Origin of the sequence: Thermus caldifontis (assembly GCF_003336745.1) — a bacterium.
GTDB lineage: Bacteria > Deinococcota > Deinococci > Deinococcales > Thermaceae > Thermus > Thermus caldifontis.
In genome coordinates, this window is the sequence record NZ_QGMX01000001.1 from 221,211 (window position 1) to 275,792 (window position 54,582).

Consider the following 54,582-nt stretch of genomic DNA (forward strand, 5'->3'; position numbering starts at 1 on the left):
GCCAGGTCCTGGCCGTAGACGCTCTCGGAAAGAAGGCGCAGGAAATCGGGATAGGCAAGGTCCAAGGCCTCCTGGAAAAAGCTCTCCTTGAGGAGGGTGCCCCTCCTGGCCCGCACCCGGGCGTTTAGGTAGCCGAAGTCGTCCGCCATGTTCTAGCCCCACACCACCTGGGCCACCTTGGAGGAAAGGGCATCCCAGGCCCGCTCCAGACGGCTTGGCAGGGCGTTTTCCACCTGGGTCCTGCCCCCCTTGCCCATGGCCCTTACCCCAAGGCGCAAGGCGGGGTCCTCCCGGAGCTTTAGGCCCCGCTGTCGCGCCAGATCCTCGAGGTGGGGAAGGTTTTCGGGATGGGAAGCCAAGGCCTCGGGCTCGCCCAAGGCCGCAAGGGCCTCCTCCGCCAGCTTCCGCAAAACCCCTGGCCAATCGGGGCTTTCCGGTAGGGCCATAAGGGCCTCCTGCACCTTCTCCCTCACCCGGGCCAGTACCTCCCCCTTGGCCTCGGTACGGGCTGTAGCCAGGAGGAGCTCCCCGGCGCTTTCTGCCCGGCGAAGGGCGGCTTGCAGGCTGGCCTCGAGGGCCCGCCTCTTGGCGGAAAGCAGGCCTTCGGCCTTGGCCCTGGCCTCGGAGACCAGGCTGTCCGCCTTAGCCTTGGCCTCCGCCAGCACGGCCTGGATCTCCGCCTCCACCTCCTGGCTCAAAATGGCTTCCAGTTTGGACATCTGCCCTCCTTGGAAAAAAGGCCCCACCCCACAAGGGGCAGGGCCCCAAAACCCCTTACAGCTTGCCGTTAAGGATGAAGGCGATGAGAAGGCCGAAGATCACCAAGGTTTCCGGCAGAAGGAGGAAGATCAGGGCGGTACCGAAGTTGCCCCGGTCCTCGGCGATGGCTCCCACACCCGCCGCACCGATTCGGGCCTGGGCCACGCCGGTGCCCAAAGCCGCCAAGCCCACCGCCAGGCCCATGCCTACGGCGATCAGGCCTCGGTCCAAACCGCCGGAAGCCGCCGCCTCCTCCGCCGCCAAAGCCAAAGCGCCGAAAACCGCTACCAGAACCGTAACCAGAAGCTTCTTCATCTCTTTCCCTCCCTAAAGCGTCTCGCGGACGCTCTTGAACGGCCGGTAAGGCCTGCCGTTCTCCTCGTAGAAACCGAACTTGGTGAAGAACTCCACCCAGATAAGACGGATGGGCTGGAGCATGTGGCCTAAGGTGGTGAGAAGAAGGATAAGAAGGTGCAACACCGCCGCCACCAGGATGCCCAAAAGCACCCCCAGAAGCCCAATCCGCTCCGCCAGGGCAAAGCCCACATCGGTAAGAAGGCCCGCCAGAATACCCCCGGCAGCCCCCACCGCATAGATACGGATGTGGGAGAGGATGTGCCCCGCCTGGGTGAAGATCTCCGGAACCATGAGCCACATCCGGCTCACGATAACCGAAAGCAGGAAGACGCCAAAACCCAGGTACATCAGCAAGGAAAGCCACCCAGCCTGCAGGTTCCCCAGGTACCCCACCGCCAGGGCCAGGATGCCCACCAAGCCCCCCAGGTAGCCCACGCCCTCCCAGAAGTGGGCCATGTGGCGGTGCTTCAAACCCAGGTAAGCCCGTAGGGCCAGGCCCCAGAAGACCATGACCACCCCGAAGGCCACGGAAAGCAGGATGAGGAGGTTGGCGGTCTTGGCCGTGTCGATGCGAGGGATGAGGATGGGGATGAGGCCAGGATGCTCGGGGGTACCAAACACCCCCAGGTGCTCCAAAAAGGTGCCGAAGAACTCCCCGTAGATGAAGCCCCAAACCACCGTCCAGAAGACCATCCAGTTAAGGATGTAGACCAGCTTCCCGATGACCGCAGGTTTGAGCCTGAGGGCGAAAAGGTCGATGACCAAAGGCTCATTCCGCTTCACGAACCCGGAAAGCCAGCGCCCGAGGAGCAGGAAAAGAAGGGCATAGCCTATGTCCCCCACGATCATGCCAAACCAGAAGGGGAAGAAGATGGGCACCACCGGGGTAGGGTCCAAGGAGCCGTACTTGGGGGTGTTGAGGAAGCTCACCAAAAGCTCGAAGGGCTTGACCCAAGGGGGGTTGTCCAGGGCCACGGGGATCCTATCGGCCTCGTAGTGCTCGTCCACCGGCTCAAAGGCGTAGATCACCTGGTCCTTGTGCCGGGCTAAAGCCTCCTCTACCCGGCCCTTGGCCTTCACCGGAACGTAGCCCAAAAGGGCGAAGCCAAACCGGCCAGAGGCCAGCTCCTCCAGGGCCTTAAGCCGAGCCGCCTCGTCCTTGGCCCGCGTCCAGAGGCTTTGCAGGGTGGAAGAGGCCTCCTGGGCCAGCTTGTAAAGGGCCTGCCGCACCTCGGAAAGCTCCTTGGGGGCAGCCTCGGCCCGCTCCTTCAACCGGCGGGTGGCCTCGCTTAGGGGAAGATCCCCGTAGGCGCCGGGGAGGCGCAACTCCGCCACCCCCGCCCGGGAAAGGGCCGCCTTGGCCGCCTCGAGGTCCTTCCGGTGCACCACGAGAAGCCCAGCCACCCCTTTGGAATAGGGCTCACTGGCCAGGATGAACTGGTCCTCCAGGGCCTTTTTCAAGGCCTCCTCCACCAGGGGAAGCTCCTTTTCCGTAAGCAAAAAGGGCACCACCCGGAAGAAGGGGCTTCGGTCCAAGCCCTGGGCCATGGCGGCCAGCTTCTCCAAGGGCTCCAGGTAGGCCTGGGCCAGGGAAAGCTCCTCCTCCAGCTCCTGCCTCTGCCGGGCCAGGCCCTCGGCATGGGCCTGGATGGGAGCCAGGGCCTTTTCGGCCGCCTCCAGGCCATCGGGGAAGGGCCTTGTGGCCTCCATCTCCCGGCCCAGAAGGGCGAGGGTGTGCTCGGCCCCCGCCGCCACCCCTTCCCAGCGCCTCAGCTCCTCCCGCTCCTCCGGGGAAAGCTTGTACTCGGCAAGCTCCTCCACCCGGAGGGTTTCCAGGTGGACCACCCCCGCCTGCTGCAGGCTTTGGAGAAGCTCCTGGGCCTTGGCCTTGGGACCGGCCAGGACCAGCTTCTCCATGGGGGCGATCACGGCAAAACCTCCTTCAGAACCAGGGCCACCGCCTCCTCCAACCGGCCCTCTGCCTTTTCCTTGACCGCCTTGGCCTCGGCCTCCGCCTGGGCCCGGTAGCGGGCCAGAATGGCCTCGGTTTCCTGGGCCTCCCGTTCCCGGTATTCGGCCTCCAGGGCCTTGGCCTCGGCCTCCGCCTTCTGCAAAAGGGCCCTGGCCTCCGCCTCCGCCTGCTGCACCAGGGCCTCAGCCTCCTTCTTGGCGGCCTCGAGGCGGGCCAGTAGCTCCCTTTCCTTTTCCGCCAGGCTCTTGATAAGTCCCAGGCCTCCCATCGCCCCTCCCTTCGTGAAAAGATGCGCAAACTGCGCCTGCCGGGTATGATACCGGCCTTTGGGGCCAACGTCAACCAACCCCGCTTAAGTATACTTAAGCGGTGCGGATTCTCGTCAACGAAAAAGGAGCCCAGCGTCTTTTGGCCCGCCACCTTTGGGTGTTCCGCCGCGATGTGGTCTCCGGACCCGCCGAACCCGGCCTCTACCCCGTCTACTGGGGCAAGCGCTTTCTTGCCCTGGCCCTTTTCAATCCCAACAGTGACCTGAGCGTCCGAGCGTACCGCTTTCGCCCGGCCACCGACCCGGTGAAGGCGCTTCTGGATGGCCTGGACCAGGCCCTGGCCCGGCGTTTCCCCGCATTGGAAAGGGAGCCCGAAGGGGGCTATCGCTTGGTCCATGCGGAAGGGGATTTCCTGCCGGGGCTGGTGGTGGACTATTACGCTGGCCACCTGGTCCTGCAGACCACCGCTCACGCCTGGGAAGCCCTTTTGCCCCAGGTGGCCGAGAGGCTTAAGCCCCTGGGCAAAAGCCTCCTGGCCAAAAACGACGCCAAGGCCCGGGAGCTGGAGGGCCTACCCCTCTACGTGCGGCCCCTTTTTGGCCAGGTGCCTCCGGAAGCTACGGTGAAGGAAGGCCAGATCCGCTACCGGGTGGACCTCACCGGGGGGCAGAAGACGGGCGCCTACCTGGACCAAAGGGACAACCGGATTCTAATGGAAAGGTTCCGTGGCGAAAGGGCCTTGGACGTGTTCAGCTATGCGGGAAGCTTTGGCCTCCACCTGGCCCTGGGCTTCAAGGAGGTGATCAGCGTGGACAGTTCCCTCGAGGCCCTAAGGCAAGCGGAGGAGAACGCCAGGCTGAATGGGCTCTCCCTCAAGACGGTGGAGGCCAACGCCTTCGACTACCTAAGGGCCCTGGAAAAGGCGGGGGAACGGTTTGACCTGGTGGTGCTGGACCCGCCCGCCTTCGCCAAGGGGAAAAAGGACCTGGAAAGGGCCTACCGGGCTTACAAGGAGGTGAACCTCCGGGCCATCAAGCTCCTCAAGGAAGGGGGCCTCCTGGCCACCAGCAGCTGCAGCCACCACCTAACCGAGCCCCTCTTCTACCAAATGCTCACCGAGGCGGCCCAGGACGCCCACCGTAGCCTAAGGGTGGTGGAGAAACGGGGGCAGGGGTGGGACCATCCCATCCTCCTCAACCATCCCGAAACCCACTACCTGAAGTTCGCCCTCCTAGAGGTTCTTTGATCCGCCAGGCCCTTTAGGATCGGGCACGGGAAGGGATATCCCCTCCCCGGGCGAGGGGTTCCCACCCCCACCTCCCGTACCTCCTCCCAGGGAATCCGGCGCCAAGCCCCAAGGGGGGATGGAGGCTAAAGTGGTGGGGGAAAACCCGTAACCCCCACCCCCGCCCAGAAGACCCAGGGGGAGAGGCCAGCAAAACCACCTGGAGGAGCATCCCCATCCATTATCCCCCAAGGCCACCCCGGGATAGACTAAAGGGGTGGAGAAGGACCTGTTGGAAGCTCTGGGCCAGCACCTGGTCTGGCGCATCGGCCGGGCGGAGGAGGAGGAGGTCCTGGTGGTGCGGGTGGGCCTAGCCTCGGCCGCGCCCCGGTTTCGGGAACTGCCCAGGCTCCTGAACATCACGGACGCCGAGGTGGCCCGCCTGGCCAAGGAGGGCCGGGTGCGGGTGGAGTGGGTGGAAGGATGAAGGCCAGGCTCCGGTTTGCCCTTAACGGCCACCTTCCCGAGGGCCTGCCCCTGGAGCTCCGCTTTGAAGGGGATGGGCTACGGGGGGTCTTGCGGCAGGAAAACCCCGTTTTGGGGGAGGTGGTCCTGCCCTTCGCCTCGAGGCTCGAGGGGGAGCACCTAAAGGCCCTGCCCCTCCCTCCGCCCTCCTTAAGGCTCGAGGGGTGGATGCGCGCCCAGGGGTCCGCGGTGGAGCTGGAGCTTGAGCTGGAACTTATCCTACCTGAGGGCCAAAGCTGGGGGGAACGGGCCTTTGGAAGGATCCTGGAATTTCTCTTCTACAAAGGCCTGGAGCGCTCTCTTCCCCAAGCGGCCTTTTCTCCGGTATAGTGCCCTATAAAGGAGGTGCCTATGCTGGAGATCCGTTATCTGGGCCACTCGGCGGTTTGGCTCTCCGACGGCACGACCAAGGTGGTCATCGATCCCTTCCTCACCGGGAACCCCCTGGCCCCGGTGGGGGTGGGGGAGGTCCAGGCGGACCTGATCCTGGTCACCCACGCCCACGGGGACCATTTTGGCGACGCCGTGGCCCTCTCCAAGAAAGGGGGCACGGTGGTCTCTACCTTTGAGATCGCCACCTATGCGGAGAAGCACGGGGCCAAGAGCCTTCCCATGAACATCGGGGGCACCTACCGTTTCCCCGGAGGGTGGCTGAAATGGTTCCCCGCCTGGCACTCCAGCAGCTTCCCCGATGGCACCTACGGGGGGATGCCCATGGGGGTGGTGGTAGAACTTGCCGGCAAGCGCATCTACCACGCCGGGGACACCGCCTTCTTCTCCGACATGCGCCTTATCGGAGAGCTGGGCTTGGATCTGGCCCTCCTGCCCATTGGGGACCACTTCACCATGGGACCGGAAGACGCCCTGAAGGCCCTGGAGCTTCTCCAACCCAAGCGGGTGGTGCCCATCCACTACAACACCTTCCCCCCCATCAAGCAGGACGGGGAGGCCTTTGCGGCCCGGGCTAAGGAGAAGGGCGTGGAAGGCCACGCCCTGAAGCCGGGAGGGGTGTTGGTCCTTGACTAGCCTGAAGCGCAAGGATTTCCGCCTAAAGATGCTCCTGGGCCTGGGGCAGACCGCCCAGGTCTACCTGGCGGAGGCTCCTGGCGGAGAGAGGGTGGCCCTGAAGCTTCCCCGCAAGGAAGTGCGCCAGGACCCCAAGCTGGCGGAACGCTTCGCCCGGGAGGTTTCCCTTAGCCTCTCCCTAAAGCACCCCCACCTGGTCCGGGGGCTTTACGGGGTGCCCTTCGGCGAGGAGGCCTTCTTGGCCCTGGAGTACCTGGAGAAGGGGACCCTCGAGGACCTCCTCCTGCAACAGCCCCTTCCCCGGGAGGAGGCCACCAAGGCCCTCCTCCAGGTGGGGGAGGCCCTCCTCTTCCTCCACCAAAAAGGCCTGGTCCATCAGGATGTGAAGCCCTCCAACGTGTTCGTGGGGGAAGGGGTGTACAAGCTGGGGGATCTGGGAACCGTGCGCCCTTTGGAGGAGGCCAGCCCAGAGTATGCGGGAAGCCCCCACTACCTGGCCCCCGAGCTTTTCCTGGGGGCCAGGCCCAGCCCCAAGAGCGACGCCTATAGCTTCGGGGTCATGGCCTACGAGCTCCTTGTGGGGAAGCGCCCCTTTCGCGGGGAAAGCTTGGAGGAGCTTAGGAACGCCCACCTCCTTCTCCCTCCCCCTCCCACCTCCTTGCCTTCCCGGCTGGATAAGGCCTTAAGGCGCCTTCTGGCCAAGAACCCCGAGGAACGGCTGGAGCTCAAGGCCTTCCTGGAGGTCCTGAAAAACCCGGAGGGCCCCAAGACCGAGGAAACCCCGCCCAAGCGCAAGGGGTTTCCCTTCTTCTGGAGGAGATAGATGGAACCCATCTGGTACCCCAAGCCCGAGGAGGCCCGGGCCACGAGGCTTTTTCAGTTCATGGAGGCCCTGGGTTTTGCAGACTACGAGGCCTTTTACCGCTACAGCGTGGAGGAGCTGGAGGACTTCTACGGACAGTTTTTCACCCACCTGGGCATACCCTGGCGCAAACCCTATGCGGGGGTGATCTCCGGCGGCTTCCCCCTCCCTCAGTTTTTCCCGGAGGGCCGGCTTAACCTGGTGGAGGCCGCCTTGCGCCATGAGCCCACCGCCTTAGCCCTCATCCACGAAACCGAAGAGGGTGGGGTGCGTACTCTGAGCTATGGGGAGCTGTTAAAAGAGGTGGAACGGGTGGCGGCGGGGCTTCGCGCCCTGGGCGTGGAGCGGGGCGACCGGGTGGGCCTTTGGTTCCCCATGGGCCTCGAGGCGGCCATCCTCCTCCTGGCCACCGCCTGGCTCGGGGCCATCGCCATCCCCATCTTCTCCGGCTACGCCGCCGAGGCGGCGGCGGTGCGGCTTAAAGACGCCAAGGCCAAGCTTCTGGCGGTGCAGGATGCCTTCTTTAGACGGGGAAGAAGGGTAGACCTCCTTCCGGAGGCCCGCAAAGCCCAGGGCCTGGCGGAAACCCCCCACCTTCTGGTGGTGCGCAGGGTGGGCCTTTCCCTGGAAGCCGGGGAAGTGGACTACGCCACCCTGCAAGGGGAGCCCTTCCCCCCGGAGGAGATGGAGAGCATGGACCCCTTCATGCTCATCTACACCTCGGGCACCACCGGCCGCCCCAAGGGCACCGTGCACTACCATGCGGGCTTTCCCCTTAAGGCGGCTTTGGACCTGGCCCTTCTCTTTGACCTTAGGGAGGGGGACCGGCTTTTCTGGTTCACCGACCTGGGCTGGATGATGGGCCCCTGGGCCATCCTGGGGGGCCTTATCCTGGGGGCCAGCGTGTTCCTCTATGACGGGGCCCCCGACTACCCGGGTCCCCAGCGCCTTTGGCGGATGGTGGAGGACTTCCGCCTCACCCACCTGGGCCTCTCCCCTACCCTGGTGCGGGCCCTGATTCCCTTAGGGGAGGAACCCATAAGGGCCCATGACCTTTCGTCCTTGCGGGTCCTAGGCTCCACGGGGGAACCCTGGAACCTCGAGCCCTACCTTTGGTTCTTCCGGGTGGTGGGGGAGGAAAGGAGGCCCATCGTGAACTACTCGGGGGGGACGGAGGTTTCTGGGGGCATCCTGGGAAACGTCCTCCTCAAGCCCATCAAGCCCATGGGCTTTAACACCCCGGTGCCGGGGATGGCCGCAGCGGTGCTGGACGAGGAAGGAAAGCCCGCGGTGGGCAAGGTGGGGGAGCTTGCCGTGCTCAAACCCTGGCCCGGCATGACCAAGGGCTTCTGGCAGGACGAGGCCCGCTACCTGGACACCTACTTCGCCCGCATCCCCGGGGTCTGGGTCCACGGGGACCTGGCCCTTCTGGACGAGGAAGGCCACTTCTTCATCCTGGGCCGGAGCGACGACACCTTGAAGGTGGCGGGGAAGCGGGTGGGCCCAGCCGAGGTGGAAACCGCCGCCATCGCCCACCCCGCCCTCAAGGAGTGCGCCGCCATCGGGGTACCCCATCCGGTGAAGGGAGAGGCCATCGTGCTCTTTGCGGTGCTTAAGCCCGGCTATACCTCAGACCCGGAGCTGGCCCAAGGGGTAGCCGACCGGGTGGCCGAGGCCCTGGGCAAACCCTTAAGGCCAGAAAAGGTTCTCTTCGTGCCCGACCTCCCCAAGACCCGGAACGCCAAGGTGATGCGCCGGGTGGTGCGGGCCGCCTACCTAGGCCAGGATCCCGGCGACCTTTCCGCCCTGGAAAACCCCGAAGCGGTGGAGGCCATCCGCCAGGCAGCCCAAGGGGGCTAGGCGGTGCCCCTTTTGGGCCTTCTTGTAGCCTTGGGCCTCGCCTGGGCCTCGCCCCTGGAGGAGGCCCGTGCCCTTTACCAAAAGGGGGAGATGGAGGGGGTGCTGAGCCAGCTGAACCCCCTCTTGGGAGGGTATGACCCCGAGGAGGAAGCCCTTCTCCTCGCCGGCTTCGCCCAGTACCGCCTGGGGAGGCTTGAGGAAGCCCTTTTCACCTTCAGCCGCCTGGTGGGTACCTTAAAGGGAGGCGGGGAAGCCCTTTACGGCTTTGGCCTCACCCTTAGGGCCCTGGGGGATCCGGAAGGGGCTAGGGCCGCCCTGGACTGGGCCCTGCGCCAGGGCTACCGGGAGGCGGACACCATCCTGCAAAGCCTTCCCCCACCCCCTCCCCCAGCCCCCAAGGCCCGCAAGACCCCGCCCCCCTTCCGGGCAGCAGAGGGACGGTTCTGGGTTGGGGATAAACCCCTCCAGGTGCGGGGGGTTAACCTAGGGGTGGCCCTTCCCGGGCGCTTTCCCGCCGAGTTCGTGGAGGAGGAGGCCCTTTACCGGGCCTGGCTGGAGCTCCTTTCCGCCATGGGGGCCAACGCCGTGCGCACCTACACCCTTCTTCCCCCTAGCTTCTACCGGGCCCTTCACCACCACAACCGGCTCCATAAGGACCGGCCTCTGTACTTGTTCCAGGGAGTGTGGACGGAGCTTCCCGAGGAGGAAGGATACGGGGACTGGGAGGGGCCTTTCCTGGAAAAGTTTCTCCTGGAGGGGCGGGAGGTCCTGGATGCCCTCCACGGTAACCTAAGCCGCCCACCCCGCCCAGGCCACGCCCACGGGGAGCACACCGCCGACGTCTCCCCCTGGGTGCTGGGGCTCCTGGTGGGGCGGGAGTTTGAGCCCTACTCCGTGGAGGTCTACCACGGACGCCATCCTGGGCGCACGTACCGGGGAAGGTTCCTGGAGGCCGCCCCAAACGCCAGCCCCTTCGAAGCCTACCTGGCCGAGGTGCTGGACCGCCTGGCCACCTACGAGTGGGAGGCCTACGGCACCCTTAGGCCCTTGGGCTTTGTCAACTGGCCTACCCTGGACCCTCTCCATTGGCCAAGCGAGGCCAGCCACCAGGAGGAGTACACCCTCCGCCGCGCCCGTGGGGAAAAGGTGGAACCTCCCCGCCCAGGGCCCCTCCACGAGGAGGATACCGTCACCTTGGACCCCACCCACCTAAAACCCACGCCGGGCAGCCCCGTAAGCCTTTTTGCCGCCTATCACGTCTACCCCTACTACCCCGATTTCCTGGTCAACGAACGGGACCTGGCCCCCAACCGCTACCGCAACTACCTGGCCCGCCTGAAAGCCCACCGTGGGGGGATGCCCCTCCTCATCGCCGAGTTCGGTCTGCCCAGTAGCCGGGGCATCGCCCACTTCCACCCCGAGGGCCTCCACCACGGAGGGTTTTCCGAAGAAGGCCAAGGGGAAAAGGTGGCGGGCCTCTGGCAGGAGATCGCTGCCCTGGACCTGGCTGGGGGGATGGTCTTCGCCCTCATGGACGAGTGGTTTAAGCGAAACTGGCTCTTCATGGAGTGGGAAGCCCCTAGCCGCGACCCCTTCTGGCACAACATCCTGGACCCCGAGGAAAACTATGGCCTCCTGGCGGCCACCGCCAAAGGGGCCTTCCGGTTGGACGGCAAGGCGGAGGAATGGGAGGGCGTGCCCTTCCTCCTTCGGGAAGAGGGGCGGTTCCTCAAAGCCTACGCCGATCCCGAGTATCTCTGGCTCCTCTACCGGGGGCCTCTGCCCCTGAGGCTTTACCTGGACACCGTGCCCGGCGGGGTGCCGGTGGTGGAGGGGTTGGGGGCGGAGTTCCTTCTGGAGGTCAGCGCCCAAGGGGGAAGGCTCCTTGTGGAACAGGGCTACTATCCCTTTCAGGAGCTGGACCACGGCCTGCCGGGGACGGAATACCTCCACTTCCGGGGAGCCACAAAGCCCGGGAATGGACCTTTTGTGCCCTTTATCCTCGAGCCCAACCGCCGCCGCACAGGCCGGGACGGCACCGACTACCCCCGGATCGTTTACGAGCTGGGAAAGCTCCAGCCGGGCCGGGACCCAGAAGGAGCCCGGAACCCCATGGCGGACTACGCCCTAGGAGAGGATGGGCTTTGGGAAATCCGCATCCCCTGGGGCATGCTCCTCATCGCCGCCCCCAGCAGGCGCCTGGCCTGGTACGCCCCCGAACCCATCCCCATAGAGGGCCTCCGCCTCCTCCTTCCCGGGGCCTCACCCCTCAGCTTCACATGGCCCACCTGGGAGGAGCCCGCCTTCGCCCTTAGGCTCAAGCCCCTGTACTTCCGCCTTAGGGCGCTCTGGCGAGGAGCTCCCTAAGGGGCAGGCGCAGGGCCCAGGCCGCCAAGAGGAAAAGCGCCAGGCCCAGCCCTCCGCCCAGGATAAGGGGGAGTAAGGCCTCCATGGCCCTGTGCACGGGAAGCATCTTAGCCAGCACCACCCCGGGCAAGGCGGCCACGCTTCCCGCCAGCAGGGCCTTATAGAGGAAGGGAGGGAAGGCCTCCAACCTCACCCCTTCCCGTTCCAAAAGGCGGAGGTAAAGGAAAAGCCCCAAATACCCCGCCAGGGCCGTGGCCAGGTTAAGGGCGAAGAGGCCCGCATCCTTAAGGAGCCAGTACCCCAAGGTATTGGCCAGAAAAACAAGGGCGCTGGCGGAAACCGCTTCCCTGACCCGCCCCAGGGCGTAAAGCCCCCTAAGGAGCAGGGTATTCACCCCCCAGGGCAGCACGGCAAACCCCAAGGCGGCCAGGACCGAGGCGCTATAGGCGCGGTTTTCTGGGGTGAGGGGGCCGAAGAGCCCAAAAAGGAACACCACCACAAAAGGCGCCTGGCCGCTCAGGAACCCCCCCAGAAGGGCCAGGAGGAGGGTTAACCTCCGTAGAGGACCTAGGAGGAAGCGGGCCAGGGCCTCCCCCTTCAGGGCGCTCATCCGGGGAAAAAGGGCGATGGCCGGCGAGGTGGCGAAAAGCCCCAACACCATCTGGAACACCACCTCGGCGTTGTAAAACCCCGTGACCGCCGCCGGGGGGTAGCGGGTGAGGATATGGGTCAGGACCAGGTTTAAAAACTGGCGCAAGGAGGTGGTGAAGGCAAAGGGCCCCATGCGCATCAGCGCAGGAACAAAGGCCTTATGCCAGCGCCACTCCAGAGCATAGCCTTTAAGAAAGGGAAGCTGCACCAAGGCCTGGACCAGACCCCCCAAGGCCACGGAAAGCCCTAGGAACGTGGGGTCTCCCGGGAATAGGGCCATTAGGCCGATGGCCACCAGGTTGAAGGCCACGGGGCCTAAGGCGTAGGGCAGGAAGCGCTCCTCCGCCTGGAGGAGTGCGGAGAAGAGGGCCGCCATGGAGATGCCCAGGAGAAAGGGCAAAAGGAGCCGGGTGAGGTAGACCACCTGCGCCAGGCCCCCGTCCTCCCGCAGATGGCTCTCCCCAGCCACCAAAAGCTCCACCACCCAGGGAGCCAAAAGGTACCCAAGGCCCAAGACCAGGAGGTTTACCCCCAAAAGGAACGCCCCAAAGCGACGGGCAAAGGCCTTTGCCTCCTCCGGGGGCAAGCCCTTCAGGAGGGGGATGAGGGCATTCTGCACTGCCCCTTCTGCCAAAAGTTCCCGCAGCAGGTTGGGCACCCGGTAGGCCACGTTGAAGGCATCCTTAAGGGCATCGGGGTAGAGGGCGTTGAACACCGCCTGGCGCACCAGGCCCAAGACCCTCGAGGCCAGGGTACCCCCCATGACCAGGAGGACCTTACGCAGCATTGCCCTCCAAAACCTCCTGGAAAATATCTAGGAAGTTCGCCTGGTTCACCACCGTAAGCCCGTGGAGGGCAGAAAGCTCCTTGGCCCGGGCCTTATCCATACCCAAGAGCACCAGGAAGCTTTCCCTGGCAGAAAGCCCCAGGACTTTCTTCAGCCCCGCATACTTGGCGATGTGGGCCTGGAAGTCCCCCGTCTTGGCCTCAAACCAGAAGGAGCGCTCCCCTACCCTGAGGAGGACATCCAGCTCCATGGTGTCGCCACCAGGCAGGGTCACCTGGTAGCCCACCGCCACCTCGTGGGCCAGATTCTTGGAGCGCAGGAACTTGCGTAGTTTTTCCGCCACATACCGTTCCAACCAGCCTCCGGTGAGAAAGTTTTGCACCCAGCCCTCCGTGCTGGCCTTGGCCCGGATGCGGCGGTCCTCGCTTTTGTAGTGGTAGGAGGTGAGAAGGGCATACTGCTTGAGCATGGTGCAGAACTGGGTGGAGTTGGCGATCTCCTCCTGGGTGGCCTCGGAGAGGGAGAGCTCAAACTGGCGCTTCGTGGAAAGGCTCTGCTTTAGGCGCTCATACAGCCTATCCAAACTGGCGTACCGGTCCCCCAGGAAAAGGGCCAGGCGGGTCAGGACCTTCTCCTTCTCCTCGTCCTCCTGAGGTTTTTTCACCACCTGGATGCCCAGGCCCTTAAGCCAATCCTCCAAGGAGGCCTTGGCCGGGGCTGGCCTTGCGGGCTCCTTGGCCTTTTGCGCCTCCGCCACGCTCCCCGAAGCCCTTCCCCCAGCGTCTTTTGCCTGAGAACCCTCCTGCAAAAGGCGCCACATCTTCCCGGCCAAAGAGAAGAAGCGGGCCCGCAGAGGGTCCTCCCCCTCGAGGCCCGGGGGAGTAATACCGGCCCGCAAGGCATCCAAAAGCCATGCCTCCAAGGCCTCCTGAAGCCCCTTGCGGGCCGCTTCCAGATGCTCCGCCTCCACCTTTAGCCCAAGCTCGGGCAACTCCCCCACAAACCTTCCCGGGCCCACGAGATCATAGCGGGCCTGGGCCATGGCCTTTTCCAAGTAGCGGGTAAGAATCCCCACGGGACTTAGCATAGCAAGGGAAAAAGCAAGGCCCCGGAACATCCGGGGCCTTCTGGTGCCGGGGACGGGACTCGAACCCGTACGGGGGTAACCCCCCAGCGGATTTTAAGTCCGCAGCGTCTACCATTCCGCCACCCCGGCGGACGCCTTCCATCCTACAAAAAGGGCGCCTCCTCGCCAAGGCGCAGGGTGAGGTCAGCCCCCAAGACCGCCTCCCCCGAGATGCGGTAAGGGATCCCCAGCGCTTCCCCTAGGCTCCTGGCCAAGACCCCTGGGCCGTTTTCCAGCACCTCGGTGCGCCCGGGTTTCAGGTCCACAGGGTGCAGGATGACCCGAAGACCTAGGGCATGGAGCTTTTCCCTTGCCCTTTCCGCCAAGGCCTCCTGGCCTGGGCCGTAAACCAAGGCCACCAACTTCCCTGAGACTTCCGCGGCCTGCGCCACCCCTTCCCCGGCGAAATACACGGCGAGAAGGGTATCCAAGGCCTGGCGGTCCACCGTCCAGCCCCCCCCGCCAAAGCTTCCGGGAAGAAGCAGGCTCACCAGTTCAGGCCCCTTCATGGCGAACCCCAAGATGGCCCCCCTTTCCTCACGGGTGAGGTCGGTTTGGAAGTGGGGCTCCACCGCCGCCACCGCACGGGGCAGGCGAAGAAGCCCGGAAGGGGAAAGCGCCTGTTCCTTAAGGGCGTGGAAAAAAGCCTGCTGACGCTGGATGCGGCCAATATCCCCCAAGGCGTCCTTGCGGAAGCGGAGGTAGCCTTCCGCCTTCTCCCCGTCCAGGACCTGGCACCCGGGTTCTAGGTTGATGGAAAGCCCCGCGGCGGTATCCCGGTAGCGCATGGGCTTTTCCACGCACACCCTAACCCCCCCTAGGGCATCCACCCCGCGCCGCAAGGCCTCTGTGCTCACCACCACATACCGGTCCGCCCGCACCCCGGTGATGCGGGCCACCGCCTCCTTCATGAGCTCCGGGCCCCCCAAGGGGCTTGCCGCATTCACCTTGTGCCAACCGTAGCCGGGAAGGTTCACCCAGACATCCCGGGGAATGGACAGGACCACCACCCGGTTAGCCCCGGGGTCCAGGCGCACCAGGAGGATGGTGTCCGCCAGGCCCCGGAAGCGCTCCGGAGCCCGCCTATGGTAGCCCGCGTACTCCGGGCTGGAACCGTAGACCAAAAGGGTTAAGGGCTCCTCGAGTCCAGCTGGGTTGGGGAAGGCTCCCTGCCGCAGCAAGGGGCCCACCAGGGGATAGGCCCAAAAGGCCAAGCCCAAAAGAAGAAGCCCCAGAAAGAGGAGGAGGTACCGCCGCACAAAAGCCCAGTCTACGCCCTCTGGGGTGAGGCGGATTAGGGGAAGCAGTAGGTGGTGTCCGTCATCACCCGGTCGGCGCGCACCAGGCCGAAGCCGTATTGGTCGTCGGGGCCCGAGGCTCCGAGGTCCTCCGCGGTTCCCGTTAGGCACTGGTAGACCTGGTCCGGGGTGGGCCACACCTTCCGTTCGCTGGCATACTTGCTCATGTAAAGGGCCACCACCCCGGCCACCACCGGGCTAGCAAAGGAGGTTCCGTTACCCGAAGCATAATCTCCGCTTGGCTCAGCCACCACCACATTTACCCCCGGTGCCACCAGGTCCAGCTCAGGACCATAGGCGGAGAAGCTCGCGCGACTTTTGCTGTTTTCCACCGCCCCCACGGCTATCACACTGGGCAAGCTTGCCGGGAAGAAAACCCCGTAACCTCCATCATTGCCTGCAGCCGCCACCACCACCGCACCACTGGACCGGGCTTGGGAAATGGCACTTTCCAGGACGGGGTCCGAGACGTTTCTTGCCCCTATGGAGAGGTTGATCACCCTTGCCCCCAGGGTTCTAGCCAGGTTTACCCCTTTGGTAATGTCCGCAGTAGACGTTTCCGCAGTCCCATCCTTAAAGATTTTGACAGGCAACAGGTACCCACCCCAAGTGACACCCGCCATGCCCTTACCATTGTTGGTATCTGCCCCTAAAACACTGGCAACCATAAGGCCATGCCCACGTGTGGAAGAAGGATCTGTCCGATCCGTGGGGTCTGGGTCGTCGTCAGCGACATCCAGCTTAACCCCCTGGGGAAGATAAACGCTGGCTTTTACATCCTCGTGGGGTAGGATGCCTGAATCCAGGACCGCAACCAACGGGGGACAACCCCGGCCAGTGCTATAGTCCCAAGCCGCCTCGAGGCCCACCAAGCCGTTCAGGTAAATCCTCTGATTCGGAGGATAGAGGGGGTCGTTAGGAACCCGTAGGGTTCGGTAGATGTAGTTGGGCTGCACATACTGGGCTCCCGCCCGCAAAAGCGCCTCCGCCCGGGCTTTTTCCTGTCCAGGGGGCACCTTCACCCGCAAAAGCCCCCGGGGCAAGGCCTCCTGGGGCTCCACCCCTTGGGCCCTGAGCGCCTGGACGCTAAGCCCAGCCCTTGGCAAGACCAAAAGCTCCCCTGGGACATACTCCCCCGCAAAGCGGCCCACACCCTGAAGCCTCAGGGGTTCCTCCGCCTGAACCTCAAGAGGGCCTACAGGGCATTCCGCAGGGTTCACAGGCGGTGGCGGCGGCGTTTGGGGGCAGGCGGTGAGGAGGAGGGTCGTGGCCGAAAGGAGCCCAAAGAAAAGAATGCGCTTCATGTTCCCTACTCTACCCGCCAGGGCATCCCCCTCTCTTAAGGTTCGCCTAAGGTTTGCGCCACCCGGTCCGCCAGCTTCTCCAAAAAGCCAAAGAACATAGGGCCATAGTGGGCCAGCTCATCCCCATCCGTGGCCACCACGGGGAGGTCCCACCCCCTTTCCCTGGCCAGGGCCCGGGCCTTTTCCTTAGGATTCCGGCCCCAGGGCTTGGGCTCGTAGAGGAAGAGGTCGGGCTTGCGGCGCTTTACCTCCTTTAGGTCTGGCGGGAAATAGGCCTGGGGCACATCCAGGAAGATGGGCTTAAGCCCCAGGTGCAACAGGGCCTGGGCGATATAACTCCCCCGGCCCACGGTGATGGGCCCGCCCAGGTCCATCTCAAAGTAAACCCTGAGGTCAAACCGCCCCTTAAGCCGGCCATAGCGCTCGGCAAGCTGGTGGGCCAGGGCGGTGGCCCTTTCCTCCAGGTCCAAAAGGTGCCCCAAAGTGGAGAGGTTATCCAGGATGCCGTAGGGGCTTAAGGGCAAGGGCAGGGCGTAGACGGGAAAACCCTCCTCCTTGAGCCTAAGGGCTTGCTCCCGTTGCACCCCCGTGGAGAGGAGCACAAGGTCGGGCTTAAGGCTCCGCAGGAGCTCCGTACGGGTCTTGGTGTAGGAGGCCAGGACCGGTAAGGAGAGCACCTCCGCTGGACGGTGGCAGAAGGCGCTTCGCCCCACAAGCCGCTCCCCCACCCCCAAGGCGAAAAGGGCATCGGTCACGTTGGGGGCCAGGCTCACCATGCGTTCCAGGCGATCGGGCAGCTCTAAAGGGCCGAGAAGCTCGTGAAAAAGCCTCATTTTCTAAGGTCCAGGGAACGGGCATGGGCCTCCAAGCCCTCCGCCCGGGCCAGGAGGGCCCCCTTATGGGCCAGCTCCCTCACCGCCCTCTCCGCCAGACCCATCACCGGGATCACCTTCAAGAAGTCCCGCACCGCAAGCCCCCCCTGGAAACGGGCAGTGCCCGAGGTGGGCATCACGTGGCTGGGTCCGGCGATATAGTCCCCCAGGGCCTCAGGGCTTCCCTCCCCCAGGAAGACCCCCCCGGCGTTTTGCACCTTCCCCAGCCAGGGCAAGGGGTCGGCCAGGGCCAGGCAGAGGTGCTCGGGAGCGTAGAGGTTGGCCAGGGCGAAGGCCTCCTCGAGGTCCTGGGTAAGCACCAGCCCCCCCCGCTCCAAGGCCTTTTTGGCGATCTCCGCCCGAGGGAGGTCCTGAACCTGGCGGAATAGCTCCGCCTCCACCCTTTCCAAAAGGGCCCGGTCCGGGGAGAGGAGCCAGGGCTCGGAGTCGGGGCCGTGCTCCGCCTGGGCCAGAAGGTCGGCGGCGAGAAGCCTAGGCGAGGCGGAACCATCGGCGATGATGAGGGTTTCCGTGGGACCCGCCAGGCCATCAATCCCCACCGCGCCAAACACCAGCCGCTTAGCCGCCACCACGTAGGCGTTCCCCGGGCCCACGATCTTGTCCACCCGGGGCACCCGCTCCGTCCCGTAGGCCAAAGCACCCACGGCCTGGGCCCCGCCCATGGCGAACAGCCGGTCAGCCCCCGCCACCCAAGCAGCGGCCAGCACACCGGGGTGAACCCTGGGGGGACTGGCCACGATGACCTCCTCCACCCCGGCCACCTTGGCCGGCACCACGCTCATGAGCAGGCTGGAAAGGAGAGGCGCACTCCCCCCGGGGACATACACCCCCACCCGGGCCAGGGGCCGGACCAGCTGGCCTAAAACCCCGCTCCCATCCGCCCTTAAAAAGCCTCCCCGGGCCTCCTCCCGGTAAAAGGCCTCTATGCGCTCCTTGGCGGTTTCCAGGGCATCCCTGAGCTCCTCGTCCAGGTCCTCGTAGGCCTGGCGCCAGGCCTTTTTGGGGATCTCCTCCACCGGATGACCGTCCAGGTCCAGGCTGAAGCGGTCTAAGGCCGCATCCCCTTCCTCCCGCACCGCGGCCAGGATGCCCCGCACGATCTCCTCCACCGTGGGGTCAAAGGCAAGGCCCCGGCGGGCAAAACGCTCCTTAACCTCCTCCGCGCGGTAGATCATGCCTCCACTATACCCAGCGCCGGCGCCTTTTTACCTCCTCCACCCCCTCCAGGACTCCCTCAAACACGTGGTCGCCCACCTGCTGGGCTATCCTCACGGGAAGTCCCTCCTCCAGCTGGACCAGGGTGAGGCCCGGGCGTAGGCGGTAGTGGCGGCGCACGCGCCCTTCCTCCCCGGTCAGCCCGGCAGGGCTAATGTGGAGGTCCGCAAGCCTCTCCACGTACACCCGCCCCCCGGGCATGGAAAACCGCGCCACGTCCCCCGGCTCCAGGGCCAAACCAGGCAGGGCCAGGAGGAGGGAAAGGGGGTCGTGGTAGGGGGCCACAAAGGGGAAGGCCAGGCTCTCCTTGCCCTGGGTGACCAACACCACCCCTTCCTCCTCCAACCTCTCCACGGTGAAGACCCGGCTCTCCCGTCCTTCCACCCGCTCGGCAAAGTACTGGGAAAAGCCTTCCGCATCCGTTTCCGTCTGCCAGCGCTGGCGGGTCTTGGGCAGGGGCAGGTTCACCTCGGCGGTGAGGGTGGCCTTCACGCCCGCTTCCAGAGGGCGAACCTCCAGCCTGCCCTCCCCCGCTTCCTCCCCGGCGAAGAAGTACCGGTACACGTAGATGGCGGGGCGCTCGGTCATGGCCTTAGCGTACCTTGATGACCAGGGGTGGCCCCGGCACCTCCAGGAGGTAGTCCACGGGATCGCGGCCCGCCACCCGGATGCGTAGCCGGTACACCCCCTTCTGGTCAAACTCCGCCCGTCCCGGGGCGGTGAGGAGGAGCTGGCCGGGAGCCATCCGGGAACCCTCCGGCACCTCGAGGAGGAACACCTCCGCCCGCTCCGTGGGCGGATCGGTGCGGAACTCCATCACGTAACCCCCCGGGGAAGGGGAAAGGGGACGAAGGAAGAAAAGGGCTAAACCCAGCAAAACCAGGGCCGCGAAAAGCCCAAGGAGCAGGCTCCGCCTCCTAGGCCGCGGCGGCTCCACCACGGCAAAGGAAGGCTCCTCAGGCTCCTCTATGCGGATGACCCGGGGGCGGCTTGGGGTTTTGCCCTCGGATAGCGAGGCCTCCGAGGCCTTAGGGGAAGCCTCGTGGCCCTCCGCCACCCCGGGCACGGGATCCACGCTCAGCACTTTCCGCCCGGAAGAAGGAGGCTTGATGGGTTCCTCGAGGGGGCTGGCCTCCTGGGCCGCGTCCTCCTGCCCTAGGCTATCCGGAACCTGGGGCGAGGCCTCGGAAAAAAGAGCCTCCAGGGGCTCCTTTCCGGCCTCTATCCCCTGCAAAAGCTCCTTAAGGCCAAACTCGGGGTAGCGCTCCCCAGCCAGGGCCCGGGCCAAGGCCACCAGGGCCCCTTCCGGCTCTCCGGAAAGCTCCTTCAGCCCCACCCCAGCCAGCCACACCCGCTTGCCCTTCACCAGGCAAAGCTCCGGGATGGGTGCATGGGACACCCCCTGGGCTTTTAAGGCCGCCAGGATCCGGGCCATCCCCCTCAGCCACTGCTCCAGCCGCTCCAGGTCCGCAACCCCCAGGTACTGGCTTAGGGGCACCGCCCCGATGGGCCACTCCAGTACCCAGGCCTCCGGGGTCTGTTCCAAAAGGGGAAGCACCCCCTCCGCCGCCACCGGTACCCCTTGGGCACCCTTTAGCACCATCACCGGCATCCCGGTGCGGGTGTCCTGACCCTCAAACGCAATGGTGGAAGCAATACGGGCAAGAATGCGCCGCAACCAATAGTTACCCAAAACCTCCATCCTTACAAGTATAGCCACTTTACCCCCTCTCGCTGGCCTCGAGACCGAATGCGCTTTATACTCGGGGGTCTACCGCATCGGCGAGCTCGCCAGGCAAACCGGGGTAAGCCCCGACGCCTTGCGCCTTTACGAGCGCAGAGGCTTGGTGCACCCCGCAGCCCGCAGCGAGGGAGGTTACCGCCTGTACGGGGAGGAGGCCATCCGCCGCCTCCACCTCAAGTAGGCCCGGACCCTAAAGGAGCTCCGGGCGGTGCTCGAGGTCATGGAGGAAGGCCGCCCTCCCTGCAGCAACGTGCGCCGGGTGTTGCGCCAAAAGGTGGCCCTGCTGGAAAGCCGCATCGCCGAACTCACCGCGTTGCGCAACGCCCTAGCCGAGAGGCTAAGGTGGGCCGAGGCTCACCCTGAACCTTTTTAAAACCCTTGGGGTTTCAAGGCAATCGCCCTAGCGGCCTGCAAGGGGTTATGCCACCCCACCCTGGCTTGCGCCAGGGTGGGGGCCCCGGAAAGGGCCTCGGGTAGGCATCATCTCGTTGCGGCTTAGAGAACGAAACAGGAAGAAAGGGTATTAGGCCTTCCAGCCCCTACCCCTTTCCCGGCTATATAATCTCCCAAAGGTAGGGCCCTTAGGCCGGAAAGGAGCGGGGATGGAGTTCAAGATCACGCTGACCACGGAGGAGATCGTTCGGGGCTTGAAGCATTACCGCCGCATCGCCAAGCAGGACGTTCTCCGGGCGCCGGAGACGCCGAACCCGGAGGTCTTTCGCCGCCATGCGGAGGCCCGGCGCGAGATCTACGCCAAGCTGGCCGAGGTGGCCGAGGCCGAGGGGCCGGAGGCCGTGGTGCAGTACGCCCTGGAGCTTTACAAGTCCCTGCCCTTCGTCACCGGCACCCCGGAGGACCAGTACCCCGAGATCAAGGGCCAGGAAAACGCCCTGGAGAACTTCTTCCTCATGATCGGCCTGGACCCCAAGACCCGGCGGGAGGCCCGGAAGGCCCGGAAACCGCTGCAATGACCCTGGAACTCCTGCAAGCCCAGGCCAAGGCCTGCACCGCCTGCCGCCTGGCGGAAGGCCGCACCCAGGTGGTTTTCGGGGAAGGAGATCCCGACGCAAAGCTGATGATCGTGGGGGAAGGCCCCGGGGAGGAGGAGGACAAGCAGGGCCGCCCCTTCGTGGGCAAGGCCGGGCAGCTTCTGAACCGTATCCTCGAGGCCGCCGGCATCCCCCGGGAATCGGTCTACATCACCAACATCGTCAAGTGCCGCCCTCCAAATAACCGCGCCCCCCTGCCCGACGAGGCCAAGATCTGCACCGACAAATGGCTCCTGAAGCAGGTTGAGCTCATCGCCCCCCAGATCATCATTCCCCTGGGGGCGGTGGCGGCGGAGTTTTTTCTGGGGGAAAAGGTCTCCATCACCAAGGTGCGGGGGCAGTGGTTTGATTGGCACGGCATCCGGGTCTTTCCCATGTTCCACCCCGCCTACCTCCTGCGAAACCCCAGCCGCACCCCGGGAAGCCCCAAGCACCTCACCTGGCTGGACATCCAGGAGGTGAAGCGGGCCCTGGACGCCCTGCCCCCCAAGGAGCGCCGCCAGGTAAAGGCGGTGAGCCAAGAACCCCTCTTCTAGGCCCGGCTCCAGGGGGTGTAGAGGACAGGCAAGGGGCTTACGAAAGGTTCCGCGTAGTCCACCCCCAGGTAGTTGCCGAAGTAGCGGCGCATGGCCTTACGGGCTTCCAGGCCCTTAGGGCCCACGGTTTCACTCACCGCCTCCCCGGAAAACTGGCTCCTATAGGCCAACACCGCCTGCTCCCACTGGTCTATGAAGGCGGAGATCTTCACCAGGAAGCTGGGAGTAAAGGGATGGTTTCCGGGATAGAAGAAAAGCCGCTCCACCCGGTGGGGCTCGCCCTCGACCGGGGCTTTCCCCAAGCCCGCCAGGTGCACCGCCGCCACCGCCAAGCGGCTTGCGGCCGTGTGGTCGGGGTGGCGGTCGGCCTCGAGGGGGGCGAACACAATGCGGGGCCTAAGCCGCCTCAGGGCCTCGGCCAGCTTAAGGCGCTGCTCGGGTACGTCCAGAAGCCCCCCGTCGGGCAACCCTAGGTTGCCCCTAAAGTCCAAGCCCAGGATGCGGCTGGCCTCCGCCACCTCTTTCGCCCTTTCCTCCGGGGTGCCTTTGGAGCCCATCTCCCCGCGGGTGAGGTCCAGAATCCCGGTGCTAAGACCCTCCGCCTTGGCCCGGGCCAGGGTGCCACCACAACCCAGCTCCCCGTCGTCGGGATGAGGGGCCAAGACCAGGAGATCAAGCACGGCCTTCCTCCCTCTCCCCCAAGCGCCTTTCCGTACCCGCCTGCAGGCGCTTTAGATTCTCCCGGTGGGTCCAGAAGATGAGAAGGGCCATGAGGGCCACAGTGGCCACCTCCCAAAAGGGGCGGGCCAAGGCCAGGGCCAGGACCGTGGCCGCCACCCCCCCGGTCATGCTCCCCGCGGACACGTACCGGGTGAGGAGCATCACCGACACCCCGATGGGGAAAGTCCACAGGGCCAGGACGGGATCCAGAAAGAGGAGGGTGCCAAAGCTGGTGGCCACCCCCTTCCCTCCCTTAAACCCCAGGAAGAGGGAGTAGTTGTGGCCCAACACCGCCGCCAAGGCCACCCCGCCCAAAAGCGGGCCCTCTATTCCCACCGCCCGGGCGATAAGCACGGCAAGCCCCCCCTTGAAGACGTCAAAAAGGGCCACCACCAAGGCCGGCCCCGGTCCCAAAACCCTAAGGACATTGGTGGCCCCTATGTTCCCCGAGCCCACCTTGCGGATATCCACCCGGTAGGTTCTGGCCACCAAAACCCCTGCGGGGATGGACCCAAAGAGATAGGCCAGCAAAAGGACCAAAACCGCCGACACCATAGGGAAGATTCTAACTGCTAGCCGAAGTGTAGCCCCTTAAGGCCACACGAAAGAAAGCCCGGGACAAGAGGAACAAAAAGGAGGCCAGACCCCAAGCCCAGAGGGAAACCGTCCCCCGCCCCAAAGCCACCTCCGCCGGCACGGTGGTGAGGAAGGCCACGGGCACCACGAAGGTAAAAAAGACCCGGTATAAAGCCGGGTAGGCCCCCACGGGGAACCGCCCCGCCTCCAGAAGCCCCCGCAAAACCTCGGTGACGTTGTAGATCTTCACGAACCAGATGCTGGTGGTGGCCAGCAAGAACCACAGGCTATAGAGCATCAAGGCCCCCAGAAACCAGTACCCGGCGAAGGCCAGGTAGCCCAAGCCCCCTAGCTCCAGGCGCCCCCCCGCATATACAAGAAGGCCCATCCCCAGGAGGAAATCCCCCAGGCCCCAAGGGGAAAACACCCTAAAGGAAAGCCAAAACTGGGGGTCCAGGGGCTTTAAGAGCACGAAGTCCAAGGTACCTTGTTGCACATGTTCCACGATCTTGTTGAGGTTGGGGGCCAAGAGGGTGCTCCCCAGACCCTGAAGGAGGGTAAAGGCCGCCAAGACCAAAAGGGCCTCCTCCCAGGACCAGCCCCCGGGACGGTACCCCCCTTGGTAGAGGAGAAAGAGGCCGAAAAGGGCCCCAAGAAGGGTGAGGGCTGAGGAAAGGAGGCCCAGGAGGAAGTTCAGGCGGTACTCCATCTCCGCCGCCAGGCTCAGGCGCAGGAAAAGGGCGAAAACCCTCAGGTAACGCACTTCTCCATTACACCACGGGTAGACTTAAGGGGTGTCAAGGACGCCTGTGGTTCTAGCCCAGGACCTCACCAAGCACTACCGGGTGGCCCTAAAGGAGGAAAGCCTTCTCGCCACCTTGCGCCACTTCCTTTTCCGCCAGTACCGCACGGTGCAGGCGGTGGAAGGGGTGGGCTTCCGCATAGACCGAGGGGAGGTGGTGGGCTTCCTGGGGCCCAATGGGGCCGGAAAAACCACCACCTTGAAGATGCTCACCGGCCTCATCCACCCCACCCGGGGCCAGGCCGTGGTGGCGGGGCATGTACCCTGGCGGCGGGAAAAGGCCTTCCTGAAGAAGATCACCTTGGTGATGGGCAACAAGCAACAGCTCATCTGGGACCTCCCCGCCTTGGATACCTTCCGCCTCAACGCCGCCATCTACGAGATCCCCGAGGAGGAGTTCAAAAAAAGGGTCCGGGAGCTTTCCGAAATGCTTTCCCTCACCGAAAAACTACACCAGCCGGTGCGCAAGCTCTCCTTAGGGGAAAGGATGAAGGCCGAGCTTCTAGCGGCCCTTCTCCACCGTCCGGAGGTCCTCTTCCTGGACGAGCCCACCTTGGGTCTGGACGTAAACGCCCAGGTGGCGGTGCGGGAGTTCATCCGGGAGTACAACCGGCGCTACGGGGCCACGGTGCTCCTCACCAGCCACTACATGGCGGATATCGCCGCTTTGGCAGACCGGGTCTTGGTGATCCATCAAGGGAAGCTCCTCTACGATGGCGCCCTGGAAGGGCTCTTGGAGCGCTTTGCCCCCTACCGGGAGGTGGGGCTCGTCCTGGCCCAGCCCTTGCCCAAGGAGGCCCTCCTTCCCTTCGGAGAGGTGAGGGTCCTCGAGGGCCTAAAAGCCCGACTTTTAGTGCCCCGGGAACGGCTCACGGAAAGGGTGGCGGAGATCCTCAATAGGCTTCCCGTGGAGGACCTGGAGGTGCGGGAACCCCCGCTGGAGGAGGTCATCGCCCGGGTATACAAGATAGCCCCTTTGGCGCACACCTTGGAGGAAGTATGAGGAAAGCCCGGGTTTTGCTCTCCGTGTACCTGGCCTACATGCTGGAGTACCGGGCCGAGCTATTCCTCTGGGCCTTGGCGGGAGCCCTTCCCCTCATCCTCCTTGGGGTGTGGACGGAGGCCGCCCGGGGTGGGGATTTCCCCCTTAGCCCCGGGGAGTTTGCCCGCTACTTCTTAATGGTGTTCCTGGTTCGCCAGGCCACGGTGGTCTGGGTGGTGTGGGAGTTTGAGCGGGATGTGGTGGAGGGCCGGCTCTCCTTCCGGCTCCTTAGACCCCTGGACCCCTTTTTTGAACACTTAGCCGCCCACGTGGCCGAACGGTTGGCCCGGCTTCCCTTCGTGGTCCTCCTCGTCCTTCTCTTCTTTTGGATCTTCCCCGAGGCCCGCTTTGTGCCTGAACCCGTTCCCCTTTTGCTGGGGCTTCTCTTCACCTTTTTGGCCTTCTTGCTACGCTACCTGATGCAGTACACCACCGCCATGCTCACCTTCTTCACCGAGCGGGCGGTTTCCCTGGAGGAGGTCTTCTTCCTCCTCTACCTGTTCCTTTCCGGGACCATTGCGCCCCTCGAGGTCTTCCCCGAACCCCTAAGGACCCTGGCCCTCCTCACCCCCTTCCCCTACCTGGTCTATCTGCCCGCCGCCCTCCTGGCTGGGCAGGAGGTGGACCTCCTCCCGGGGGTCTGGGTCATGCTCTTCTGGGGTGGAACCCTCCTTCTCCTTTGGCGGCTTCTCTGGCGGCTTGGGCTTAGGCACTACTCCGGCCACGGAGCATAATAGGGGCATGGCCACCCGTTACCGCTTCCGCGTGGAGGAGTTTGAGCGGGCCTTCCGGGGCGTGCCCCGGGTAGAGCTCCTTCGGGGAGAGGTATACCAGATGAGCCCTAGCGGTCCCAAGCACTTTCTTGCGGTGATGCGCTTAGACCCCAGGTTGAAGGAGGCCCTTCAAGGCAAGGCCTTGGTGGCGGTGCAGTCCCCCCTCCATCTTGCAGAGGATTCTGAGCCTGAGCCCGACCTCATGGTGCTCAAATCCCCTTTAGAGCGCTACGAAGGCCGACTCCCTAAGCCTGAGGATGTCCTTCTCCTCATAGCGGTGGCGGACGCCTCCTTGGAGTTTGACCGGGAGGTGAAGCTTCCCCTTTACGCCGAGGCCGGGATTCCCGAGGTGTGGCTGGTGAACCTCAAGGAGGACCTCCTGGAGGTCTACCGCGAGCCCAAGGAAGGGCGCTACCGCTCCATCCGCCTCCTCTCCCCTTCGGAGGCCGCAAGCCCCTTGGCCTTCCCCGAGGTCAGCCTGCCTTGGGCACCGTCTCCTTAAGGCTGGGGTGGAGGAGGGCGTAGGCGTAGCCGTCGGTGAGGGCCTTAAGGGAGGCCTCGAGGATGTTCTCGCTGGCCCCCACGGTGCTGAAGCGCTCCTCGCCCCGCTTCATCTCGATCATCACCCGCACCCCGGAGTTGGTGCCCGACTCCTGGCCGGCGAGGATGCGCACCTTGTAGTCGGTGAGCTCCACGTCGGCAAGCTCCGGGTAAAACTGGAGCACGGCCTTGCGAAAGGCCCTATCCAGGGCGGAAACCGGCCCCGAGGGGCTTTCTGCGGCGGTGTGCTGCAGGCTTTCCCCCACCCTAACCCGCACCGTGGCCTCGGCCCAGGCGGTGTCCAGGCCGCTTCCATGTACGAAGACGGAAAACCCCTCCACGTTAAAGGGCAAGCTCCCTCCTTTTAGGCGGTGAGCCAGGAGATAAAAGCTGGCCTCCGCCCCCTCAAAGGCGTACCCCTCGTACTCCAGGGCCTTGACCTCGTCCAGTAGGCGCTTGGCCTCCTCCTTGGAAAGGTCCACCCCCAGCTCCTGGAGCTTGGCCAGGAGGTTGGAACGTCCTGCTACATCGGAAACCAGAAAACGCCGGCTATTCCCCACCCACTCGGGGGGGATGTGCTCGTAGGTGCGGGGGTTCTTCAAGACGGCGGAGACGTGTACCCCGGCCTTGTGGGCAAAGGCCGACTCCCCCACGTAGGGGGCCCGGCGGTTGGGGGTCTGGTTGGCCCTTTCGTCCACGAAGTGGGAGAGGTCCTTCAGGCCCTTCAGCCTTTCTTGGGGGATGGCGGGAATGCCGTACTTGAAGACCAGGGTGGGGAGAAAGCTGGTGAGGTTCAGGTTCCCGCACCGCTCCCCATAGCCGTTGACGGTGCCCTGGGCGTGGGTGGCCCCCGCCCGCACCGCCGCCAAGGCGTTGGCCACCGCCAGCTCGGCGTCGTTGTGGGGATGGATGCCAATCTTTAGGCGGGGAAAGCGGTCCACCACCGCCTTGGTGATGGCGTACACCTCCTCGGGAAGGGTGCCCCCGTTGGTGTCGCAAAGGACCAGGGTGTCCGCTCCCCCTTCCGCCGCCGCCTCCAGGGTGGCCAGGGCGTAGCCGGGGTCCTCCTTGTACCCGTCAAAGAAGTGCTCTGCATCGTAGATCACCCGCCTTCCCCGCTTGGCGAAGAAGGCCACGGTGTCCTGGATCATGCGGAGGTTCTCCTCCAAGGTGGTCTCCAGGGCCTCCAGAACGTGAAGGGTCCAGCTTTTGCCAAAGAGGACCACCACCGGGGTCTTTGCCCCCAAGAGGGCCAAGACGGAAGGGTCCTCCTCCGGCAAAAGCCCCTTCCGCCTGGTAGCCCCAAAGGCAGCCAGCCTGGCCTCCCCCAGGTCCACCCCCTTCATCCTTTCAAAGAACTCGGCGTCCTTGGGGTTAGAACCGGGCCAACCCCCTTCAATCACGTGCACCCCAAAGGCCGCCAGGCGCTTGGCGATGGCCACCTTGTCGTCCACAGAAAGGCTGATGCCTTCCCCTTGCGTTCCATCCCTTAGGGTGGTGTCTAGGATCTCCACCATCTCTTCTCCCCGTGGGCAGCCTTATGCCCTCTCTTGCCGTACCCCTGGCCCCAGGAAACCTTGGGGCCTCCACCCTGGCAAGGCCGGGGTGGGGTACGTTAAACCCCCCGCTGCACCTCCTCGATGGAGGGGGGGTGGCGGGTGGCACGGCCGCTGGCCAGCTTGCCGGCGGCGTCCAGGAAGGCCAGGGCGCTGGCCTCGATGATGTCGGGGGATACCCCCACCCCCACCGCCTGGAGCTCCCCCAGGCGGAGCCTCACCGTCACCTGGCCCAAGGCCTCGGTGGAACCGGTGATGGCCTCCACCCGATAAAGCTCCAGTTCGGGCCTAAGGCCGATGGCCTCCTGAATGGCCTTATACACGGCATCCACCGGCCCATCCCCCGTGTGGGTGGCGAGGCGTTCGCCGTCTGGGGTCTTCACCTTCACCGTGGCCGTGGGCAGGAGGCCCGAGCCAGAGAAGAACTGGGCATGCTCCAGGGTAAAGAGCTGGGATGCGGGTTGCCGTTCGCTTTCCACCAGGGCCTGAAGCTCCTCGGCCGACAGGGGGCCTTTCTTCTCGGCGATCTCCTTGAAGCGGGAGAAGAGCACCTTGAGCTGATCCTCGGAAAGGTCCTTGTAACCCAGGTCCTCGAGGGCCTTCTTGAAGGCCGCCCGCCCCGAGTGCTTGCCCAAGACGATCACCGCGGGGCGCCTGCCGATGAGCTCGGCGTCCATGATCTCGTAGGTGGAGCGGTGCTTCAGGACGCCATCCTGGTGGATCCCCGACTCGTGGGCGAAGGCGTTGTCCCCCACGATGGCCTTGTTGGGGGGCACGGGCATGCCGGTGTAGCGCTCCACCAGGCGGGAAACCCGGTAGATCTCCCGGGTGTTGATCTGGGTCTTGGCCTTGTACCAGTCCCGGCGCACATAGAGGGCCATGACCACCTCCTCCAAGGCGGTGTTCCCCGCCCGCTCCCCGATGCCGTTCACCGTGCACTCCACCTGCCCCGCCCCGTTCTCAATGCCCGCCAGGGCGTTGGCGGTGGCCAGGCCCAGGTCGTCGTGGGTGTGGGTGGAGATGATCACGTCCCGGCCCCGCACCACCTCATCCCGGATGCGGCGGATCAAGGCCCCGTACTCGTTGGGTGTACCGTAGCCGGTGGTGTCGGGAATGTTGATGGTGGTGGCCCCAGCCTCAATGGCCACCTCGTAGAGGCGCTTCACGAACTCCCACTCCGCCCGCATCACATCCTGGGCGGAAAACTCCACGTCGTCCACATACCTTCTGGCGTAGCGGACCATCTGGTCCGCCATCTCCAAGACCTCCTCCTCGGTCTTCTTCAACATGTGCTCGAGGTGAATCTTGGAGGCGGAGGTGAAGACGTGGATCCGGGGTTTCTCCGCCTTCTCCAGGGCCTTGGCCGCCTGGTCGATGTCCAGGGTGTGGGTGCGGGCCAAGGCGGCGATGATGGGCCCCTTTACCTCGGTGGCGATCCGCCTTACCGCCTCAAACTCCAAGGGCCCGGATACGGGGAAGCCCGCCTCGATGATGTCCACGTTGAGCCGGGCCAAGGCGTGGGCGATCTCCAGCTTCTGGTCCAGGGAAAGGGCCACCCCTGGGCTCTGCTCCCCATCCCTCAGCGTGGTGTCAAAGATCCGGATGTGCCGTTCCATCTTCTCCCCTCCTAAAAACGCACCAGGCCCCCCAGGTGGGGGGCCTTTGGAACCCACCTAGCCTACCTCCTCCAATACCCTTGCCCGCAGGAAGGGCATCATGGCCCTGAGCCTTACCCCCACCTCCTCAATGGGGTGCTCCTTCCAGCGCTTGCGGTTGGCCTCCAGGACCGGCTGGCCCACCTGGTTCTCCAGCATCCACTCCCGGGCAAACTCCCCGGCCTGGATCTGGCGGAGGATCTCCCGCATGCGCTTCTTGGTCTCCTCCACCGGCACCGCCACCTCTCCCCGGGTGTAGTCCCCGTACTCGGCGGTGTTGGAGATGGAGTAGCGCATGCCGGCGAAACCCGCCTCGTAGATGAGGTCCACAATGAGTTTCACCTCGTGCACGGTCTCAAAGTAGGCCATCTCCGGGGGGTAGCCCGCCTCCACCAGGGTTTCAAACCCCGCCTGGATGAGCCGGGTAAGCCCCCCGCAGAGCACCGCCTGCTCCCCAAAGAGGTCGGTTTCCGTTTCATCCTTGAAGGTGGTGGGGATCACCCCCGCCCGGGCCGCCCCGATGGCCTTGGCGTAGGCCAAGGCGGTGGGGAAGGCCGAGCCCGAGGCGTCCTGGTGCACGGCCACCAGGGCCGGCACCCCGCTTCCCTTGGTGTACTCGCTCCGCACCAGGTGGCCGGGGCCCTTGGGGGCCACCATCCAGACGTCCAGGTCCCGCCTGGGCTTGATCTGGCCAAAGTGGATGTTGAAGCCGTGGGCGAAGGCCAAGGCCGCCCCCTCCCTCAGGTTGGGCTCGATCTCCTCCCGGTAGACCCGGCCCTGGGTCTCGTCGGGCAGGAGAACCATCACCACATCCGCCTCCCGCACCGCCTCGGCCACGGAGAGGACCCTAAGGCCCATGGCCTCCGCCTTGGCGGCGCTTTTAGACCCGGGCCTAAGCCCCACCCGCACGTCCACCCCCGAGTCCTTAAGGTTCAGGGCGTGGGCGTGCCCCTGGGAACCAAAGCCCAGTACCGCCACCTTTTTGCCTTGAATGAAGCCCAGGTCCGCGTCGTGCTCGTAGTAGATCTTCATACCGCCTCCCGTTTTTCCCTGACCTTAAGGGTGCGCTCCCCTCGGCTCATGGCCACCGCCCCGGTGCGCATGACCTCGAGGATCCCATAAGGCCTAAGGGCCTCAAGGAAAGAGTCTATCTTCTTGGAGTCCCCGGTGAGCTCCAGGATCAGGCTCTTCTGGGCCACGTCCACCACCCGGGCCCGGAAGGCCTCCTGGATGTCCTTCACCGCCAATCGCTCCTCCACCCCCGCCACGTGGACCTTGACCAAGGCCAGTTCCCGCTCCACGTGGGGCTCGGAGTGGTCGGTAACCTTCAGGACCTCAATGAGGCGGTTCAGCTGCTTCTCCACCTGCTCCAAGGTGTGGTCGTCCCCGGAAACCACCAGGCTGATGCGGGAAAGCCCCGGCACATGGGTGGTCCCCACCGCCAGGCTTTCCAGGTTAAAGCCCCGGCGGGCGAAAAGCCCCGTGATGCGGTTCAACACCCGGGGGTGGTCCTGCACTAAAACGGAGATCACGTGCCTCACGCCTCCACCTCCTCCCTTTCCTCGGGGTGCTCGAGGATCATGTCCTCCGCCGCCCCGCCTGCGGGGATCATGGGGAAGACCCCCTCCTCGTGGTAGACCTTAAACTCCGCCACCACGGGGCCATCGGTGGAAAGGACCGCCTCCACCCCCTTCATGAGGTCCTCCTTGCGCTCCACCCTCACCCCCTTGATGCCGTAGGCCTCCGCCAGGCGGGCGAAGTCGGGGTTGGAGTCCGCCAGGTACACCTCCGAGTAGCGCTTGGCGTGGAAGAGGTCCTGCCACTGGCGCACCATGCCCAGGTAGCCGTTATTGAGGATCACCACCTTCACGTCCAAACCGTACTTCACCACCGTGGCCAGCTCCTGCAGGGTCATCTGGAAGGAACCGTCCCCGTCAAAGTCGATGACCAGCTCGTCAGGGCGGGCCACCCTGGCCCCGATGGCAAAGGGCAGGCCCACCCCCATGGTGCCCAGGCCCCCGCTGGTGATAAAGCTTCTGGGCCGGGTAACGGGGAAGTACTGGGCGGCGAACATCTGGTGCTGCCCCACCCCCGTGGTCACAATGGCGTGCCCCCCCGTGGCCTCGGCGAAGGCCCGGATCACCTCCGGGGCCTGCAAATGGGGCCGAGGCTTCCAGCGCAAAGGGTAGCGGGTGCGCCAATCCTCCAGCTCCCGCCACCAGGAGGCAAGCCTTAGGGGCTTGGCCCCCTTCAGCATCTCCCTAAGGACCAGCCGGGCATCCCCCACGATGGGCACGTGGGTGCGCACCAGCTTGCCGATCTCTGCGGGGTCGATGTCCACGTGGATGATGGTGTGGGCGTGGGGAGCGAAGCGGGAAACCTTCCCCGTGACCCGGTCGTCAAAGCGCAGGCCGATGGCCAGGATCACGTCCGCATGGTGGATGGCCCGGTTGGCGGCCACCGTGCCGTGCATGCCGGGCATGCCCAGCCAAAGGGGATGATGGCCAGGGAAGGCCCCCAGGCCCATGAGGGTGGTGATCACCGGGATTCCCGTTTTCTCCGCAAAGGCCAGAAGCTCCCCGTGGGCGTGCTGCGCCCCACCCCCCACCATGAGAATGGGCTTCTCCGCCCTCTCCAGGGCATCCAAGGCCCGCTCTATTTGCTTGGGGTGGCCCTTGGTGGTGGGCTTGTAGCCGGGAAGGTCCAGTTCCACCTCAAAGGTGCCGGTGAACTCGGAAAGCTGCACGTCCTTGGGCAGGTCAATGAGCACCGGCCCTGGCCTCCCCGTGGAGGCGATGTGGAAGGCTTCCCGCACCACCCGGGGGATGTCGTTCACCTCCTGCACCAGGTAGTTGTGCTTGGTGATGGGCATGGTGACCCCGGTGACGTCCGCCTCCTGGAAAGCGTCGCTGCCGATCAGGGCCCGGGGCACGTTCCCGGTGATGGCCACCACCGGGGTGGAGTCCATATAGGCATCCGCCAGACCCGTGACCAGGTTCAAGGCCCCGGGGCCGCTGGTGGCCATCACCACCCCCACCCGGCCCGAAGCCCGGGCATAGGCGGTGGCGGCATGCACCCCCCCCTGCTCGTGACGCACCAGGATGTGGCGGATGGGACTGTCATAAAGGGCATCGTAGACCGGCATGATGGCCCCACCCGGGTGGCCGAAGATGACCTCCACCCCCTCCCGCTCCAGCGCCTTTAAAAGTGCCTCCGATCCCTTCATTTCCCCCTCCTAAACCAAAACCCCCCGGGTTTTCCGGGGGGTTTTGGATGCGCCCTACGACGCTACACCCTACCCCCCGCCGGTCCTACGATTAGGACTAGGCCTAGGGATAGGACGAGGCCGAAGCGCATCTTGGGCCTTATCCTAGCCTCCTTTGTGAAGGGTGTCAAGAGCCAAGGCGGCGAGCGATGGCTGATATGGCCACCCTTGCGTGCTCCCGGCCATTTTCAATGAAGACGGAGCGGGTGTCCGGCCCAAAGGCACAAGAACCGATGGCAAAAAGCCCCTTGCGGGAGGTTTCCCACTCCGGCGAAAGCCAGGGCTTCTCCCCTTCATAGCGCACCCCCGCCCCCTTTAAAAGCCGGTCCTCCGCCCGGTAGCCGATCTGGACCAGGACGAAGTCCGCTTGCAAAAACCCCTCCCCTTGGGGCCCTTCCAGGACCAGACCCTCCGGGGTGATGGCCTTGACCCGGGTTTCCATCACCGCCCTTATGCTTCCCTCCTTCACCCGGTTCTCAAAATCAGGGAGGAGCCAGTACTTGACGCTGGGGCGCACCCACTTCCCCCGGTGGACCAAGGCCACCTCCGCCCCACCCCGAAAGAGGTCCAGGGCCACCTCCACCGCGGAGTTGCTCCCCCCCACCACCGCCACCTTCCTGCGGAAAAAGGGGGCCGCCTCCTCGTAGCGGTGGAAGACGTGGGGCAGGTCCTCCCCCGGCACCCCCAGGCGGTTGGGGTTGCCGAAGTAACCGGTGGCCACCACCACATACCGGGCGGGAAAGGCTTTTTGCCCAAAGCGGTCCTTGGCCAGCACCCGGAAGGCTCCCTCCCCGCCCTCTATGGCCACCGCCTCCGTGTAGGTGAGCACCCTAAGCCCTTCCCTCTCCGTCACCCTTTGGTAGTAGAGGAGGGCCTCGAGGCGGGTAGGCTTGGGCCCTTGGGAGACCAAGGGATGCCCCCCGATCTCAATGTTTTTGGCCTCGGAAAAGAAGACCATCTGCCGGGGGAAGCGGAAAACGGTTTCCGCCACCGTGCCCCTTTCCAGGATCAGGTGGGTCAGCCCCAAGCGCTTGGCCTCTATGCCCGCCGCCAGCCCCACCGGACCCGCCCCCACGATGAGCACATCCACCATGCCCCCCAGTCTACGCCGCCATGTAGACTCTTTCCCATGGAGTGGCTCACCAATCCCGAGGTCTGGATCGCCCTGGTTACCCTCACCGTGCTGGAGGTGGTGCTGGGCGTGGACAACGTGATCTTCATCAGCATCCTGGCCTCCAAACTGCCCACGGAGCAACAGGACCGGGCCCGGGTTTTGGGCCTTTCCCTAGCCGCCCTTACCCGCATCCTCTTCCTCCTCTCCATCGCCTGGATCATGGCCTTAAAAAAGCCCCTCTTCGCCCTTATGGGCCATGAGGTGACCGGCAAAGACTTGGTCCTGATAGCCGGGGGGCTTTTCCTCATCTACAAGGCGGTAAAGGAGATCCACGAAAAGCTGGAAGGGGAGCCCGGCCACGCCATCAAGAGGGTGGCCCCCTCCTTCGCCTCGGTGATCGGGCAGGTGCTCCTACTGGACATCGTCTTTTCCATAGATTCCGTGATCACCGCCGTGGGCCTCACCCGCCTCGTCCCGGTGATGGTGGCGGCCATCCTCCTCTCCGTGGCCATCATGCTCTTGGCTTCCAAGGGGATCTACGCCTTCGTAAACCAGCACCCCACGGTGAAGATGCTGGCCCTTTCCTTCCTCCTTTTGGTGGGCTTCACCCTGGTGGCCGAGGGCACGGGGGTGCACATCCCCAAGGGCTACGTCTACTTCGCCATGGGCTTCGCCGTGCTGGTGGAGTGGCTCAACCTTCGCGCCGGGCTTAGGGGAAAACCCGTCAAGCTCCGCGAGCCCTACGAGGAGGAGGCGTAAAATCGGGTTGGAGGTGGCGTATGGAATACCGGATGGAACGGGACACCATGGGCGAGGTAAGGGTGCCGGCGGACCGCTACTGGGGTGCCCAAACCCAGCGTTCCTTAGAGCATTTCCGCATTGGGGCTTGGCGCTTCCCCATGCCCCTGGAGGTGATCCGCGCCTACGGCATGCTGAAGAAAGCCGCGGCCAGAGCCAACCTGGAGCTGGGGGAGCTACCCGAGGAGATCGCCTTGGCCATCATCCAGGCGGCAGAGGAGGTCATCGCCGGGAAGCTGGACGACCACTTCCCCCTGGTGGTCTTCCAGACGGGTAGCGGCACCCAGACCAACATGAACGTGAACGAGGTCATCGCCAACCGGGCCTCGGAGCTTTTGGGGAAGCCCCTGGGCTCCAAGTACGTCCACCCCAACGACCACGTGAACCGGGGCCAGAGCAGCAACGACACCTTCCCCACCGCCATGTACGTGGCCGTGGCCCTGGCCCTGCACGAAAGGCTCTACCCGGCGGCGGAGGCCCTCATCGCCACCTTTGAGGAGAAAGCCAAGGCCTTTGACGGCATCGTAAAGGTGGGGCGCACCCACCTGATGGACGCCGTGCCCATCACCCTGGGGCAGGAGGTGGGAAGCTGGGCCGGCCAGCTCAGGAACACCCTGGCCATGGTGAAGGAAGCGGAAAAAGGCCTCTATAACCTGGCCATCGGGGGCACGGCGGTGGGCACGGGCCTGAACGCCCACCCTCGGTTCGGGGAGCGGGTGGCCCAGTACCTGGCCGAGGAAACCGGGCTTCCCTTTAGGGTGGCGGAAAACCGCTTCGCCGCCTTGGCCGCCCACGACGAACTGGTACAGGTGATGGGGTCCTTGCGCACCCTGGCCGGGGCCCTGATGAAAATCGGCAACGATATCCGCTGGCTGGCCTCGGGGCCTTACGGGGGCATCGGGGAGATCTTCATCCCCGCCAACGAGCCCGGGTCCTCCATCATGCCCGGCAAGGTGAACCCCACCCAGGTGGAGGCCCTCACCATGGTGGTGGTGCGGGTCTTCGGCAACGACCACACCGTGGCCTTCGCCGGAAGCCAGGGGAACTTCCAGCTCAACGTCTTCAAGCCGGTGATGGTGGATGCGGCCCTCGAGTCCATCAAGCTCCTGGCGGATGCCATGGAATCCTTCAACGAGCACCTGGCCAAGGGGATAGAGCCCAACCTGGAGCGGATAGAGGAACACCTCCAGAAAAACCCCATGCTGGCCACCGCCTTGAACAAGGCCATCGGCTACGACAAGGCTGCGGAGATCGTGAAGAAGGCCATCAAGGAGAAGAAAACCCTCAAGCAAGCTGCCCTGGAGCTGGGCTACCTCACGGAGGAGGAGTTTGACCGCATCGTGGTGCCCATAAGGCTGGCCAAGCCCCATGAGGCCTGAGGGCCATTTGTGAGAACGCCCACCCCCAAGCGGGGTGGGCACTACTATAGTAACGGTCGCTGCGCACCACGGAACTGGCCGCACCATGGGTTCGCCACCGGGCGCCGCTTGCCTTCCCGGGTCGCGGCGCGCACCAGCGGTTCGGCGCCCTCGCTCACGCCTGCGCGACGGCGAGCAGCCGCCGGCTGTCGAGCGTGAGTGGTCCGCCCTCGTCGCCCAGCAGCTCGACGCGGGCGAACCCGGCCCGCAGCAGCTCGTCCCGCAGCTCCACCGGCGTATACAGCCGCAGCCCGTACGCGAACCGGCGCACACGCCCGTCCCGGACGATGGTGCGGTCGGTCTGCACGCGCCCGGTGAGCGGTTCGTACCCGGTGCGGTCGATCATCAGGTCGTCGCCCCGGCGGACCACGTCGAAGCGCACCGGCTCGCCGGGCGGCAGGCTGCGCAGGATCCGGTCGCGGTGGACCGTCTCGATCAGCAGCCGGCCGCCGGGCCGCAGCACGCGCCGGAACTCCGCCAGCACGCGGCGGTTCTCCTCGTCGTCGAAGTAGCCGAAGGAGGTGAACCAGTTGACCACGGCGTCGAAGTCTCGCCCGAACGGCAGGGCCCGCATGTCGCCGTGGACCCACTCGACGCCGACGCCCGCGGCCGCCGCGGCCTGGCGGGCCCGCTCCAGGAACAGCGGGCTGGCGTCGAGGCCGGTCACGCGGCAGCCTCGGCGCGCCAGGCGCACGGCGATGCGGCCGTGCCCGCAAGGCACATCCAGCACATCCGCCCCCGGACCGAGGTCGAGGAGCCGGGCGATGAGCTCGGCCTCCTTCTCGTTGCGCTCGTCGTGCAAGAAGGTCTCGTAGAAGTACAGGTAATCCTCGTCGAACACGGCGTCCCAGTGTGCACCCGTCATCGGCCATCCCCCCGCGGCGCGGCACCGGCCCCGGTGCCGGAGCTTTGGCCAAATTATAGTGCACCGCCCGCCGTCCGGGAAGGACCGCCAGATGGATCGCTGGACAGCGGGCGCCCGCCGTGCTATGTTAACCCAAGTTGCTACCTATCCCGAGGCCTGAAAAAATAGTGGCCGCTATGCTGTCGCGCATCATAGCGGCCTTTTGCATTATAGACGATGCCCTCCAGGCCCTGGGCTACAAGGACGACCCCCAAGCCAAGACCCCAGCCTCCGCCATCCTGACCCTCGCCATCCTGGCCGCCATGGAACTGGGCGGCAAGCACAACAAGGCCCTGGCCCTCGCCAAAGACCTGCGCCTCTTTACCTACGTCCCCTCCCCAAGTCGCTTCAACCGCAGACTCCACGCCCTATACCCCTTCTTCCTCCCCCTTCTCCACCTCCTAGCCCAGGCCTGGAAAAACCTCCACCAGGCCCAGGCCTACGCCTTGGACACCTTCCCCCTCCCCGCCTGCGAGAATATCCGCGCCCCCCGCTCCCGCCTTTTCCCAGACAAGGCCTACCGCGGCTTCATCCCCAGCAAACGGGTCTACTTCCACGGCCCCAAGCTCCACCTCCTGGTGGACGACGGGAAGTTTATCCATGAAGTGAGCCTGACCCCGGGAAGCCTACATGATCTGAGCTCTTTGCTCCTTCTTCCCCTGGACCTTCCCGAGGGGGCGGAGCTCTACCTGGACCGGGGGTACGAAAGCCACTTCTATGAAGACCTCCTCCGGGAGGCGGGGGGGATTGTGCCCATGGTCATCCGTAGAAGGAACAGCCGGCGGTATGTGCCTTGGTTGCAGTACCTGGCCATTGTGGGGCGGCTGCTTTCCCGTGAGGGAAACACCTAGGGGGTGGTGGAGACGGTGGGCAGTATGCTCCATGCCCTCTTCCCGCGGCGCATCCATGCGGTGACCCAGGAGGGTTTTGTGATCAAGGTGCTCTCCTTCATCTTGGCCCACAACCTAAATCTCTTGGCTCAACAAATGCTTGGGTAGCAACTTGGGTTATAGTAAGGTTTGGGAGGTGAGGTATGCCGTATCCGTTTACGCTACCGGAACTGGGTTACCCGTACGAGGCCCTCGAGCCCCACATCGACGCCAAGACCATGGAGATCCACCACCAGAAGCACCACGGGGCCTACGTGAACAACCTGAACGCCGCCCTGGAGAAGTACCCCTACCTGCACGGGGCGGAGGTGGAGGTGCTCCTGCGCCACCTGGCCGCCCTGCCCGCGGACATCCAGACCGCGGTGCGCAACAACGGGGGTGGGCACCTGAACCATAGCCTCTTCTGGGAGCTCCTAACCCCCGGGGGAGCCAAGGAGCCGGTGGGGGAACTTAAGAAGGCCATCGACGAGCAGCTTGGGGGCTTCGCCGCCCTGAAGGAGAAGCTCACCCAGGCGGCCATGGCCCGCTTCGGCTCCGGCTGGGCTTGGCTGGTCAAGGATCCCTTCGGCAAGCTCCACGTCATCTCCACCCCCAACCAGGACAACCCCGTCATGGAGGGGTTCACCCCCATCGTGGGCATCGACGTGTGGGAGCACGCCTACTACCTCAAGTACCAAAACCGCCGGGCGGACTACCTAGCCGCCATCTGGAACGTGCTGAACTGGGATAAGGTGGAAGGCTTCTTCCAAAAGGGTTAAAGCTCCAGGCCTGTCCCCCGGCTTAGGGTCGGGCAACCCCCCGCAACAGGGGGGCCAAGGCCTTTTTTAAGGCCCTGAGGGCCAAGGACACCTTCCAGGCTCCCTTGTCCCGCACCCCCGCGGGGTTGGAGATGGCCCGCATTTCCCCTCCCGGGATGCCCAAGGCCAAGCAGGCCCGGGCAAAGGCCGCTCCCTCCATGCTTTCCACCTGGGCTCCCCAACGCAAGGCGAGGGCCTCCGCCTCCACCAGGCTTTCGGAAACCCGGTCCTGGGTGAGGCCCACCACCACCTGCAGGCCCAGGGCCCGGGCCAGGCCCTCCGTGAGCCCTTTATCTAGGGGAAAACGGTTGTAGTAGGCCTTCTCCCCCACCTCCAGGGCGGGGAAACCCATGGGTTCTAAGCCCTCCCTGGTGCCCAGGTCCGCCTCCACCTCCTCCCTCACCAGGACCAGATCCCCAAGCCGGAGGCCCGAGCCCGGATAGGCCCCGGCGATGCCGAAGAGCAAGGCCTTCTCCACCGGATTCTGGCTGGCCCAGGTCGCCAGGGTCAGGGCGGTGTTCACCTTGCCGATGCCGGTTTCCAGGTAGACGAACCCGTTCCCTTTGAGGCCCTTCCTTCCCAAGAAGGCGAAGGGTTCGCCCCGGAGGAAGGGAGCCTCGAGGGCCGTGGGGGAAAGGAGAAGCCACATCACTCCACCACCCTAAACCCCAAGGCCTCCGCCCGCTCCACGAAGAACAGGATGTTCTCCGCCTTCACCTCTCCCCCCAGGCTTTTGCGGTCAAAGGCCTCCTCCGCCGCCAGGATCATGGTCTCCGCCAAGCAGGCGGGCACCTGGTCGGGGGCACCAAAGTGGAGGTCCAAGGTGGCCCTGGCCCGCCCAGGAAGCCGCACCACCCCCCCGGGGATGACCCGTACCCCCGGCACCTCCCTCACCGAGGGGTGCACGTCGGGGGGCACCCCCTCGTCATAGATCCAGGCCCCGGGCTTCACGTGCTCGGGGAAGATCACGGGATTGGGGTCGCTGGTGGCGGTGAAGACCAGGTCCGCTTCCCGGATGGCGGCCACCTCGGTGGTTACCTGGATCTCGGGCGCCTGCCTCTTTCGCTCAAGGTTTTTCCGAAGGCTTTCCGCCGCCTTTTCCAGCCTATCCCGGTCCCTCCCCACCAGGATGAGCCGCCCCACCAGGGGAGCGATCTGCCGGGCGATGCCGAAGGCCACCACCCCGTTCGCCCCCACCACCGCCGCCGTGGTTTCCTTTAGATTCCTCCCGCTTTGGGCGAAGTGGGCCAGGATATTGGGGATGGCGGCCTTCACCGTGCCTGCGGTGTAGGCCCCCCCGTTCGTCACCTCTATGCCGGGCACCGCCTCCTGCACCTCCCTGCCCTTATCCCCCACCACGCTCCAGAAGGCCCCCAGGCCCACCACCGTGGCCCCGAGCTCCTTGGCCAGCCTGGCCCCCTGGATGGCCCGCCTCACCGCCAGCTCCGGCTTGGCCTTGATCTGGTGGGGCAGAAGGGGGGCGGAGATGAGATGGCAAAGAACCTCCCTACCGTCCGCCGTCCTAACCCCCCTCACCTCCCCCACCTTCATGGGGCGGAAAAACTCGGCCAGGCGCTCTATCCAGGCCTGTTTTAAAAGCCCCAGGCGCACCAGGGACCGGGCCCAGCGGAAGCGGGGGCTTTGCCAGAAATCCTCCACCGTGAGGGGATGGATGAGGAAGGCGCAGACCACCTGCCTTTCCGAGGGCAGGGGCAAGGGGCTACCCAGCTTGGGCTCGGTTCCCTCCAGGATACGGCCCAGGTTCTCCTTGTAGCGCCAAAGGGCCAAAAGGAGAAGGAAACCTGCAAGGGCCTTGGCCCCAGGGGAAAACCCTCCAAAAAGCATCACCCCCCAAAGCCCCAGGGGAAGCCCCAAGGCCCCCAAGGAGGCATAGCCCGTGAGGGCGTAAAGGGTTAGCCCCAAGGCCAGGGGTACCAGGCCCAGGGCCGGCTCCAAGGGCAAAGCGGCCAGGACGCCAATCAGGACCCCAGCCCCCTTGGCCCGAAGGGGCCAGGGGTCGCGGAAGAAAAGGGGGTAAAGGTGGCCGAGATACACCGCCACCCCCAAGGCCAGAAGGCCCTCGAGGCCAAGCCCCAAGGCCCTCCCGAAGGCCAGGGGCAGGTAGCCCTTGGCAAAGTCCAGAAGGAAGGCCCAAAGGACGAAGCCCAGCCCAAGCCGCCTCACGGCGGTTTCCAGCCCCAGGGTGTAGGGGCTTGCCGTGCGCAGGTCCACCCCCCGCCTCCCGGCCAGCCAGTACCCTAAGGGCAAGGCACCCAGGAAAAAGGAAAGGGGTAGGAGGAGGAGCATCATCGCAGGTAGTTTAGCCCGGCCACCGCCCCACCGGTGAGGAGGAGAACGATGAGCCCCGCGGCCAGTACCCCCAGGGAGATGGCCAGAAGGGCGTAGCGCCGCTTAAGGCCCAAGACCACCGCCAGCACAGCCCCGCTCCAGGCCCCGGTTCCCGGCAAGGGTACCGCCACGAAGAGGAAGAGGCCCAAGGCCCCCAGGCGTTGCACCTGCTCCTCCCCCTTCAGGCGCACCCGGGCCTCGAGGGCCGCCCACACCCGGGCCAGAAGGGGCAAGCGGGTTAGCAGATCCACCGCCCAGGGTAAAAGGAGAAGGGCCACCGGGGCCACCAGGAGATTGCCCAGAAGGGCCAGGAAGAAGGCCTCCCCCGGGGAAAGCCCCAAGGCCACCCCCAGGGGAATAGCCCCCCGAAGCTCCACCACCGGCAAGGCGGCCACCAGGATCACGTAAAGCTCAGGGGGCATAGGCTAACGAAAAGGGCGGCCCGCCGCCAGACCTGGAGGGAAGCCGGACGGCGGGCCACGGGAAGCCAGGCGCTAGGCGCGGGCCGCCTTGGCCTTCTCCACCAGCTCGGCAAAGACCTGGGGCTCCCGCACCGCCAGATCCGCCAAGACCTTGCGGTCCAGCTCCACCCCCGCCTTCTTCAAGCCGTGGATGAAGGAGGAGTAGTTGAGCCCGTGTTGGCGGCAAGCGGCGTTGATGCGCACAATCCAAAGCTTGCGGAAATCCCGCTTCTTCCGCTTGCGGTGGGCATAGGCATAGTTCCCGGCGGCGAAGAGGGTTTCCCGGGCCTTGCGCACGCTCTTGGAGCGGAGGCCCCAGTAACCCTTGGCGAGCTTCAGGATCTTCTTGTGCTTCCTGCGGCGGACAACCCCGGTTTTGGCGCGCGGCATCCACTACCTCCTTTACGCGTAGGGGAGGAGGAGCTTGATCCGCTCCGCCTCGGGCTTGGCCAGGGTGAACTTCCGCCCCTTCTGCCGGATCTCCTTACCGGACTTGTGCCAGTTGAGGTGCCGCTTGCCCGTCTTCATGGCCACCACCTTGCCCGAAGCGGTCACCTTTACCCGCTTCTTGGCGCCCTTATGGGTCTTCATCTTCGGCATGCTTTCCTCCCCTTTGGGAAGCGCCCCGCACCCGGGGACTTGCAGGCTCCCCAAAGCCCTCACACTATACCAGAGGCGGGGGAAAAGGTCCAGACAGGAGGCCGCTTTAGGCGGAGACCTTGGCTGGGGCCAGGAGCATGTTCATGTCCCGGCCTAAGAGCTCGGGCTTCATCTCCACCACCGCCAGGCCCTTTAGGTCCTCGGCCACCCGTTCCAGAAGCCTTTCGCCCAGTTCGGGATGGCTCATCTCCCGCCCGCGGAACATGATGGTGACCTTGACCTTGTGGCCTTCGGCCAGGAAACGCTTGATATGGTTCAGCTTGGTCTGATAATCGTGGTCGTCGATCTTGACCCGGAACTTGATGGACTTGACCTCGGTGCGCTTGGCCCTTTTGCGGGCCTCCTTCTCCGCCACCTGCTGCTCGTAGCGCCACTTGGAGTAGTCCATGATGCGGGCCACGGGAGGGTCAGCGGTGGGGCCCACCAGCACCAGGTCCAGGTCCTGCTCCTGGGCCAGGCGCAAGGCCTCCCGGGTATCCATGATGCCCAGCTGCTGCCCATCGGCTCCGATCACCCGCACCTGCCGTGCACGGATACGTTCGTTAACCAGGTACTCCTTTATCTACACCACCTCCTAGCCCGCGAGGCTTTTCCTTCGGCTTGCGGGCTAAGGGGAGTGTAGCAGGAAAACCACCGCCACTACAATGGGGGCATGGTCCAGGTGGAGCATGGCCCCATCTTTCAGGTGTTTCTCAACGACCCCGATCGCCGAAACCCCCTTTCCCCGGGGATGGTGGCGGGGCTTCTCGAGGCCCTCGAGGAGGCGGAAAACGACCCCGAGGTTCGGGTCCTGGTCCTTTCGGGCCGGGGAAGCGCCTTCAGCGCCGGCGCGGACCTGGCCTTTTTGGAAAAGGTCACGGAGATGGGCGCCGAAGAGAACTACCGCCACTCCCTCTCCCTTATGCGCCTCTTCCACCGCCTTTACACCTTCCCCAAGCCCACGGTGGCGGCGGTGAACGGCCCGGCGGTGGCGGGCGGGGCGGGGTTGGCCACCGCCTGCGACCTTTTGGTCATGGACCCGGAGGCCAAGCTGGGCTACACCGAGGTGAAGATCGGCTTCGTGGCCGCCTTGGTTTCGGTGATCCTGGTGCGGGCCGTGGGGGAGAAGGTGGCCAAGGACCTCCTCCTCACGGGCCGCATGGTGGGGGCGGAGGAGGCCAAGGCGTTGGGCTTGGCCAACCGCATCGCCAAGCCGGGCAAAGCCCTGGAGGAGGCCCTAAGCCTGGCCCAGGAGCTTGCCCAAAACGCCCCCACCTCCTTGCGCCTCACCAAGGAGCTTCTCCTGGCCTTGCCGGGGATGGGCCTCGAGGATGGCTTCCGCCTAGCCGCCCTGGCCAACGCCTGGATCCGGGAAACGGGGGACCTTAAGGAGGGCATCCGGGCCTTCTTTGAGAAGCGGCCTCCCAAGTTCTCACCCAAAGGGCAGGAACCACCCTCCTGAGGGACAGGGAAGGCATTGCCGTACAGCAGAAAGAGGGCTGGGATTAGGCAGACCCCTCGAGGTCACGGAAAATGGCGGCGACGGCCGCCCTCAACAGGGGTACATCCCGGGTAGCCGTTTCCCAAACGATCCCCCAGTCCACGGCAAAGTACTCGTGAACAGCAATGTTGCGAAAGGCCACAATGTCCGGCCAGGGGATACTTATGTACCTTTCAGTAAAACTTCTAGGAAGCCGAGCCGCGGCCTCGCCGATCACGATGAGCTTTTGCAAGACAGCGCTTTGCAAAAGCTCATCCTGTGCAAAGCTATCCTCGGTGGCACCCTCCAGGAAGCGGGCTATGGCGTCTGTTGCAGCGATAATGTCCAGAAGGTACAAGCGCTCAGGCCGCATAGATGACTTGCTCTTCTCCCTCGACCGCCTCCCGAATAGCGGGCTTCAAGCCGGAGCGGGGGACCAAGTCCACGGGCCGACCCATAAGTTGGGACAGCTCCCGAGCCATGCGGGCCAGGGTGAGAAAACCCACGCGGGTTCCCGGCTCAAACTCCACCAGAAGGTCCACGTCGCTTTCCGGACCCCAATCCCCGCGGGCCCTGGAGCCGAAGAGAGAAAGCCGCTTTACCCGGTAACGCTGGCAGAATACGGCGATCTCCTCTAGAGGGATGGGAAGGCGCTCTTCCATGGCGAACACACCCAGAGGCCTCTCCCTAAGGAAACCTCTCCCTTCATGATAGCACCCGCTTCCCATGGAGAAGAATTCCCTCCCTGGAGGCAGGTTTCCCAAACACCCACCCTTGCTTGCGTTCTCTACCCTGCACCGGGGCTTTTCGCTCCGAGTCTGATCTATACCTAGAGAACATCTAGACGCACCCTTCCCCCGACCGGGCCAGGGCAAACGGCTGGCAACGTATACTTTGCCTATGGGCCTCGTTCCCCCCTGCTTCATCACCGAGATCGTGGAAAGGGACCTGCGGGAAGGCAAGTACCCCAGGCTTCTCACCCGTTTTCCCCCCGAGCCCAACGGCTACCTCCACATCGGCCATGCCCGGAGCATCGTGCTCAACTTCGGCCTGGCCCTGGACTATGGCGGGGAGTGCAACCTGCGCTACGACGACACCAACCCGGAAACGGAAAAGGAGGAGTACACCCGGGCCATTGAGGAGGATGTGCGCTGGCTGGGCTTTACTCCGGACAGGGTCCTCTACGCCTCCGACTACTTTGAGACCATGTACCAATGCGCCCTAGAGCTCATCCGGGAGGGCAAGGCCTACGTGGACGACCTCTCGGAAGAGGAGATGAGCCAACTGAGGGCCCAGGGAAAACCCAGCCCCTACCGGAACCGGAGCGTGGAGGAAAACCTGGAGCTTTTTGAAAGGATGCGCCAAGGGGAGTTCCCTACGGGAAGCCGGGTCTTAAGGGCCAAGATCGACCCCGCCCACCCCAACTTCAAACTCCGGGACCCCGTGCTTTACCGCATCGTCCACGCCCCCCACTACCACACAGGGAACCGCTGGGTCATCTACCCCATGTACGACTACGCCCACCCCCTCGAGGACTTCATCGAAGGCGTCAGCCACTCCCTCTGCACCTTGGAGTTTGAGAACAACCGGGCCATCTACGACTGGGTGATCGAAAACCTCAAGGGGAAGTGCGGCCTACCCCTATCCCCCAGGCCCTACCAGTACGAGTTCGCCCGCCTGGACCTCACCTACACGGTGCTTTCCAAGCGGAAGCTCATCAAGCTGGTGGAGGGGGGCTACGTTTCGGGCTGGGACGACCCAAGGCTGCCCACCCTAAGGGCCCTAAGGCGGCGGGGGGTGCGGCCCGAGGCCATAAGGGAGTTCGTGCGGCGCACGGGCATCTCCCGCAACGAGGCCCGCATAGAGATGGAGCTTTTTGAGGAGGTGGTGCGGGACGACCTGAATCCCATCGCCCCCAGGGTCTTGGGGGTTTTGGAACCCCTAAAGGTGGTCCTCACCAACCACCAGGGGGAGGAGTGGCTTATGGCTCCCTACTGGCCCCGGGATATCGGCAAGGAGGGGGCAAGGCCCCTGCCCTTTTCCCCGGAGCTTTACATTGAGCGGTCCGACTTCAGCCTCAACCCCCCCAAGGGCTGGAAGCGCTTCGCCCCTGGGCAAAGGGTGCGCCTAAGGCACGCCTACGTTATTGAGCTGGAGGACGTGGTGGAGGAGGGAGGCGAGCTGAAGCTCCTCAAGGCCCGCATCGTCCCCGGCACCCTGGGGGCCAACCCCATAGACGGCCTCAAGCCCAAGGGGGTCATCCACTGGGTTTCCGCCCGGCACGCCCTGCCCGTGGAGTTCCGGCTTTACGACAGGCTATTCCTGACGGAAGACCCCGAGGAGGGGGGGGATTTCCTGGGGAACCTCAATCCAAAGGCCCTCCAGGTGAAACGGGGCTTCGTGGAACCCAGCGTGGCCCAGGACCCCCCCGACACCCGCTACCAGCTGGAACGCCTGGGCTACTTCTGGCGGGACCCCGTGGACTCGAGGCCCCACCACCTGGTCATGAACCGCATCGTGCCCCTCAAGGAGGGCTACCGGCCTCAGTAGAGGGGCCTAAAGCCCCACGCTAAACCCCACCGCGGCCCCGATCCCAAAGCCCGTGCTGGGAGACAGGTAAAGGGTGGGGTGGGCCTCCACGTACACCCCCACGAGGGGCAAGGGCAGGTTCAGCCAGGTGCCCAACACCGCCCTAAGCCCCCCCTGGCCCCGGGCGTCCTGGGGCAGGGTAAGGGCTGGTCCGTTACCGTAAAACCCCCCTAGGCCCAGGTAAAGGTCGGTGAGGGGGACCTTCAGGAGGAGGTCCACCCCTGCGCCCAGGGCCTCGAGGCCCACCCCTCCGTACACCCTGCCGTCCAGGATGAAAGGCACCAGGGGAAAGCGCAATCCCCCCTGCACCCCAAAGAGGCTCCCCACGCTCACCTCGGCCCGCTGGGCCAGGCCCAGGGCCAAGGCCACCGCCAAAACCGCCAACGCTTTACGCATGCCCCACCTCCTGCAAAAGGGTTTCCAACCCGGCCATCCTGGCCCGGTGAGCCCCGGGCTCATAGTCCACCAGCACCCCTTCCACCCCCAGCATCCCCAAGGCCCTCAGGAAGGCTTCCTTCAGGGCCCGGCTGGCCAAAGGGCTCACCCGCATGCCCAGGTGCGGGTGCCGCTCCAAGAAGGCCTGGGCTAGGGCCTCGGAGGTCCAGATGCCGGAAAGCCGCTTTCCCAAGGCCTCCAGCACCAGGTGCTCCCCCGGTTCCCCCTCCAGGATGTACCAGGTGCCGGATAGCTCCATCCCAGGAGGCATAATACCCCTCGTGAGGCTGGACCGCTACCTGGTGGAACGGGGTCTGGCGGAAACCCGGGAAAAGGCCCAAAGGCTCATCCGCTCCGGCCAGGTGCGGGTGGAAGGGGTCGTGGTGACCAAACCCGCCCACCAGGTGGCGGAAGGCGCCCAGGTGGAGGTCCTCGCCCCCGAGCGGTACGTGGGCCGGGGGGCCTACAAGCTCCTGGGAGCCCTCGAGGCCTTCCCCATAGAGGTGAGGGACAAGGTGGCCGCAGACCTCGGGGCCAGCACCGGGGGCTTTACCCAGGTCCTCTTGGAAAGAGAAGCCCGGCGGGTCTATGCGGTGGACGTGGGCCGGGGCCAGCTCCACCCCCGCCTGAGGGAAGACCCCAGGGTGGTGAGCCTGGAAGGGCAAGATGCCCGCACCCTATCCTTGCCGGAGCCCGTGGACCTGGTGGTGATGGACGTCTCCTTCATCTCCTCCACCCTGCTCCTCCCCAAGGTGCGGGAAATCCTGAAGCCGGGAGGGGAGGCCCTCATCCTGGTGAAGCCCCAGTTTGAACTGGGCCCTGGGGTGCACAAGGGGGTGGTGCGGGAGGAGGCCCTCTGGCACAAGGCCCTGGCCCGGGTGCGGGAAAAGGCCCTAGAGCTTGGTTTCCAGGTGCTAGGGGAAGGGGAAAGCCCCTTGCCGGGGAAGGAGGGAAACCGGGAGTTTTGGCTTTGGCTCAGGGCCCTTTAAGCCACTCCTCCGCAATCTGCACCGCGTTTAGGGCGGCCCCCTTTAGGAGCTGGTCCCCCACCACGAAAAAGTCCAGGCCGTTGTCAAAGGCCAGGCTCTTGCGGATCCTGCCCACCTCCACGTCCCACTTGCCGCTGGCGGTGAGGGGCATGGGGTAGCGCTTGGAGAGGGGCTCGTCCACCACCTCCACCCCGGGAGCCTGGACCAGGACCTCCCGGGCGGCCTCGGGGGAGATGGGCTTTTCCAACTCCACGCTCACGGCCTCCGCATGGGCCCTAAGGGTGGGAACCCGCACCGCCGTGGCGCTGATCCTAAGGGAATCGTCCCCAAAGATCTTGTGGGTTTCCCAGACCACCTTCATCTCCTCCCGGGTGTAGCCGTTTTCCTGGAAAGCATCTATGTGGGGGATGACGTTAAAGGGCAAGGGGTGGGCAAAGACCTCAGCCACCGGGGTTTCCCCGTGAAGGTAGCGGTGGGTTTCCCGCAAAAGCTCCTGCATCCCCTTGGCCCCAGCCCCGCTGGCCGCCTGGTAGGTGGCCACGATGACCCGCTTGGCGCGAAAGGCCCGGTGCAGAGGCCAAAGGGCCATGGCCAAGATGGCGGTGGTGCAGTTGGGGTTGGCGATGATGCCCTGGTGCTGGAAAATCTTTTCCCGGTTCACCTCCGGCACCACCAGGGGCACGTGGGGCTCGTAGCGCCAGGCGCTGGAGTTGTCGATCACCAAGGCTCCACCCTGGGCCCAGACGGGGGCCAGGGCCCTAGAAAGGGAGCCCCCGGCGCTGGCCAGGACCAGGTCCACGGGCAAAGGCCCCTCGGGAAGGGGCTCCACCGGGATGGCCTCCCCCCTATAGACCAGGGTCTTTCCCGCGGAGCGGGGGGAGGCGTACAGCCTCAGTTGGCTCAAGGGGAAGTTGCGGGCCTCGAGGACCTTCAGGATCTCCTGCCCCACGGCCCCCGTGGCCCCCACCACGGCCACCCTCATTCCTGAACCTCCAGATTCCGAGATCGAAGGGCTTTGGCCCGAAGCAGAGCCGGACCTTGGAGGGGAAGAACCTCCCCCTCCTCCAGATCCAAAAGGGCCATGGTATTCCCCTCATGATCCACGAACTCCACCAAATAGCCCCCTTTGGGGTAAACCAACACCACCGTGCCCACATCCCCCGCCTCGAGGCCCGCTTCCTCATGGTCCCGCTTAAGAACCACCAGCTCGTGCTCACGGATCATCTCTGCCTCCAGGGGTAAGCGGTCACCAAGCGAAAGGTCTCCTCTCCCTCTCCACGATACCAAATGCTTTGCAACAGCACCGAACCTGCCGGACAGGAGAGAGGCCCCCTCAAGACCAAGATTTCCCGCTCCCCATAGAGTCCAGGGCGCCTTTGCACCTCCTGCGCCACCTGCGCATGCGCCAAAAGGGCGGCCTCCAACGCCTCCGGCGCATCCAGAGAAAAACCCCTAGCCAGGAAAAACCGGGCCTTATACCACCCCACCCTGGCTTGCGCCAGGGTGGGGGCCCCGGAAAGGGCCTTCAGTAGGCGTCATCTCGTTGGGGCTTAGAGAACGAAACAGGAGGAAAGGATATCAGTTTGTACCGGGGCACAAGAAAACCCATGTCCGCCCCGGCTTTCCCTACCACCTGAGCCTCTCCCGCAAAAACCCCTCCAGCTCGTCCACGTGGAGCCGGATCTGTTCCATGGTGTCCCGGTCCCGCACGGTGACCGTGTCCTTAAGCCGGGTGGTCCCATCCTTGCTCTGGCCGATGGTGTCGTAATCCACGGTGATGGCGAAGGGGGTGCCCACCTCGTCGTGGCGGCGGTAGGCCTTGCCGATATTGCCGGTGTCCTCGTAAAGGATGCGCCCGAGGCCCAGAGCCTGCAAGCGGGCCTTCAGGGCCTTGGCATAGCCGGTGATCTCGGGCCGGTTCTTGGCCAGGGGGATCACCGCCGCCTTGATGGGGGCAAGCTGGGGCTTAAGTTTCAGCACGATGCGCTCTTCCCCACTAGGGAGCTCCTCCCGGGTGAAGGCCTCCGCCAAGAGGGCCAAAACCCCCCGGTCCACCCCGGCGGAGGGCTCAATCACGTAGGGCACGAACCACTTGCCGCTATTGGGGTCGCGGTAGGCCAGGCGGGCGGTGGAGTGCTCGTTTTTCAGCACCCGGGCGGCGATGGAAAGCTCCTCCTGGTCCTTGGTGTGGCTTCCCAGGTCAAAGTCCGTGCGGTTGGCGATGCCCTCAAGCTCCTCCAAGCCATGGGGGAAGCGGTAGAGGATGTCCACCGTGGCCTTGGCGTAGTGGGCCAGCTCCTCAGGGGGTTGCTGATAGGGCACCAGGTTATCCCGGCCCAGGCCCATCTCCTGCCACCACCTAAGCCTCTCCTCCACCCAGTAGCGGTGCCAGTACTCATCCTCCCCTGGAGGGACGAAGTACTCGATCTCCATCTGCTCAAACTCCCGGACCCGGAAGATGAAGTTCCTGGGGGTGATCTCGTTGCGGAAGGCCTTGCCGATCTGGGCGATACCGAAGGGAAGCTTGCGGCTGGTACTGTCCAAGACGTTTTTAAAGTTGATGAAGATGCCCTGGGCCGTCTCCGGGCGTAGATAGGCTAAAGAAGCCTCATCCTCCACCGGGCCCACGTGGGTCTTGAACATCATGTTGAAGTAGCGGGGCGGGGTCCAGTCCCCAGGCTCAGAGGTGGCGGGGTCCAAGACCAAAGCCGCCGTCATGGCCCCCCCGGCCCGCTCGGGGGCTTGCATCATGGCCTGGACCAGGGCGTGGAGGTTCCCTTCCTCCACCTCCAGGGCCCGGTAGAGCCTCCTGAGCACCTCCTCGGGCTGGTCCTTGAGAAGGTGGTCCAGGCGGTAGCGTTTCTTGCTGATGCGGTTATCCACCATGGGGTCGGCGAAGGTGGCCTCGTGGCCGGAATAGTAGAGGACCAGACGGTGGGTGAGGATGCTGGCGTCCAGGCCCTCCATGTCGTCCCGCTCATAGACGTTTTTCCGCCACCAGGCCTGCTTTAGGTTGTTCTTGAGCTCCACCCCCAAAGGGCCGTAGTCGTAGGTGCCCTGGAGGCCCCCGTAGATCTCCGAGCCCTGGAAGATAAACCCCCTCCGTTTGCAAAGCGCCACCAGTTCGTCAAGGCTTGTTGCCGGCATCGTTCCTCCCCAAGGGGGGCCAAGCCCCCGGTTACAGGGCATATTACCGGAAGGAGGGGCCAGGGCACCACGGGAAGCCATGGTGAGCCTGGGCGCAAACCCCTGCCCAGGCCCGGCTTACGCTAGAATAGGTGACGAGGGGAGCATGAACAGGTACGACGATCGCGCCAGGCTGGTTTTCCACTACGCAAGGGAGGAGGGGAGCCGCTTAGGCCACTCCATGATCGGCCCAGAGCACCTCCTCCTGGGCCTGATGCGCGAGGGGGGTACGGCGGCCCGCATCCTCCAGGAGTACGGGGCGAGCCTCGAGGCCATGCGCCGCATGGTGGAGGAACTGGTGGGCCGCGGCGAGGGGAGCCGCACCGGGGAACCCCCTGCCATTACGCCCAGGGCTAGGCGGGTCATGGAGCTGGCCAGCGCCGAGGCCCGCAACATGGGGGCCTCGGTGATCGGCACCGAGCACATCCTCCTGGGCATCATCCGAGAGGGCGACGGGATCGCCTACCGCATCCTCTCCCACTTCGCCAAGGACGTGGACGCCATCCGCTGGCGCATCCTCTCCATGGCGGAGGGCCGGGAGCGGGAAAAGCCGGTGAACACGCCCTTCCTGGACGAGTACGGCCGCGACCTCACCAAGGAGGCAAGGGAGGGCAAGCTGGACCCCGTGATCGGCCGGCAAGAGGAGATCAACCGGGTGATCCAGATCCTGGCCCGGCGCACCAAGAATAACCCCGTGCTGATTGGGGACCCGGGGGTGGGCAAGACCGCCATCGTGGAGGGCCTGGCCCAGGCCATCGTGGAGGGCCGGGTGCCCCCCATCCTCAAGGGAGCCCGGGTGGTGGCCCTGGACCTGGCGGGGGTGGTGGCGGGCACCAAGTACCGGGGCGAGTTTGAGGAGCGCCTGCGCCAGATCATCGAGGAGCTCAAAAACGCCAAGGTCATCGCCTTCATAGATGAGCTCCACACCCTGATCGGGGCCGGGGGAGCCGAGGGCACCTTGGACGCCGCCAACATCCTGAAGCCCGCCCTGGCCCGCGGGGAGATCCAGGTGATCGGGGCCACCACCACCGGGGAGTACCACCGCTACATCGAGAAAGACGCCGCCCTAGAGAGGCGCTTCCAGCCGGTGATCGTCCTGGAGCCCTCCCCGGAGGAAACCCTGGAGATCCTCAAGGGCCTTCGTCCCCGGTACGAGGCCCACCACGGGGTCATCATCCCCGACGAGGTCCTGGAGCTTTCCGTGAAGATCGGGATCCGCTCCCTCCCGGGGCGCAACTTCCCCGACAAGGCCATTGACCTGATTGACGAGGCGGCAAGCCGGGTGCGGCTCAATGCCTCCTTGGGCCTGCCCGTGGCCGAGGAGGAGGACGGCACCCCCATGGTGACCCGGGAGGACATCGAGGCGGTGGTGGACTCCTGGGGTGGGATCTACGTGGACGACAAGGATGACGAGAAGCTCATGCGCCTCGAGGAGGAGCTAAGGAAGCGGGTGGTGGGCCAGGAAGAGGCCATCCGCGCCCTGGCCAGCGCCTTGAGGCGGGCCCGGGTGGGCCTGGGAGGCCGCACCCGGGTGGCGGCCAGCTTCCTCTTCGTGGGGCAAAGCGGCGTGGGCAAGACCCAGCTGGCCAAGGCCCTGGCGGAGGTGCTCTTCGGTTCGGAGCGGGCCCTCATCCGCTTTGACATGTCCGAGTTCCAGGAGCCCCATTCCATCTCCAAGCTGATCGGGGCCCCTCCCGGCTACGTGGGCTACGAGCAGGGGGGTCGGCTCACGGAGGCGGTGCGCCGCCAGCCCTTCAGCGTGGTCCTCCTGGACGAGATTGAAAAGGCCCACCCGGATGTGTACAACACCTTCCTGCAGGTGCTGGACGAAGGCCGCCTCACGGACGGGATGGGGCGCACCGTGGACTTCCGCCGGGTGATCCTCATCATGACCTCCAACACCGGCTACAACGTGGGCCCGGCCATCGGCTTCACCAGCAAGGAGGTGGACACCGACTCCCCCCTCAAGGCCCTCTTCACCCCCGAGTTCCTGGACCGGCTGGACGAGGTGATCCGCTTCCGTCCCCTCACGGAGGAGGAGCTGGTCCAGGTGGCCCGGATGATGCTGGAGGAGATCCAGAAGGAGCTCCAGTCCCGGGACATCGCCGTGCGCTTCGCCCCCGAGGTGGCCCGCTTCGTGGTGGAACAGGCCCCCAAGACAGGAAGCGCCCGGGCCATCCGGAGCATCATCCGCGAACGCATCGAGGACCCCCTTTCCCTGGCCCTCCTCAAAAAGCCCACCGGCCACCTCTACGTGAACGTGGAGGACGGCCACCTGGCCTTCCACGAGGTGGAGGGCGAGGAGCTTTTGGTCTAGATGCCCCCCGGAACCCTTAGGCCCGGCCTCCTCCTTCCGAGGGGGCGGATTTTTCTTGGGTTCCTCGAGGCCTAAGCCCATGGCCAAGACCTCCTATACCTGCGTGGAATGCGGTTACCGTACCCCAAAGCCCTTGGGGCGGTGTCCGGCCTGCGGTTCCTGGGAAAGCTTCCGCGAAGTAACCGCCTCCCCTTCCCCCAAAGGCCAGGGGGCCGAACCGGTAACCCCCAGCCTGGTGGCCCTTTCCCAGGTGGACGAGGCCGAGGAAAGCCGCTTTTCCTCAGGGCTTGCCGAGGTGGACCGGGTCCTGGGGGGAGGGTTCGTGCCGGGGGAGGTGGTCCTCCTGGGGGGCGAACCGGGGGTGGGCAAGAGCACCCTCCTCCTGGAACTGGCCAAGCGCCTGGAGAAACGGGTGTACTACCTGGCGGGGGAGGAATCCCCTGCCCAGATCAAGCTGAGGGCCAGAAGGCTGGGGGTAAAGGAGCTGCTTCTCCTCAAGGAAACCCGCCTGGAACCCCTCCTAACCCTTTTGGGGAGGGAGCCGCCCGAGGTGCTCTTTGTGGATTCCATCCAGACCATTGAGGCCGGGGGAAGTCCGGGTAGCCTGGTGGCGGTGCGGGAGGCCACCCATGCCTTCGTGCGCCTGGCCAAGGAGGAAGGCATCACCACGGTTTTGGTGGGCCACGTGACCAAGGAGGGGGTGGTGGCGGGGCCCAAGAGCATGGAGCATGCGGTGGACGCCACCCTTTACCTGGAAACCGCTGGGGTTTACCGGGTCCTAAGGAGCGCCAAGAACCGTTTCGGTCCGGTGGGGGAACTGGGGGTTTTCCGCATGGAGGAGGAGGGCCTTAAGGAGGTGCCAAACCCCTCCGAGGCCTTCCTCCTGGAAAGGCCTTTAGGGGTTCCGGGAAGCGCCGTGGCGCTGGCCCTGGCAGGGGAAAGGGCCTTGGCCCTCGAGGTCCAGGCCCTGGCCGCCAAAACCCCCTTCCCCGCCCCCAGGCGTGTGGTCCAGGGGTTGGACCCAAGGCGGGTGGACATGGCGCTGGCGGTTCTGGAAAGGCGGCTTGGCCTGCCCCTTGGGGCCTTAGACATCTACGTGAACCTGGCCGGGGGGTTAAGGGTGCTGGACCCCGGTCTGGACCTGGCCGTGGCGCTGGCGGTGTATTCTGCGGTGGTGGGCAAGGCCCTGCCCCCGGACCTGGCGGTGGTGGGGGAGGTGGGCCTTCTGGGCGAGGTGCGGAGCGTGATGGGACTGGAAAGGCGGCTTAGGGAAGGGGAACGGGCGGGGTTTTCCCGCATCCTGCACCCGGGCAACACCAAGGCCCTCAAGGAAGCGGTGGAGCGGTATTTGGGATGAGTTCCCCACTTCTTTTTTATCTGCTCTTCGCCCTTTTGGGCTACCAGCTGGCGGTGGGCCTGGAGGGGCTGGGGTTTCTCCCCCGCTCGGCGGGCCTCCTTTCCC

The 54,582-nt window shown here is 65.1% G+C and carries 59 protein-coding genes, 1 tRNA gene and 2 pseudogenes (2 of these 62 running past the window's edge); 24 read left to right on the top strand and 38 right to left on the bottom strand.

Annotated elements, in window-relative coordinates:
• The 5 genes in view from DK874_RS02965 to DK874_RS02985 are tightly spaced (at most 55 nt apart) and all read right to left on the bottom strand, a layout consistent with a single transcriptional unit that may run on beyond the window.
• A protein-coding gene (locus tag DK874_RS02965; RefSeq protein WP_114312555.1) for a V-type ATPase subunit crosses the window boundary here: on the bottom strand, positions 1–149 show its 5' portion. It extends 823 nt beyond the left edge of the window; only the first 149 of its 972 coding nucleotides appear in the window; it begins with the start codon at positions 147–149; its stop codon lies off the left edge, out of view.
• A gap of 3 nt (positions 150–152) precedes the next feature.
• Complete coding sequence (locus tag DK874_RS02970; protein ID WP_114312556.1) at positions 153–719, bottom strand: V-type ATP synthase subunit E; 567 nt, start codon at positions 717–719, stop codon at positions 153–155.
• A gap of 55 nt (positions 720–774) precedes the next feature.
• Positions 775–1,074: an ATP synthase subunit C-like protein gene (locus tag DK874_RS02975; protein WP_114312557.1), complete on the bottom strand. Its 300-nt coding sequence runs from the start codon at positions 1,072–1,074 to the stop codon at positions 775–777.
• Positions 1,075–1,086: 12 nt separating this feature from the next.
• Positions 1,087–3,045 (bottom strand): V-type ATP synthase subunit I, encoded by a 1,959-nt coding sequence (locus tag DK874_RS02980; protein ID WP_114312558.1) that lies wholly within the window; start codon positions 3,043–3,045, stop codon positions 1,087–1,089.
• On the bottom strand, positions 3,042–3,356 hold the full coding sequence (locus tag DK874_RS02985) for a V-type ATPase subunit subunit G family protein (RefSeq protein WP_114312559.1): 315 nt from the start codon (positions 3,354–3,356) through the stop codon (positions 3,042–3,044). The genes DK874_RS02980 and DK874_RS02985 overlap by 4 nt, the downstream gene beginning before the upstream one ends.
• Before the next feature lie 101 nt (positions 3,357–3,457).
• Here DK874_RS02985 and DK874_RS02990 point away from each other — a divergent pair, with 101 nt between their 5' ends.
• The 7 genes from DK874_RS02990 (at position 3,458) to DK874_RS03025 (ending at position 11,222) form a co-directional block, all read left to right on the top strand.
• Positions 3,458–4,603 (top strand): 23S rRNA (cytosine(1962)-C(5))-methyltransferase, encoded by a 1,146-nt coding sequence (locus DK874_RS02990; RefSeq protein WP_114312560.1) that lies wholly within the window; start codon positions 3,458–3,460, stop codon positions 4,601–4,603.
• A 256-nt stretch (positions 4,604–4,859) separates the two neighbouring features.
• Positions 4,860–5,069, top strand: a complete 210-nt coding sequence (locus tag DK874_RS03000) for a DUF3248 domain-containing protein (RefSeq protein ID WP_114312562.1) — start codon at positions 4,860–4,862, stop codon at positions 5,067–5,069.
• Positions 5,066–5,437 carry a DUF3809 family protein gene (locus DK874_RS03005; RefSeq protein WP_114312563.1) on the top strand — a complete coding sequence of 124 codons (372 nt, stop codon included), beginning with the start codon at positions 5,066–5,068 and terminating at the stop codon, positions 5,435–5,437. Before DK874_RS03000 ends, DK874_RS03005 begins: the two co-directional genes overlap by 4 nt.
• Positions 5,438–5,458: 21 nt before the next feature.
• Positions 5,459–6,133, top strand: coding sequence for a metal-dependent hydrolase (locus DK874_RS03010; protein ID WP_114312564.1), 675 nt, complete (start codon positions 5,459–5,461; stop codon positions 6,131–6,133).
• Complete coding sequence (locus DK874_RS03015; RefSeq protein ID WP_114312565.1) at positions 6,126–6,956, top strand: serine/threonine-protein kinase; 831 nt, start codon at positions 6,126–6,128, stop codon at positions 6,954–6,956. Before DK874_RS03010 ends, DK874_RS03015 begins: the two co-directional genes overlap by 8 nt.
• Positions 6,957–8,855 (top strand): AMP-binding protein, encoded by a 1,899-nt coding sequence (locus tag DK874_RS03020; RefSeq protein ID WP_114312566.1) that lies wholly within the window; start codon positions 6,957–6,959, stop codon positions 8,853–8,855.
• A 3-nt stretch (positions 8,856–8,858) separates the two neighbouring features.
• Entirely contained in the window at positions 8,859–11,222 is a 2,364-nt protein-coding gene (locus DK874_RS03025) for a tetratricopeptide repeat protein (protein ID WP_114312567.1), read from the top strand.
• Here the strand turns inward: DK874_RS03025 and murJ are convergent.
• The 9 genes from murJ to DK874_RS03070 form a co-directional block, all read right to left on the bottom strand.
• Entirely contained in the window at positions 11,194–12,660 is a 1,467-nt protein-coding gene (gene murJ / locus DK874_RS03030) for a murein biosynthesis integral membrane protein MurJ (protein WP_114312568.1), read from the bottom strand. The genes DK874_RS03025 and murJ overlap by 29 nt on opposite strands.
• The gene (locus tag DK874_RS03035; RefSeq protein ID WP_162798709.1) at positions 12,650–13,747 is read right to left on the bottom strand and encodes a PDDEXK family nuclease; all 1,098 of its coding nucleotides are present in this window, start codon (positions 13,745–13,747) and stop codon (positions 12,650–12,652) included. The genes murJ and DK874_RS03035 overlap by 11 nt, the downstream gene beginning before the upstream one ends.
• A gap of 41 nt (positions 13,748–13,788) precedes the next feature.
• Positions 13,789–13,876 (bottom strand) — tRNA-Leu (locus DK874_RS03040).
• A gap of 14 nt (positions 13,877–13,890) precedes the next feature.
• Entirely contained in the window at positions 13,891–15,045 is a 1,155-nt protein-coding gene (locus tag DK874_RS03045; protein WP_114312569.1) for an LCP family protein, read from the bottom strand.
• 35 nt (positions 15,046–15,080) lie between these two features.
• Positions 15,081–16,388 (bottom strand): S8 family peptidase, encoded by a 1,308-nt coding sequence (locus DK874_RS03050; protein WP_114312570.1) that lies wholly within the window; start codon positions 16,386–16,388, stop codon positions 15,081–15,083.
• A 35-nt stretch (positions 16,389–16,423) separates the two neighbouring features.
• Complete coding sequence (locus DK874_RS03055) at positions 16,424–17,221, bottom strand: helical backbone metal receptor (protein ID WP_114312571.1); 798 nt, start codon at positions 17,219–17,221, stop codon at positions 16,424–16,426.
• On the bottom strand, positions 17,218–18,456 hold the full coding sequence (gene hisD / locus DK874_RS03060; RefSeq protein ID WP_114312572.1) for a histidinol dehydrogenase: 1,239 nt from the start codon (positions 18,454–18,456) through the stop codon (positions 17,218–17,220). The genes DK874_RS03055 and hisD overlap by 4 nt, the downstream gene beginning before the upstream one ends.
• Positions 18,457–18,463: 7 nt before the next feature.
• A complete protein-coding gene (locus DK874_RS03065) occupies positions 18,464–19,084 on the bottom strand; it encodes a hypothetical protein (protein WP_114312573.1) in 621 nt (206 codons plus the stop codon).
• A gap of 4 nt (positions 19,085–19,088) precedes the next feature.
• Positions 19,089–20,198: a hypothetical protein gene (locus tag DK874_RS03070; protein WP_114312574.1), complete on the bottom strand. Its 1,110-nt coding sequence runs from the start codon at positions 20,196–20,198 to the stop codon at positions 19,089–19,091.
• Between the two features lie 76 nt (positions 20,199–20,274).
• Here DK874_RS03070 and DK874_RS11820 point away from each other — a divergent pair, with 76 nt between their 5' ends.
• From DK874_RS11820 to DK874_RS03090, 4 genes and pseudogenes are all read left to right on the top strand, one after another.
• Positions 20,275–20,421 carry a MerR family DNA-binding transcriptional regulator gene (locus DK874_RS11820; RefSeq protein ID WP_275887329.1) on the top strand — a complete coding sequence of 49 codons (147 nt, stop codon included), beginning with the start codon at positions 20,275–20,277 and terminating at the stop codon, positions 20,419–20,421.
• 18 nt (positions 20,422–20,439) lie between these two features.
• Positions 20,440–20,613, top strand: a pseudogene (locus DK874_RS11825) (MerR family DNA-binding protein); the annotation flags it as partial.
• Positions 20,614–20,842: 229 nt separating this feature from the next.
• A complete protein-coding gene (locus tag DK874_RS03085; protein WP_114312577.1) occupies positions 20,843–21,211 on the top strand; it encodes a hypothetical protein in 369 nt (122 codons plus the stop codon).
• On the top strand, positions 21,208–21,825 hold the full coding sequence (locus DK874_RS03090; protein WP_114312578.1) for a uracil-DNA glycosylase: 618 nt from the start codon (positions 21,208–21,210) through the stop codon (positions 21,823–21,825). Before DK874_RS03085 ends, DK874_RS03090 begins: the two co-directional genes overlap by 4 nt.
• Here the strand turns inward: DK874_RS03090 and bshB1 are convergent.
• From bshB1 to DK874_RS03105, 3 genes are read right to left on the bottom strand one after another with little or no spacing between them, the layout of a single operon-like run.
• Complete coding sequence (bshB1, locus tag DK874_RS03095; RefSeq protein WP_114312579.1) at positions 21,822–22,505, bottom strand: bacillithiol biosynthesis deacetylase BshB1; 684 nt, start codon at positions 22,503–22,505, stop codon at positions 21,822–21,824. The genes DK874_RS03090 and bshB1 overlap by 4 nt on opposite strands.
• Positions 22,498–23,100 (bottom strand): glycerol-3-phosphate 1-O-acyltransferase PlsY, encoded by a 603-nt coding sequence (gene plsY, locus DK874_RS03100; protein WP_114312580.1) that lies wholly within the window; start codon positions 23,098–23,100, stop codon positions 22,498–22,500. Before plsY ends, bshB1 begins: the two co-directional genes overlap by 8 nt.
• Before the next feature lie 10 nt (positions 23,101–23,110).
• On the bottom strand, positions 23,111–23,884 hold the full coding sequence (locus DK874_RS03105; RefSeq protein WP_114312581.1) for an ABC transporter permease: 774 nt from the start codon (positions 23,882–23,884) through the stop codon (positions 23,111–23,113).
• Positions 23,885–23,915: 31 nt separating this feature from the next.
• Between DK874_RS03105 and DK874_RS03110 the strand changes: the two genes are divergently transcribed.
• The 3 genes from DK874_RS03110 to DK874_RS03120 are packed head-to-tail and all read left to right on the top strand — an operon-like array spanning position 23,916 to position 26,240.
• Positions 23,916–24,926: an ABC transporter ATP-binding protein gene (locus DK874_RS03110; protein WP_114312582.1), complete on the top strand. Its 1,011-nt coding sequence runs from the start codon at positions 23,916–23,918 to the stop codon at positions 24,924–24,926.
• A complete protein-coding gene (locus DK874_RS03115; protein WP_114312583.1) occupies positions 24,923–25,699 on the top strand; it encodes an ABC transporter permease in 777 nt (258 codons plus the stop codon). The genes DK874_RS03110 and DK874_RS03115 overlap by 4 nt, the downstream gene beginning before the upstream one ends.
• Positions 25,700–25,706: 7 nt before the next feature.
• On the top strand, positions 25,707–26,240 hold the full coding sequence (locus DK874_RS03120; protein ID WP_114312584.1) for a Uma2 family endonuclease: 534 nt from the start codon (positions 25,707–25,709) through the stop codon (positions 26,238–26,240).
• Here DK874_RS03120 and cimA read toward each other — a convergent pair.
• The 6 genes from cimA to DK874_RS03155 form a co-directional block, all read right to left on the bottom strand.
• On the bottom strand, positions 26,212–27,795 hold the full coding sequence (cimA, locus tag DK874_RS03125) for a citramalate synthase (protein ID WP_114312585.1): 1,584 nt from the start codon (positions 27,793–27,795) through the stop codon (positions 26,212–26,214). The two genes, DK874_RS03120 and cimA, sit on opposite strands and share 29 nt — an antisense overlap.
• Before the next feature lie 98 nt (positions 27,796–27,893).
• Positions 27,894–29,450, bottom strand: coding sequence for a 2-isopropylmalate synthase (locus DK874_RS03130; protein WP_114312586.1), 1,557 nt, complete (start codon positions 29,448–29,450; stop codon positions 27,894–27,896).
• A 57-nt stretch (positions 29,451–29,507) separates the two neighbouring features.
• Positions 29,508–30,521 carry a ketol-acid reductoisomerase gene (gene ilvC, locus DK874_RS03135; RefSeq protein WP_114312587.1) on the bottom strand — a complete coding sequence of 338 codons (1,014 nt, stop codon included), beginning with the start codon at positions 30,519–30,521 and terminating at the stop codon, positions 29,508–29,510.
• Entirely contained in the window at positions 30,518–31,030 is a 513-nt protein-coding gene (ilvN, locus tag DK874_RS03140; protein ID WP_114312588.1) for an acetolactate synthase small subunit, read from the bottom strand. The genes ilvC and ilvN overlap by 4 nt, the downstream gene beginning before the upstream one ends.
• Positions 31,027–32,715, bottom strand: coding sequence for a biosynthetic-type acetolactate synthase large subunit (gene ilvB / locus DK874_RS03145; RefSeq protein WP_114312589.1), 1,689 nt, complete (start codon positions 32,713–32,715; stop codon positions 31,027–31,029). Before ilvB ends, ilvN begins: the two co-directional genes overlap by 4 nt.
• A gap of 166 nt (positions 32,716–32,881) precedes the next feature.
• Complete coding sequence (locus DK874_RS03155; RefSeq protein ID WP_114312590.1) at positions 32,882–33,847, bottom strand: YpdA family putative bacillithiol disulfide reductase; 966 nt, start codon at positions 33,845–33,847, stop codon at positions 32,882–32,884.
• Positions 33,848–33,883: 36 nt separating this feature from the next.
• Between DK874_RS03155 and DK874_RS03160 the strand changes: the two genes are divergently transcribed.
• The gene (locus DK874_RS03160) at positions 33,884–34,627 is read left to right on the top strand and encodes a TerC family protein (protein ID WP_114312591.1); all 744 of its coding nucleotides are present in this window, start codon (positions 33,884–33,886) and stop codon (positions 34,625–34,627) included.
• Between the two features lie 20 nt (positions 34,628–34,647).
• On the top strand, positions 34,648–36,045 hold the full coding sequence (gene fumC / locus DK874_RS03165; RefSeq protein WP_114312592.1) for a class II fumarate hydratase: 1,398 nt from the start codon (positions 34,648–34,650) through the stop codon (positions 36,043–36,045).
• Positions 36,046–36,199: 154 nt separating this feature from the next.
• Here fumC and DK874_RS03170 read toward each other — a convergent pair whose 3' ends face one another.
• Entirely contained in the window at positions 36,200–36,925 is a 726-nt protein-coding gene (locus DK874_RS03170) for a class I SAM-dependent methyltransferase (protein ID WP_169335130.1), read from the bottom strand.
• A gap of 200 nt (positions 36,926–37,125) precedes the next feature.
• On the opposite strand from DK874_RS03170, the pseudogene DK874_RS03175 reads away from it, so the two are divergent.
• A pseudogene (locus tag DK874_RS03175) lies at positions 37,126–37,986 on the top strand (transposase).
• Between the two features lie 35 nt (positions 37,987–38,021).
• Positions 38,022–38,636 carry a superoxide dismutase gene (locus DK874_RS03180; protein ID WP_114312593.1) on the top strand — a complete coding sequence of 205 codons (615 nt, stop codon included), beginning with the start codon at positions 38,022–38,024 and terminating at the stop codon, positions 38,634–38,636.
• A gap of 22 nt (positions 38,637–38,658) precedes the next feature.
• On the opposite strand, the gene mqnB is transcribed toward DK874_RS03180, so the two are convergent.
• From mqnB to infC, 6 genes are all read right to left on the bottom strand, one after another.
• Entirely contained in the window at positions 38,659–39,324 is a 666-nt protein-coding gene (mqnB, locus tag DK874_RS03185; RefSeq protein WP_114312594.1) for a futalosine hydrolase, read from the bottom strand.
• Entirely contained in the window at positions 39,324–40,985 is a 1,662-nt protein-coding gene (locus DK874_RS03190) for a glycerol-3-phosphate acyltransferase (RefSeq protein ID WP_114312595.1), read from the bottom strand. Before DK874_RS03190 ends, mqnB begins: the two co-directional genes overlap by 1 nt.
• Complete coding sequence (locus DK874_RS03195; protein WP_114312596.1) at positions 40,982–41,446, bottom strand: COG2426 family protein; 465 nt, start codon at positions 41,444–41,446, stop codon at positions 40,982–40,984. Before DK874_RS03195 ends, DK874_RS03190 begins: the two co-directional genes overlap by 4 nt.
• A 72-nt stretch (positions 41,447–41,518) precedes the next feature.
• A complete protein-coding gene (gene rplT / locus DK874_RS03200; RefSeq protein WP_114312597.1) occupies positions 41,519–41,875 on the bottom strand; it encodes a 50S ribosomal protein L20 in 357 nt (118 codons plus the stop codon).
• A gap of 12 nt (positions 41,876–41,887) precedes the next feature.
• A complete protein-coding gene (gene rpmI, locus DK874_RS03205) occupies positions 41,888–42,085 on the bottom strand; it encodes a 50S ribosomal protein L35 (protein ID WP_071677665.1) in 198 nt (65 codons plus the stop codon).
• A gap of 106 nt (positions 42,086–42,191) precedes the next feature.
• Positions 42,192–42,707 carry a translation initiation factor IF-3 gene (infC, locus tag DK874_RS03210; RefSeq protein WP_114312598.1) on the bottom strand — a complete coding sequence of 172 codons (516 nt, stop codon included), beginning with the start codon at positions 42,705–42,707 and terminating at the stop codon, positions 42,192–42,194.
• Between the two features lie 90 nt (positions 42,708–42,797).
• Here infC and DK874_RS03215 point away from each other — a divergent pair, with 90 nt between their 5' ends.
• On the top strand, positions 42,798–43,586 hold the full coding sequence (locus tag DK874_RS03215; RefSeq protein WP_114312599.1) for an enoyl-CoA hydratase/isomerase family protein: 789 nt from the start codon (positions 42,798–42,800) through the stop codon (positions 43,584–43,586).
• Between the two features lie 43 nt (positions 43,587–43,629).
• Here the strand turns inward: DK874_RS03215 and DK874_RS03220 are convergent, their stop codons facing one another.
• Positions 43,630–43,977: a HepT-like ribonuclease domain-containing protein gene (locus DK874_RS03220; RefSeq protein WP_114312600.1), complete on the bottom strand. Its 348-nt coding sequence runs from the start codon at positions 43,975–43,977 to the stop codon at positions 43,630–43,632.
• Complete coding sequence (locus tag DK874_RS03225) at positions 43,967–44,266, bottom strand: nucleotidyltransferase family protein (protein WP_114312698.1); 300 nt, start codon at positions 44,264–44,266, stop codon at positions 43,967–43,969. Before DK874_RS03225 ends, DK874_RS03220 begins: the two co-directional genes overlap by 11 nt.
• Before the next feature lie 238 nt (positions 44,267–44,504).
• Between DK874_RS03225 and DK874_RS03230 the strand changes: the two genes are divergently transcribed.
• Positions 44,505–46,154, top strand: a complete 1,650-nt coding sequence (locus DK874_RS03230; RefSeq protein WP_114312601.1) for a glutamine--tRNA ligase/YqeY domain fusion protein — start codon at positions 44,505–44,507, stop codon at positions 46,152–46,154.
• A gap of 6 nt (positions 46,155–46,160) precedes the next feature.
• On the opposite strand, the gene DK874_RS03235 is transcribed toward DK874_RS03230, so the two are convergent.
• Entirely contained in the window at positions 46,161–46,589 is a 429-nt protein-coding gene (locus tag DK874_RS03235) for a hypothetical protein (protein ID WP_114312602.1), read from the bottom strand.
• Entirely contained in the window at positions 46,582–46,887 is a 306-nt protein-coding gene (locus tag DK874_RS03240; protein WP_114312699.1) for a DUF3234 domain-containing protein, read from the bottom strand. Before DK874_RS03240 ends, DK874_RS03235 begins: the two co-directional genes overlap by 8 nt.
• A 22-nt stretch (positions 46,888–46,909) precedes the next feature.
• Here DK874_RS03240 and DK874_RS03245 point away from each other — a divergent pair, with 22 nt between their 5' ends.
• On the top strand, positions 46,910–47,617 hold the full coding sequence (locus DK874_RS03245; RefSeq protein ID WP_114312603.1) for a TlyA family RNA methyltransferase: 708 nt from the start codon (positions 46,910–46,912) through the stop codon (positions 47,615–47,617).
• Here the strand turns inward: DK874_RS03245 and DK874_RS03250 are convergent.
• The 4 genes from DK874_RS03250 to DK874_RS03265 form a co-directional block, all read right to left on the bottom strand.
• Complete coding sequence (locus tag DK874_RS03250; protein WP_114312604.1) at positions 47,604–48,599, bottom strand: aspartate-semialdehyde dehydrogenase; 996 nt, start codon at positions 48,597–48,599, stop codon at positions 47,604–47,606. The genes DK874_RS03245 and DK874_RS03250 overlap by 14 nt on opposite strands.
• Complete coding sequence (locus DK874_RS03255) at positions 48,596–48,841, bottom strand: DUF4926 domain-containing protein (RefSeq protein ID WP_162798701.1); 246 nt, start codon at positions 48,839–48,841, stop codon at positions 48,596–48,598. Before DK874_RS03255 ends, DK874_RS03250 begins: the two co-directional genes overlap by 4 nt.
• The gene (locus DK874_RS12010) at positions 48,838–49,104 is read right to left on the bottom strand and encodes a DUF6883 domain-containing protein (protein WP_338065442.1); all 267 of its coding nucleotides are present in this window, start codon (positions 49,102–49,104) and stop codon (positions 48,838–48,840) included. The genes DK874_RS03255 and DK874_RS12010 overlap by 4 nt, the downstream gene beginning before the upstream one ends.
• Positions 49,105–49,243: 139 nt before the next feature.
• Positions 49,244–50,764: a glycine--tRNA ligase gene (locus tag DK874_RS03265; RefSeq protein ID WP_114312605.1), complete on the bottom strand. Its 1,521-nt coding sequence runs from the start codon at positions 50,762–50,764 to the stop codon at positions 49,244–49,246.
• A 145-nt stretch (positions 50,765–50,909) separates the two neighbouring features.
• Here DK874_RS03265 and DK874_RS03270 point away from each other — a divergent pair, with 145 nt between their 5' ends.
• The 3 genes from DK874_RS03270 to DK874_RS03280 all read left to right on the top strand — a co-directional run.
• Positions 50,910–53,120 carry an ATP-dependent Clp protease ATP-binding subunit gene (locus DK874_RS03270; protein ID WP_114312606.1) on the top strand — a complete coding sequence of 737 codons (2,211 nt, stop codon included), beginning with the start codon at positions 50,910–50,912 and terminating at the stop codon, positions 53,118–53,120.
• Between the two features lie 79 nt (positions 53,121–53,199).
• A complete protein-coding gene (gene radA / locus DK874_RS03275) occupies positions 53,200–54,477 on the top strand; it encodes a DNA repair protein RadA (protein ID WP_114312607.1) in 1,278 nt (425 codons plus the stop codon).
• A protein-coding gene (locus DK874_RS03280) for a PIN/TRAM domain-containing protein (RefSeq protein ID WP_114312608.1) crosses the window boundary here: on the top strand, positions 54,474–54,582 show its 5' portion. 905 nt of this gene lie beyond the right edge of the window; the window shows 109 of its 1,014 coding nt (coding positions 1–109); it begins with the start codon at positions 54,474–54,476; the stop codon falls past the right edge of the window. The genes radA and DK874_RS03280 overlap by 4 nt, the downstream gene beginning before the upstream one ends.

Coding starts and splice junctions, on each gene's coding strand:
- DK874_RS02970 (WP_114312556.1), bottom strand. CDS start 719: ATGTCCAAACTGGAAGCCATTTTGAGCCAGGAGGTGGAGGCGGAGATC.
- DK874_RS02975 (WP_114312557.1), bottom strand. CDS start 1,074: ATGAAGAAGCTTCTGGTTACGGTTCTGGTAGCGGTTTTCGGCGCTTTG.
- DK874_RS02985 (WP_114312559.1), bottom strand. CDS start 3,356: ATGGGAGGCCTGGGACTTATCAAGAGCCTGGCGGAAAAGGAAAGGGAG.
- DK874_RS03005 (WP_114312563.1), top strand. CDS start 5,066: ATGAAGGCCAGGCTCCGGTTTGCCCTTAACGGCCACCTTCCCGAGGGC.
- DK874_RS03010 (WP_114312564.1), top strand. CDS start 5,459: ATGCTGGAGATCCGTTATCTGGGCCACTCGGCGGTTTGGCTCTCCGAC.
- DK874_RS03020 (WP_114312566.1), top strand. CDS start 6,957: ATGGAACCCATCTGGTACCCCAAGCCCGAGGAGGCCCGGGCCACGAGG.
- murJ (WP_114312568.1), bottom strand. CDS start 12,660: ATGCTGCGTAAGGTCCTCCTGGTCATGGGGGGTACCCTGGCCTCGAGG.
- DK874_RS03035 (WP_162798709.1), bottom strand. CDS start 13,747: ATGCTAAGTCCCGTGGGGATTCTTACCCGCTACTTGGAAAAGGCCATG.
- DK874_RS03050 (WP_114312570.1), bottom strand. CDS start 16,388: ATGAAGCGCATTCTTTTCTTTGGGCTCCTTTCGGCCACGACCCTCCTC.
- DK874_RS03055 (WP_114312571.1), bottom strand. CDS start 17,221: ATGAGGCTTTTTCACGAGCTTCTCGGCCCTTTAGAGCTGCCCGATCGC.
- hisD (WP_114312572.1), bottom strand. CDS start 18,456: ATGATCTACCGCGCGGAGGAGGTTAAGGAGCGTTTTGCCCGCCGGGGC.
- DK874_RS03065 (WP_114312573.1), bottom strand. CDS start 19,084: ATGACCGAGCGCCCCGCCATCTACGTGTACCGGTACTTCTTCGCCGGG.
- DK874_RS03070 (WP_114312574.1), bottom strand. CDS start 20,198: ATGGAGGTTTTGGGTAACTATTGGTTGCGGCGCATTCTTGCCCGTATT.
- DK874_RS03085 (WP_114312577.1), top strand. CDS start 20,843: ATGGAGTTCAAGATCACGCTGACCACGGAGGAGATCGTTCGGGGCTTG.
- DK874_RS03090 (WP_114312578.1), top strand. CDS start 21,208: ATGACCCTGGAACTCCTGCAAGCCCAGGCCAAGGCCTGCACCGCCTGC.
- plsY (WP_114312580.1), bottom strand. CDS start 23,100: ATGGTGTCGGCGGTTTTGGTCCTTTTGCTGGCCTATCTCTTTGGGTCC.
- DK874_RS03115 (WP_114312583.1), top strand. CDS start 24,923: ATGAGGAAAGCCCGGGTTTTGCTCTCCGTGTACCTGGCCTACATGCTG.
- DK874_RS03120 (WP_114312584.1), top strand. CDS start 25,707: ATGGCCACCCGTTACCGCTTCCGCGTGGAGGAGTTTGAGCGGGCCTTC.
- cimA (WP_114312585.1), bottom strand. CDS start 27,795: ATGGTGGAGATCCTAGACACCACCCTAAGGGATGGAACGCAAGGGGAA.
- DK874_RS03130 (WP_114312586.1), bottom strand. CDS start 29,450: ATGGAACGGCACATCCGGATCTTTGACACCACGCTGAGGGATGGGGAG.
- ilvC (WP_114312587.1), bottom strand. CDS start 30,521: ATGAAGATCTACTACGAGCACGACGCGGACCTGGGCTTCATTCAAGGC.
- ilvB (WP_114312589.1), bottom strand. CDS start 32,715: ATGAAGGGATCGGAGGCACTTTTAAAGGCGCTGGAGCGGGAGGGGGTG.
- DK874_RS03155 (WP_114312590.1), bottom strand. CDS start 33,847: ATGGTGGATGTGCTCATCGTGGGGGCGGGTCCGGTGGGGCTGGCGGCG.
- DK874_RS03160 (WP_114312591.1), top strand. CDS start 33,884: ATGGAGTGGCTCACCAATCCCGAGGTCTGGATCGCCCTGGTTACCCTC.
- fumC (WP_114312592.1), top strand. CDS start 34,648: ATGGAATACCGGATGGAACGGGACACCATGGGCGAGGTAAGGGTGCCG.
- DK874_RS03180 (WP_114312593.1), top strand. CDS start 38,022: ATGCCGTATCCGTTTACGCTACCGGAACTGGGTTACCCGTACGAGGCC.
- mqnB (WP_114312594.1), bottom strand. CDS start 39,324: ATGTGGCTTCTCCTTTCCCCCACGGCCCTCGAGGCTCCCTTCCTCCGG.
- DK874_RS03190 (WP_114312595.1), bottom strand. CDS start 40,985: ATGATGCTCCTCCTCCTACCCCTTTCCTTTTTCCTGGGTGCCTTGCCC.
- DK874_RS03195 (WP_114312596.1), bottom strand. CDS start 41,446: ATGCCCCCTGAGCTTTACGTGATCCTGGTGGCCGCCTTGCCGGTGGTG.
- rplT (WP_114312597.1), bottom strand. CDS start 41,875: ATGCCGCGCGCCAAAACCGGGGTTGTCCGCCGCAGGAAGCACAAGAAG.
- rpmI (WP_071677665.1), bottom strand. CDS start 42,085: ATGCCGAAGATGAAGACCCATAAGGGCGCCAAGAAGCGGGTAAAGGTG.
- DK874_RS03215 (WP_114312599.1), top strand. CDS start 42,798: ATGGTCCAGGTGGAGCATGGCCCCATCTTTCAGGTGTTTCTCAACGAC.
- DK874_RS03220 (WP_114312600.1), bottom strand. CDS start 43,977: ATGCGGCCTGAGCGCTTGTACCTTCTGGACATTATCGCTGCAACAGAC.
- DK874_RS03225 (WP_114312698.1), bottom strand. CDS start 44,266: ATGGAAGAGCGCCTTCCCATCCCTCTAGAGGAGATCGCCGTATTCTGC.
- DK874_RS03230 (WP_114312601.1), top strand. CDS start 44,505: ATGGGCCTCGTTCCCCCCTGCTTCATCACCGAGATCGTGGAAAGGGAC.
- DK874_RS03235 (WP_114312602.1), bottom strand. CDS start 46,589: ATGCGTAAAGCGTTGGCGGTTTTGGCGGTGGCCTTGGCCCTGGGCCTG.
- DK874_RS03240 (WP_114312699.1), bottom strand. CDS start 46,887: ATGGAGCTATCCGGCACCTGGTACATCCTGGAGGGGGAACCGGGGGAG.
- DK874_RS03250 (WP_114312604.1), bottom strand. CDS start 48,599: ATGAGGGTGGCCGTGGTGGGGGCCACGGGGGCCGTGGGGCAGGAGATC.
- DK874_RS03255 (WP_162798701.1), bottom strand. CDS start 48,841: ATGATCCGTGAGCACGAGCTGGTGGTTCTTAAGCGGGACCATGAGGAA.
- DK874_RS03265 (WP_114312605.1), bottom strand. CDS start 50,764: ATGCCGGCAACAAGCCTTGACGAACTGGTGGCGCTTTGCAAACGGAGG.
- DK874_RS03270 (WP_114312606.1), top strand. CDS start 50,910: ATGAACAGGTACGACGATCGCGCCAGGCTGGTTTTCCACTACGCAAGG.
- radA (WP_114312607.1), top strand. CDS start 53,200: ATGGCCAAGACCTCCTATACCTGCGTGGAATGCGGTTACCGTACCCCA.